Genomic DNA, 57,671 nt, shown 5'->3' with positions numbered 1-57,671 from the left:
AACCATCCAGATACTAAACTTATCCATAAAAAATTCTTCAATTTCCATTAATGTTAGAAAAAAACTCAAGCACTAACCTATGTAGATCAGCGCTTGAGTATGATGAGTAGTTTGTTGGATAAAATTCCAACTTATTCTAATTATAATCTAACATTCCCGTTTTTTATATAAAAAATTGATTCTCTTTTAAGAAAAGGCACGTAATTACTTCATTATTTTCCTTTTCTAACTAATATATTAAGCCTCCAGATTTACTAAGTATAGATATAGCAAGCCTAATGTTTATGTATAAAAAAAGAGATGCATAGATAGCATCTCGAAAGGGTATTTCACACACAAGTTCATTATAGCATGTCGAATAATGTCGAATAGAGTCGAAAGACCTAATATTCATTTGCAATTTTTTCTTTATCTCTGTTATTTATGATCGAAGTTCATCCTTAATTTTATTCATATCAGTGTAAACGACTCGTCTTAATTCATCTATAAGAGTCCAAGCATATAAATTATTGACTAGATTTTCAGGTTTTTCCCATCAGTAATTCTAAGAGATTTACGATGTTCAACCTTTTCCTTTTGTGTATTATTTAATTCCATAATTTTCTCCTCCACTTCTTTTATTGACTCTTGAATTGATTTTTTTACTATTTAGACCTATATATTTTGCAATACCTCTGGCATGTGCTTGACCAACTGCTTTTAGAAATTCTTCATTCTTTAATAAAATTGCATCTGGGCTTCTATCAATAAAGAGGTTTTCAGTTAAAACAGCAGGCATATTCATTTCTCGTAATACTAAAAAGCCTGCCCTCTTCATTTCTCTATCAGAAATTACTCCAAACCCACTCATCGCAGCTAATATTTCAGTGTGCAAATGTCTTTGTAAGGAATGAGTTGCAGCACTTATCACTCCGTTTGAAACATAGCTTTCAAATCCTGTTCCACCACCAGCATTTATATGTACTGATACAAAAACTTCAGCTCCCCAATTATCGTTTCATTGTTCTTGAAAGCTTTTTTACTGAACTAATATCTACCTATTTATTACCCTATGTTCTAGGTGTCGGAATTTTCTCTTTTGCCCGTAGTATAATAGTTTAAAAATCATCTATGTATTGAACAACAAAAAGTTCATCAAATTGACCAAATGTATTTTTATTGGTTGTAACACTTATTCGTCTTCCATCTTTTATGACATCACATCCATGTTAATTTGGCACTTTCACTAATTCACCATTCGTGTATAGAAAACAATAGTATTCACCTAAACGACCTATAAGATGCCTCATTTCAGTTGCTTTATATCCAAGGACATTCATTTCAAATCAGAACATATCCAAATTTTCTTCATATAACTTTTTTATTTGGGAAATTCCTATTGAAACCTCATTACAAGTTTTGTTTAGTGGATGTAAACAAATAGGGTTGTCCGTAATGGACAACCCTTCATTTTTAAATCTATACTATATCGGTAAAACAATAACTACCTTGCATTACTCCCTAATAATATAGAACTACAGCCACTTGGACCGATTTTATTATTTGGGTCAAGGAACCTGTCCCTCTGTCCCTAGAGATCCATCTCAACTGCGTTGTCGATTACTTCTTGAGGGACTTTCACTTCATCGATTTTATTATATTGGCTATATTTCCCTTCCATGTTTTGTTTCATCTTTACTGTTTCACCTTCTGCAGATAGTTCCATATCCATAACTGTTTTTAGGCTTGTTGGATACATTGTCTCTTTATTGATGACTATTTCGTATTTTACTTCATTGATTTTCATATTGTTAAATACTTCACCATCTGCATATAGATCTTGTGGAAGTGTTTCTTGAACAGTTTCTTTAATAAAGTCTGTAAATTTATCTCCAGCTGCATTTAGTGTGAGGATAAAGTTGTCTGCATCTTGTTCAAAGGTAAAATCCTCAACAAATTTTTCAAGTTTCTTAAGCTCTTCTGCTGGGTTTGATTCTTGGTTTGACATTTGCATTAATTGATCCGATGTTTCTTTTGGAAACTTTGTCCATTGATTTGCTGCGGAGTCAAAAACAAATATTCCTTCCGGAGAAAAATACGTTTCAGTCGTATACGCCGTCTTAGTTCCAGCTTCATTCATATCCATGTCCATTTTTTGATACAAGGTCATTGGGTCTGTAACAACTTTCATATCTATAGTTGAATCCATATTCATAGCGTCTTTTTGTTTCCCAACAGACATTTCTTGAGTCATATCCATTTTAACCGCAAAGCTCTTCACCTTCTCTGAAGCTTCCATTGACTGAGTCATTACCTGTTCGAGAGTTAGCTCTGAATTGTTTTCCTTTTTAACATTTTCTTTTGATACGTCTGCTTTTTCATTGACTGTTTCTGCTGTTTGATCACATGCTGAAAGCAAAAGCATAAGAAAAACAGCAAAAATAAGTGGTAAAGTTTTCTTCATTTTGTACACTCCTATTTTATCCTTTTTATTTAATACGTTAATGGTACATTGAAAGTTTCAGATCATTCATGGTTTACGTCCAATAGCAATTTTTGCAGGGATTACGAACTTTTTAATAATTAATTCTTAGGTCCTTTAAGACTAGTTCTTTCAATAGCATCACTCCATAGTCATTTACCCAATATATCATATTGGAAACAATATGGAAACACTACTAGAATATTTATTATCTATTTACTATTTTATTAATTTTCACAGTAAAAATATAGAAAGGTTCTGTGCTTTAACTAAAATAAACTAAGCCCTATCCATACTTGGAATTAGGCTTAGTTTATTGTTTTATATGTAATTTATATTCTAGTCTTAAAAATCAAATGGAGGAGGAAGGGGGATTCGAACCCCCGCGGGCTTTGACACCCCTGTCGGTTTTCAAGACCGATCCCTTCAGCCGGACTTGGGTATTCCTCCTAATAAGTGGAGCCTAGCGGGATCGAACCGCTGACCTCCTGCGTGCAAAGCAGGCGCTCTCCCAGCTGAGCTAAGGCCCCGTATAGATTATAGAGTGCCGGCGAGAGGACTTGAACCCCCAACCTACTGATTACAAGTCAGTTGCTCTACCAATTGAGCTACACCGGCGTAAATAGGTATATATTATTTCGAGTATTAAAATTTCATGGTGGAGGATGACGGGATCGAACCGCCGACCCCCTGCTTGTAAGGCAGGTGCTCTCCCAGCTGAGCTAATCCTCCTAAAAATATAATGCACTACTATGTAAGACATTATATATTATACTCAATTTACAGGTAAATTCAAGCGTTTTTTCACCTTATTTTACATAATAAAATATGATTTTTTTTGATACTTTATTCCGGGAACCCTACTTTTTGTAAAGGGTAAAACCTGAGCTTCACTTCTCCAATAACCGAATCATAAGAAACAAATCCAAACATTCTACTATCCTTACTATCTAAACGATTATCACCCATAACAAATAACATGTCATTAGGTACTTCAGTTTCTCCTGTACTATCTTCCAATGAAAAATTTCCTGTTAAATTATGCAGAAGAGTCTTTTCTTTATTTTTTATTAAATACTCTTCACTGCACACTTCTCCATTAATATATAGAACATCATCTTCCATCTTAATGCTGTCTCCCGGAAGACCTATGACCCTCTTAATATACTGCTTTCCTTCTATATCTGGAGCATCAAACACAATCACATCAAAGCGCTGTATTTTTGATGTTTTACTTACTACAACTCGATCTGCATCATGAAAAGTAGGTGACATCGATTCTCCAAATACAGTTATTGGAGTGAAAATAAATTCTCTACAAACGAAAACAATGATAAAAGCAATTGCTATTGACTTTATCCAAGAAATTATTTCTTTTTTTGTACTAGACTTCATTGTTTACCCACCTCATACTATCCTTTTATAAAAAAAATTAACAACAAGCCGCAATTTATTAAATTCATAAAAACACAATCTTATAGTACCATTATCAAATAGTAATATAATACCATAACCATCAGGTATTAAAAAGATATTCTATATTTTCTGGTTTTTTCATAATTGTCTTAAATCTCATTAATTATCACTCGGCTTGAAATAACATTAAATGGATATTAATCCTACAATAACTTTACCCTTATTTTCAAATCATAAGCATAATGATATATTCCTTTGCAAAATAGTGGATTTAAAATGCATTAAAGGAAAATTCATCTAAAAATACATTAAGATATACCTAATAATAATCAGTTTCTTACTACTATTTTCACCATAGTATTATCAAACTATAATATAGTTGTGTGTTTCACTTTCGAGGTTGCTATTAATCTAGCACCTCTTTTTTTATTTTCAGCAATCGTTTACACACAAAACATTCTAAATACTTAAATTAGAAGAACTTATTTTAATTTTATTACTTTTTAAAAACCTATTTACACATCTACCAAATAACCTTAAAATTTCCTATTGTGTATATTATTTGTAAATGAGGTGTCAATATAGAAAATCAACGAACATACAAACATTGGACATTCAATGAACTTAAAGTATTAATTGAGCTAAAGGAAAAAGGGCTGAAATACAGAGAGATTGCTAAGAAACTTGACAGATCTCCTTTAAGCGTAGAAAAACGTTACAGAAAACTCATGAGTAGCTAAAGACACACGTGTAAGCGGACATTCACTTGAAGTTATCAATCAGCATGCTTACACAATTTCTAATTATCCTCTCTATACAATTCTTCTAAAACATATATAGAAACACCACTAAATATTTATCAGTAATTCACTCAAATTTTTTAAAAAATCCTTTTCCCGCCTTATTTCGACATTCTTTTTAGTTATCGACTTATATAATGGATTGGAATTTAATTTCCATAGGAGGATTTTTTCATGAAATTACCTAGTGTGTGTATTATCGTTTTATCTTTCATCTTATTAATGGGCTGTGCAACAACTGACACAACTCACGTCAACTCTACAAATGACACAAATAAAGAAGAATCTACGTCAAGCTCAAATAAAAATGATGTAGATTCGAAGTCATCAGTTCTAACTGAAGATGAATTAATGGGAGAAGTTTATGCAGTTGCTTCGGAAGAAGCTCCTACTGGTTATATTCTTGAAGGCATCCAACCAGCTAAGATCACAGGAAAAGAGTATTCTGACTTTGTTGTGATTTTTAAACATGAAAAAGAACCTTTGGTTCAATTTCCTGTCGTCAAGGCTTTTTCATATCAAGAAGGAGAGTGGCTTTCATTTTCTATTTTAAACGAAGAAGACAATGCGGGCTCTTCTCTAACCATAGGTGGAATGCACCCTTTCATCTCTCCTGACCAAGAAGAAGTTATTTTAAATGAAGCCGAAGGTAGTGGAGGCTTTATGAGTTTATACATAATCGGCAGTAAGGATGGAAATACAATTGAGTTACTGCACAAAACGGAACCTCTCCCAGAAGGTGCATTTTCTTACAAAAATGGTGAACTGAAAATATTAGATTTAGACTCAAACTCCGAAACAACAATGAAATGGGATAATGAATCGAAAACCTTTAAATAAAATGGTATCTATTCAAATACATTAATAAAAAACCTGAATGGAGATTGTTGGCATACGTATTCATTCGGGTTTTTAAATTTCTCATACAAGTCTTAGTTTGCTTTCCATCTGGCCAAGGTAGACTCCATCTTCTTTCCTTATTTTATCAACCTTTATAAAATGAAAAAAGAGCCAAACGGCTCCAAGTTTTTTTCATATTGTGCTTCAATTACGGAGTAAGCTTTAACTTATTAATGGTTTTCACTCCATATACTTCTCTACTAATTCATAACATCTCTCTTTTGTCGTATTTGCCAGGGAGGCTACATATTCCAATGATTCCATCGTTCCTCCTTCAAACTGGCTTGCATCTTTTTTTGCAGTCTCATCTCTGTATGTGACCCATTTTCTTTGTTCTTGTCGTAGTTTTTCCATTTCATTGCTAGAGAGTTGCTTTTCTAGCACCTGGTAGATTTCATTTAATTCTTGATCCCATTTATCTAATATCACTTCTTCTGATTTTGTCATTCCTAGTGTTGTATCATCATCGTTATTCCTAATTTCAGTTACTTCCTTCTCAATGCTTTTGAGCTTTTCTACGTATTTCTGCTTGTTTCCTTGACCTTTTTTTGTTTCATTGCTATCATTTTCCTCTTCTGCTTTACGATCTGCTGGTTGCTGGGATTCCTCTTTACTATCTGTTTCTCCAGTACTCTCTTTTTCTATATCATTATTTTGATTACCATTCTCTTCGATAGGTTTTGTTTCCACACCAGTCTCAGTATCATTCTCTTCAAGTACTACTTCTTCTTTTTCATTCGGAATATCTTCAGATTTGTCTACGTTAGCTTCACTGTTACATGCAACCAGGAAAACAAGAAGAGGCAGAGCAGCAAATAACTTATTCAATGAAATAACTCCTTTCTTAATTTGAGTACCTTTTACCCTCTATAAGGTACTCCTTCTTTCTTCATTCTAAAAGAGTCAAAAGGTATATTTCTCCAACTTTAGTTCAGCCATAACAGTGCAGTAACTTCGTGCATATAAAATAGCCAAACGGAATATCGCTTGGCTATTTTCATCATTACTTCAATACTGACCTCAAATATCATAATCAACGTAAGTAGAAAAAACACATCTTACCGCAATGCTCGATTCTTAATGGTTAAACCTCTTAAGGATTAAAAAGAGGATGCCCTTAATGAAATATAGAAATTAGCTTTGTCTTACATATTATTCATGTGCACATATTTTTGTCCTGGTTACATATATGAAGAGTTATGTATTAGCGATCAAGCTGAACATTCGCATCAGGAAGAACGTAATATCCCCCACCTACTTCATATTTTCCATCCTCAATTCCATAGACCCTTACCGTCTGCTTTGGTGCAAACCTTTTATATAACCTGCCCTCTGGCGTATTAACAGTCATGTATTTCGTTTTCCCCCATACATGTCCAAAATAGTATAAGGTATCTTTTCCACTGCCCTTCAGTACATAATAACCACCACCAACCTGGTAACGATCATCTTGAATTTCGTACACCTTTAGACCTTCACCTTTCTTTAATGTTCGATGAACCTTCCCTTGTGGGTTATATAATGCCATGCCTGCTTTTTGAATTAATACACGGCCAATCCAAGGATACTTATCTGTCGTTTTTTTCACTTCAACCTCTAATTCATAAGGAAAACTGGCTTTATTCACGTTGATGTATTCTGCAAGTTCTAAGAAATATGTCCCTGCTTTTAGAGAAACCTCATTTACCCGGTCAGCACCCTTAACTGGTAATTCGTTAAGCAGATGGTCAATAAATATCTGTTTACCAGAGGAATCGTAGACTCTAAGGTTTCCATAGCTATTTGGATATTTTCTGTGTTTGATTATAATCGTACTATCCTTAGTGAGTGTGAATTTATAGGTATCTCCATCATCTGTTCTTGGATTTGTTACAAAAAATCCTTTATAACGCTTATTAAGCTCCATATTATTCGCTAAATCCCAAGTATCATTATCTTCTTTCTCATAATAATTGCCTGGTTCAAAAGAAACGCTAAAATGATATGTAACATCTAATATATTTGTACCTGCGGATAACTCAAGATAATATGTACCTGCAGGTAAACCTACTTGACCTGTCTCATCTTCTATGAGACTAGGATCTGAAGTATATTTTAAATATTCATTATTCACCTTTCCATTTGAAAGTTTAACCGCCACAATACCATTCACATGATTACTGTCTGCATTTACTGTAACAACTCCACTTGCAGGCAGTTGGATCTTATAAATATCCTTAGAGCCCCTTCTAAAGTCATCATCCGCAAATGTGGATTGATATTCCTTGTTAAGCTCTACCGGTGTTGCCGAAGAATAAATCTCATTAGGCTCCTGATTGATATTTGTATATCCATGGCTTTCTTCTGCCTGAACCTGTGCAGCTGATGGTAAAAATACAAGTGGAAATATTGCAATTGTTAAGATGGTTAGTAGATTTTTCATTTATGTCCTCCTAAACTTTATTCTATTAGTATTTTACTATAATGGTTGAATTTGTGAATAAAATCAACAAATTCTGTCATTGTTTTTATAGTTCCTAATCCCTAAATTATTGTTATTATTTTCAAAATGGTTTGCTTAAAGCAATTCATTCTATATATCCACAATTCTGTTTTTATACGATAAACAAAGCTATTTCATAAATATTCAAAAACCATTTACAACCTCAATACAAATAAGTAAAATAATACCATAGTACTAATTCTAAAGGAGAATGTAATTGGATACTCTTACTTTATTACAATCAGACTCTGAAAGAGATTTATTAATGGAAATTGATCAATTAAAATTGAACTTAATTAAAACTGCTCTCCTTTATGGAATAAACCATCCATTTACTATCTCAGTCAGTCAAGATTTAGATATATTAATTATTGAATACCAGAAGATCTATAAATAGTAAAAGGTGAACCCACATTCTCTGTAGGTCCACCTATAATTCAACTCTATCCTTCCTTTTATCCCACTAATTGCTCCTAATCAAATTTCAACTATTCCTTATATTCTTCCTCTTATTTTTGGTCCTGTTTGTTTCTAGTACGAATTAATGTGAAAGCTCCAAAAAGCACTAATAAAAAACCTAGTAATACATAATTTACTACATTTGTTGCTGTATCAGGTAATTTACCCACATTAGGTCCTTTAGCACCTTTAACATCCTTAGGATTTTGTGGGTTATTCCCTGAAATTGATTGTTGTGTTATAGCTGATGATTCTTGATTTGCAGGTTTTGGTTCTTTTTTATTATAGACTTTTATAAATGTTGGTGTCTTGTTTCCTTTTTCAACAGCAAAGCTAGTTGGTGTTCTGTCAATTTTATAACCGTATGGAGCTTTTACCTCGACAAATTGATAGTTACCCGGTTTTAATCCATCTACAAGCAGCTTACCTTCTTTATTAGTTGTTAAGCCTTCTTGCAGTTTTTCTCCTTTTTCACTTTGCAGAAAGAATTCTGCTCCTTCTAAGACAAGATTCTCGTCATCTGCATCCACTTTTGTTAGTTCTACTGCACCTGGTGTTAAGTGATTTGTTGTTTTAATCGCCAATGTCCTTGTTTGACCTTTTTCGATAACAAAGCTAATTGGTGTTTTGTCAATTGTATAACCAAATGGAGCTTTCGTCTCAACAAATTGATAGTTACCCGGTTTTAATCCATCTACAAGTAGCTTACCTTCTTTATTAGTTGTTAAGCCTTCTTGCAGCTTTTCTCCTTTTTCACTTTGCAGAAAGAATTCTGCTCCTTCTAAGACAAGATTCTCGTCATCTGCATCCACTTTTGTTAGTTCTACTGCACCTGGTGTTAAGTGATTTGTTGTTTTAATCGCCAATGTCCTTGTTTGACCTTTTTCGATAACAAAGCTAATTGGTGTTCGATCAATTGTATAACCAAATGGAGCTTTTGTCTCAACAAATTGGTAGTTACCCGGTTTTAATCCATCTACAAGTAGTTTGCCTTTTTTATTGGTTGTTAAGCCACTTTTCAGTGTTTCTCCTTTTTCATTTCGAAGCTCAAATTCTGCTCCTTCTAAAACAAGGGTTTCGTCATCTGCATCCACTTTTGTTAATTCTACTGCACCAGTTATAAGGCTATTTTCAACTTCAATTAATAGTTGTTTCGCTTGACCCTTATCTATCGTGAATAGAATTGGCGATTTGTTAAGTTGATAGTTTTTGGGTGCCTTTGTTTCTACAAATTTGTATGTTCCCGGTTTTAACCCGTTTACCGTTAATTTTCCGTCTTTATTGGTTGTTAAGCCATCTAATAGCTTGACACCTGCTTCACTTAACAGTTCAAATTCTGCTCCTTGCAGGACAATGGTGTTGTGATCTTCATCCACCTTTGTTAGTTCTACAGAACCCGGGGTTATTTGATTTGTTGTTGTAATCACCAATGTTTGCGTTTGGCCTTTTTCAATAATAAAGCTAAGCGGTGTTCGATCAATTGTATATCCGAACGGGGCTTTTGTTTCTACAAACTGATATTGCCCAGGCTTTAAATTTCCAACTAGGATTTTACCATCTTTATTCGTGATAAGATCTCTTTTTAAGCTTCTGCCATTATGATCTTGTAACTCAAATACTGCTCCTTCTAAAGGTTCTTTTTTGTTATCTCGATCATATTTCACTAGTTCTACTGAGCCTAAAATCAACTCATTTTCTATTTGGATTTTCAGTATTTTCTGTTGGCTTCTCTCAATGTCAAATTGAATTGGCTGCTGTTTCTTTATATAACCAAATGGTGCCTTTGTTTCTATAAATTTATAGGTACCTGGTGTTAAATTATTTACAAATACTTTCCCATCCGCATCTGTTTTTAATTGATCTGTTATTTTATTCCCTTTATCGTCTTGTAATTCAAATTCCGCTTCAGGCAAAACGAGGGAATGATTATCAGCATCTACCTTTGTTATCTCTACAGAACCAGGGATTAGCTTGTTTGTTGCTGTTACTTTTTCTGGTTTAACTTCAGCTACTGTTTTACTTTTTGAAATAGTAAAGGCAATTGGAGACTTATCTAATTGAAAGTCTTTTGGTGCCTTTGTTTCAATGAATTGATAGCTACCAGGTTGTAAATCATGAACAATGATCTTTCCTTGTTCATTTGTTATAAGCTTTTCGCTAATTAATTCACCAGTGCCACTTCTAAGTTCAAATTCTGCACCCGCTAAGGACTCGTTCTCGTTATTTTCATTTACTTTTGTTAATTCGACCAAACCTGTTATTAGCTTGTTATATGTTTGAAGTGTAATCAAATCCGTTTTTCCATCTTCAACAGTAAATGCTATTGGTGTTTCATCAAGCTGATAGTACTCAGGGGGTGAAACCTCAATAAATTGATAGTTGCCCGGCTTGAGGTTTTCAACAAATATCCTGCCATTATGATCTGTTTTCAGATCCTCATGTAAGACCTCATTGTCCTTTACCAGCTTAAATATCGCATTTGATAATGTTGTTTTCTTATCATCGTCATATTTAATTAGCTCAACAGAACCAAGTTTTTTATTTTTTGCTGTCAATTCTACTGCCTTCGTTTGGTTCTTACTAATAGTAAAGGTTAATGGGCTTGAATCCAATTCGTACCCATTTGGTGAGATTTTTTCAACAAATTCATACTCTCCGGGTTCTAAGTCCTCCTTGTAAATGATACCTTGTTCATCGGTCGTCAATGTTTCAACAAGCTGGTATTCATTTCCTACCTTTTTTCGCAACTCAAATGTTGCATTAGCAAGCTTTATCTCTGTATGATCACGATCTTCCTTTGTTAACTTTACTGCTCTTATAATTTTTTCATTTGCTACCGTAATTTCATCTACTTCTTTATCAATTGTTATATCATTCTCTCCATTAATACCTACCAAATATCCTTCAGGTGCTTTATCTTCTTTTAAGACATAATCACCAAATAGGAGTTTATCGAAAAGTACTTCCCCATTTTCATCAGTCGTGGCAGTTTTTAGCACGATACCACTTTGTTTGTCAACTAAAGAAAATACTGCACCTTGGAGTCGCTCACCACTATTCGCAGCTGTTTTTATGACTTTTAAGGAACCTAATGTTCCAGTTCCATCACCCATGCCTGCTGTTCGTTTTACGACAATAGATGTTTTTGTCTTTGTAATATCTCCCGGAATAATATTCTTACCTGTTATTGTTACATCATTATTTACTGTTTCATTAATATTTGCTTGGATATAAGATTGATATTCTAAAATATACGGCTTACTAATATCCTCGTTTAATGTAAGCTTAAAGGAATCCGCTTCGTCATTTAATAAGAGTAAATAATCTTCACCTGGAACTAATTCCTCACCCTTTGTTACGTTTCCTTTTTCATCAATCATTGTTGAATACAAATGAAAAGAGTCTTTTAAAAGTAATTGATTCTTACTCGGTTGATCCTCAATGACTGCATCAACTATTTGAGATTGAGCAAAGTTAATATTTACTTTCCAATCTATCAATTTACCTGATTGTGTTCCGTCTTTTGCCAAATATGTACCACCGTTTGGAATGCTAACAGTAGCGGATATTTCTGTTTCCTTTGTATCTTGATTATATAAGGTTGCTGTATTATTATACTGAGCACTAATAAGTGGCACATCTTGTAAACTTGTTTTATACGTAATCAAATATGGTGTCGTGACTTCATTTTTGAACTCAAGTCTAAAGCCTTTATTTCCTTCTAAATTAAGAATAGAATAGTCTTGTCCTAATACTGCTTCCTTCTTAGTAGTTCCATTTGCACCACCTGTAAGGTCCAATTGGAATACTTCTATCGAACCTTCTATTAGCTTTTGATTACCAATGATAAAGTCCTCAACTGCAGCTGCAGGGAGAGTCTTTAAATTATAGTTAACACCTACATTCCATGTTATTTCCTTCGTTACCGCATTATAAGTTCCATTTTTAAACCCATTTGCCTGTGTATTCGTATCTGGAGTAAATGTTGAAACTATCTCTTTCGAAACATTGCTTCCCTTATGATCTGTCCACTTTAAAATGGCTTTATTTTCAAAATAGTTTAGACTTTTATCTTCCCTTACATCATAATCAAATGCTGTTTTATACTTAATCGTGTAAGGGGTATTAATGTCTTCTAAAAATTGTAGAGAAAACCCATTGTCACTGGTTTGAGTTAATGTATAGTCCTCAGCTAATGTTAATGTTCGTCCTTCTGTAGTAATGATTAAGCTGTCTTTCTCAAATGCTAGTCCACCATTTGTGAAAATATCCTCCAGTATGACATTCTTCATAACATATCGATCATGATTAAAGGTTACTGTCCATTCAATCTCTTTTTCCTTATAATTAGGTGTTCCGTGAGATTTAAGGAGAATGCGTTGATTAATCTGTCTTGTTGATTCCTTGCTTTCTTGAGTGGATTCGACAGTATTTTTAATTGTTTGCCCTTCAAAAATCCGATCATTTGCTTTTGTTTGGTACGTAATTTTATAAGCTGTTTCAATATCTTCATTAAAGCCTAATTCAAAGCCATTTTCCCCTTCAGAAGTCAATTTTTTCAACGTATATTCTGAAGGACCTACAAGCTCTCCAATGCTCTCTTTTCCATTCTCATCAATTTCTATATGATGTACTTTTAAAGATCCCTCAACAAAATCCTGAGTATTAGTAAATAAATCTTTTAAAATAGCTTTCTCTTTTTCTACACTCTTTTCATTATAATTATATTTAATCTCCCAAGTAATGAGCTGATTATCTTCATCATATTCAGTCGAACTTTTCCCAAGGTGAATTCCCCGTTTTACACTAACAGATGCTGTTGCTTCACCTACTACTGTATTATCCTGTAATAGTGTCGCCTTATTCTGGAAGTTTGTCTTATCTTCATCTGTAATATTTGTTGTATAAACTAAACGATACGCCGTACTTATCTTATCTTTAAATTTCAGAGCAAAATCTTTACCTTCTTCTGTTTTCTCAATTATATAGTTGGAAGGATCAACCTCTCCACCTAATTCTATCTCACCATTCAGCTTAGTGATAAGATGATACAGCTTTATTGAGCTAGCATTTAACTCTTGTCCTTCTTGAATAGGATCATTTAATTTTGCTTGATCCAAATTCTCTAAATATTTATTAAAATCTACAGTCCATGTTATTGTTTCAGCATTATACCCTTTATCAGGTACGCCACTTTTATTAATGGCAGGTCCGTTTGGTATGTACTCAAAAGGGACCTGGAATGTTTTTCCTCCTTTAATCGGTGTGATATCTACTATTTTCTCATCATTTATAGTGATTTCTTCATTTAATTTTGTCCATACTTGAAGAGAACCTTCAATGTTTGAAAATTGTTCAATAAATTCGGTAAAAACAATTGTTGCTGTGCCATCTTCTTCTACAGAGAAATGTCCAAGAACTTGACCATTAAAACGCATCTCTTCTTTAACAACTTTATTATAAACTTCAAGCTCATCTGGGAGGTTGAAGGTAAAGGTTGCACCTTCTTTATAGCCATGATTGTTTTCTAACTTCCAATAATATTCAACTCCAATATTAGAGTTTTTATTCGGTTTTTCAACAGCATTCCCATTCTCATCTTCATAATAAAGCTCAGCCGTTATCAGAATATTTTCATTAATCGCTACACTATTAAGACTTACTTCTTTCTCTTGAGTGATTGCTGCTTTTTCTTCTGTAGCTTGTAATGAAGCTGTTTCATTTTTTGTTTTTTCATCTTCTTTCACTGTATTTGAACTCTTATTTTCAATTTGTTCTTCGCTTTTCTGAATATCCTCTGTTACTTTTTCTGACGTTTCCTTAGAATAAAGAAGGATGTTTATTATCTTCTCATTTTCTTTCAATTGAAAAGGGATAGAAATCGAATTTGTATCAGGTATTTGTTCAGTATTTAATTGTACTGGGATGGAAAGAGATCCTGATAAACGATCATCTAACTGGGTATCAGCAGCAAAAGTAAAGGTAATCTCGCCACCTTTTGTTACGTTATAGCTACCCACTTCCTGTTTATCACTAGTAAGTAGTGGTTTTTGCTCTTCCTTTATGACACTAAGTACTTTAGGAGCTTGGTATGAATATGTATCCCCTGCTTTTACCTCCACATTGTCAAGTGACCACTGGTAAACTAACGTGATACCCGTCTCTTCTTTGAGTGCATATTCCGGAGTTACATTTGCGTCAATGTTTGTTCCTTCATGGTCTATTAAAGTGACATCTGTTAAGAGGTTTTGTTTTAACTCTACAGCAGTAGCTGTAAATGGTAAGACTATTCCATTTACAATTGTTTGTAATAACAGTACAAAAACGACGAAACTAAAACTAATTTTTTTCTTCAATTCTTCATTTCTCCTTTCTTATATGTTAGTTATCTAAGCATTATTATTTTTCTAGAATATATCGAAACACTTGATAACTGATTCTTGATAAATAGATGGATATCCTAACTTATAAAGGTTAACAAAGTGCTCTGAACAAATTCTGAACAACAAAAAAAACTACCTTTCCACATTTTAGTGAAAAAGTAGTTCTTACTGAATAACATACTGATTACATAATTCATATAATTCTTTAGGAAGGTCAACCCCTAATTCTTCGGACCATTTTTCTTTATAAAATTGAAAAGCAGCTAACAATTCTTTTTTATCTTTCGATTGCCCTAAGTAGGTGAATAAGTAGGTGACATATTTCTCATTATATGGTTCTATTTGCAATAGTTTTTCAAGACATTTAATGACACCACTTGTTGTACTTAAGCTCATGAAGTTCACCTTGATAAATTGTTCAAGAAAATGTAAAAAAAGGCATTTTATACTTTGCTGTTTTGGATAGGCCCAAAGATAATCCTCTTCCTCTAAATAGTTTCCTTTATATAATTCAAGCAGTTCTTCTATCGATTTTTCAGTTAAAGATACCATGTCTAATTGAATATACTGCTCCAATATTTCTATATCACTATTTATTTTACAATCTAGCTTATATTGATCATTTAAATATGGAATTGAATTCCCTTCTCCTAGGCTTTTTAAAGTTTTACGCAGCTGATAAACAGAGGTATGTAATAGTGTTAGTGACTTTTCAATTGGAGTCTCCGGCCACAAATTATCAACTATTTTCATTTTGTGAATAAACACACCCTGATGTTGCCATAGATAAATAAATAATTCCTTAACCTTTTTCGTTCGCCATTTAACCTGATTACCATTTCGATCAAACAACTGAAAACTACCTAACGAATAAGCAGACATTATAAGATTTTCTCTTTTTTTTGCAATGTTTAAATCTGTCCTGTTGTATGTCTGTAGCCTTGCAATGGTCTTTTTTAACCTTGGGAGTGTAACTGGCTTTAGTAGATAATCAATTGCATGTATTTCAAATGCTTCAAGAGCATACTGGTCATATGCTGTCACAAAGATTACTTGCAGGTGAGGAATAACAGACATTAGGTGTTCTGCGAATTCCAAACCATTTACATTCCCCATTTGTATATCTAGAAATACGACATCAACCGTATATTTTCCAAGTTCCAGGTATGCATGGTTCGGGTCAGTAAAGGTTTTTACGATTTCCACATCAGATATCTTTTTTAGCTGATTTCTTAGGACCTCAATTGCCAATGGTTCATCATCAATTAATATAACCTTCATCAGTTCTAACCTCCGGTAAAATAATGGTTATGTTCGTCCCTTTATTTTCTTGGGACTCTACATGTAAACTAGCCATTTTCATTAACTTTAATTTTCTGATTGAATTTTCAAAACCAATACCATTGCTGTTACCTCCTAGTAAATCAGCCCTTTGTTCCGCTTTCATTCCCTTTCCGTTATCTTTTATGACTACCTGAACTTCATTATTTGACTTTCGACATATCGTTAAAGATAGCTTCCCATTATTACTTTCTGAGAGCCCATGTTGAATAGCATTTTCTACCAGTGGCTGAATAGTCATAGGAGGAATCATTACCTCTATACTCTCGTCAATATCATAGAAAATTTTCAATTTATTTCCATATCTCAATTTTTCAATAGCTAGATATGCCTGTACTAATTCAATTTCCTCATCTATAGAAATGAGTGATTGACGGCGGTATAAATTCAGCTTCGCATGAAAATATGTAGATAAATTCATTAATGCTTCTCGAGTTTTTTCGGAATCATGATAACTCAAACCTATAATTGTATTTAGAGTGTTATATAAAAAGTGTGGTTTAATTTGAGCATAAAAATATCTCAATTCATCAATTACAGCCTGTTCCGCTGCATTTTTCATTTTTAATAATGACTCTACTCTTGCCTTTAATTCCTCAGCTTGTACAGGCTTTAGCAAGAAATCATTTGCTCCTCCGATAAATGATTCTATCAAATTCGATGGCCGGCCAGAAGCAGTAAGAATTATTATCGGAAGCTCTACCATATGATATTCCTCGCGAATCTTCTTACATACACTATATCCATTCATATTTGGCATCATTAAATCTAAAATAAGGAGATCAATTTTTGTTTCTTTCACTATTTTTATTACATCCTCGCCATTATCAACAGCGATTACTCTATAGTTTAATGAGCTAATTAAATCGACTAACACTTTTATATTTGTATGATCATCATCTACAACAAGAATCGTATATTTACTTTTTTGTTCAATTCGTAAAGGCAACATTAATGATGGTCCATGTGTTGGTATGTAATACTGGCGATTATGAGTAATGATTGAAGGCTTTTCTGCAGCTTTTGTTATCTGCTCTTGATTTGCTAATGGAATGGTAAAAGAAAAAAGTGATCCTTTTCCAGGCGTTGACGAAACACTTATTTCCCCACCAGATCCTTCAATCAATTGCTTCGTAATACTTAACCCCAAGCCAAGCCCTTCCGTTCCCATGTTACTAACACCTTGATAAAATGTTGTAAATATATGGTCTATGTCTTCCTTTTCAATTCCAATTCCAGTATCGGACACGTTTATCACCATAAAGGAATCACAAACGTTTGCTGATATCGTAATTTTACCTTTCGGAGTAAATTTAATGGCATTGGAAACCAGGTTGTATATAATTTGCTTTAATCTTTGTTCATCCACAAATACAGCTGGTAAATTTGATTCTATATGATTATGTATGGTCAGTTCTTTTTTGTTCTGCATTAAAAATTCCAACTCTTGAATAACATCGTTGACTATTTCCAAGTTAACAGCATTAGGCAAGATAGCATACCGATTTTCTTTAATATTGGAAGCGTTTAGTAAGTCATCGACTATGCTTGTTAATCGAGTACTAACGTTATAGATTAATCCTAGACTTTCCTGTTGCTTTAATCGGAGCGGTCCTTCATTTCCTTCCATTAAAGATTTTGATAGATTTACTATTCCATTCAAAGGAGTTCTCAGCTCATGGGATGTTTTCATTAAAAATTCATCTTTCAGCCTGTCATATATCTTTAACTCCTCAGCCAGTTCTTCAGATTTTATAAATGCCTCATAAAATTCCTTGCCCATAAATAAAGCAAGACTTATTGTCATAACTAAGAAAAATACAAGAGGTGCTCTGCCAAGATCTATTTCAAACAAAAAATTCACTCCTAAGAGGAGACCATAGCTAATAAACGCAGATGCGATTATAACCAAGTATTCTGAACCTTGTGATCTTTTAATGAGAGCCTTAATTAATATATAAAAAATAAACACATATGCAGGTGCCAACATAACGACAATCATAACTTGTTTATAAAAAATAGGAAGGAATTGAAGTAGAGTTGTACTTAAATTTGGAATACCGTATAAAATGCCGTCTATCACTATTAAAATACTAATGATTTTCATCGTTTTTATATTTGAATAGGCTACAAAGCATGTATGTATAAACAATAGAAAGAAAAGAAGCGCAACGTGAAATAATGATAATTGAATATTTGATAAATGATAAATATCCAATATAGGTATAATCAGCTCAATTAGTTTTTCATTAATAAATGCTAGGTAAATTCCTTGAGTAATACAAAACATACTGAAGAAAAGCAGTTGAATATCTTGTTTTCGGTTAAAATAGGAAAAGAAATTATATATTCCCAAAAGCAAGTAACCCATAATCAAAAATCCATCAAAGGTTCGATCTTGATCTCTACTCTCCATTATTTGGTTTGCTGTACCAAATTCTATCGATTTCAATATACCTCCCCTATTTGGATAGGTAAGACTAGCGACTTGGATAACAACTTCTAAATGATGATTTATACTGTAGCCCATACCGATATAATTGCTTACATAAGGAACATATTCATCTTTCACCTTGGAGGTATGCCCGCTTGCACCAACTTCAACACCGTTAATAAATAATCTGCTCGCATGATTAATTTTATTCACTTTTATACCATACATCCCATTAGAAGGAGTCTTAATAGTTAATTTATATGTACCCGCTACAAAAGGTGGATTCTCTTTACTATAATTGTCATGCCATATCCCTGGTACTTTTCTTAAATCACTTTTGTAATCGGCAAAAACAGCTTCATTTTGTTTTGGAGTAATTAACTCATTTTTGTAGAATTCCCAAGCTCCATTTAACTTCACCATTCCATCTTTATTAAAATTCCATTCAGTTAAATCCACTTGGCCATTGCTGGCGGCTAATTGCTCATTAGGTATTTCTTCATTAGTATTTATAAAGATATTACTGAGTGAAATTATGAAAATACATATTGCAATTAATGTCCCTATAATTCTATTCATAAACACCTCAAAACTCATATTTCGACAAAATCTTCCATTATCTATTATAATATCCAAAAATTTCTTTTTAGAAAATACCCTTTTTAAATAAAAGAGAAATTGTTTTTCCTCTTTGCATTAGATGTGTGAGCCAATATCTCTTGATAGCAATTTTCCCTTCCCCTCTTCTTCAACAAGAAATGCTGAACCATTTCCTGCAAAGACAGAACATTTAAAGTTAAAAGGATCAACAAGATATTGATCTCATTAAAGTGAATATATAGATCATGGAAAAGTTCGTAAAGATATTAACTGTGAGTGTGGCAAGAGCCTACGTCATCAATTTGGTTAATGTGAACAAAGAGATAAAAGAAAAAAGAACGATCGGTGTTGTACATTTAATGTAAGAACTAATAATTTCTAAGGAGATATTACATGACCTCTATCAGATAAATTATGATTTTGATGAAATTTCAATAAAATATATAATGGGCCAGAAATGCCAAATCATAAAATAAATCCATTCTAGAATAAAAACACCAATTCAATTGAACACATTATTGAGGCATCAATTACCTTTATAGATAGACACGTTGATCTATTATATTCGAAGATTAAACTCTTAAACTCTAGAAAAAAGAAGAGCAAATACAAATGCTAAATTAAATATGTACTTTTATGGTAGAATTTTTACTGAGTACCCGTCAGCTAAGGCCTGCTCCAACTCCTTCAAAAAAGATTCCATAGAGAGAGAACTTAATCGACTTATTACTTCATGACTAGTTAAATGTTGGTTTATCTTCTTTATTATCTAAAAACTAAAAAATGCTGCCCAAAAGCAAATACCTTTGGAACAGCATCTTATAAAATTCTGTTTAATCGTGCACGTAAAAAACCTCAAGTTGTCTGATACACATCTTCCATTTGAACTTGAGGCGTGTTATCATGATGCCGCCCTCTTGGTACTACTAATGGAGTTTCTGAAATTGGATCCTTGACAATAAATCAAGTCCGAAAATTTCTTTTACAAATGTACTTAATAATCACCTCTGATGGATTCCCTCTGCTACAAGTTCCCCATTCATTCTTAAGGTCAAAATTATGGTCTGCATAACGGGCCGACAAATTGATATCATGCAGAACCATAACGATTGTCGTACTGTAAGGGTAATCATTCTTTGTAAAAAACCCTTAAATTTTTACATCCCATTTCACTTTTTGAATTGGACTATATTTAGATACAATTAATTTTGTAATAAATTCCTTTCGATATTTCACAAATGATGTAAGGCTTTCTTCATCATTGTGATAAAATTGGAAGCCAATTAAACAGGCAGTCATATACTCTGTCCAGCTTGAATAAGCGTTCTGTGCTAGACGTGCCGCTTTTAACATATAGTTCCAAGCATCCACTTTCGTAAGAAGCCCTAGCTTCAATCCAAAGAGGCTAAATAAAATACAAAGACTATAATCGACCGCAATGATATTTTCAGCAGATAGTCGCGCATAGTAATGATTTGTTAACGTCATTTTTACTTTCTTTTCATTCGGCAATGATTGAATGTAGTCTTGCCGGTCAATTTCTGGAATGAGGATCAGTTCATTTCTGCATGTAATAAATTCTGCCCTTTTCCCTTCATTTAACAACCAATCTAGTTCTGTTTTCAACTGATTTGAATCTTGAATATTTCTTAGTTTTAAAGCTCGCTTCATTGAACGTTTACTACTAATATGGCGTCGGTTCACCACATCATAATAAGAATTGTAACAAACAGTTGTTAAGCCATAAAGGTAATTCATAACCGCTTTTTTCTCTTTCCGTGTTAATGCAACCATTCCAACATTCCTTTCTAATAGCGTACAGCACGATGGATTTTGATTACTTCTTTAATCATGAAGAATAAGATGATGTACAAAAGACCTACCCAGAGCAGGACATTAAGTGGGAATGTTGAGTCGATTTGAACTGTCCCTATAATTAGACCAATCGGTATAAACATGGCCATCAGGATCGGGTTCATTTCAAATATTTCTCCTAATCTATTTAAAGCAATGATAGCCAAAACAACTAACATGATGATTCTTATTCTTATGAGATACCCCAAAAAGATCGTGATCTTAGATACGCTCGAAGATCCCACTAGCTCTTTTTGTAATACTCTTACATGTGGACGTTTATTTTTACTGCGCTGCTCACTCGTTTCTCTATACATAATGCCATGTATTTTAGCCAAATATGTCACTACATCAAGGTCATTTGGTTCCATTTCTTGGACTTGCTTAAATATCTCTCTTGATCGATTGAGATCACCTTTATAAAAATAATTTTTACCTTGTATAATAAGAGCATTGAGATAATCTGATTCCATCGACAGGATTTTTTCACATTGCTGAATGGATTCATCCAGCTGATTTGTTTTGTGTAAAATTTCAGCAAGAGAAAATCGCGCCTCCAGATCTTTCCAATTAAGCTGCAACTTTTGACTAAACACCTGACTGGCAGCTTCAAAGCGATTTGATCGAAATAATAGATCTCCATATATTCGTAATAAATCAGAATCATTAGCGAAAATAGCTAAAGCCTTATGTAAGCAATCCTCGGCCTTCGTCATTTTATTTGTAGAAAGTGCATCTATTGCTTCCTCCCGATAACGAAGAAACGAATCGTAGTCAATATCCTCTGCCTCAAGCAGGATGTGGTAATCGAAACCAGGACAATCATCTAGCTGTTTTTTATAATAAATGAAAAACGTTTCTGAAACCTGCTCCTGAAAGGCCCTTTCATTTATCTGTATTTCATCCTTCCATTGAAAGCTGTTTTCAAGCAGCTGCCATATGTTTTTGGGTAAATAATGATGCTCTACAACAAAATCGAGTAAACGAGTGCTTAATTTTCGTTTTAATTCAAGATTCCAAATAACATCAGAATTCAACAATTCAATCCAATGATCAATCTTAATGCGGGAAGGAAAATCATGATAAAGTGCTTCAACCTTGCTCATAAATTCATCAACCATTGCTTCCTTTTTATGAAAGTCATCAGCAAGATGGTTTACCTCGATAAAAGGAAAAGGCTGCGTAAAATCTTCATCAGCTATTTGTTCTGGATTTTCCTCTGGAAATGCTATTTTCTCAATGGCTACTTCTTGTTCTTCTGCAGACTGTTTCCTCTTACTACGAGCCATTACTTTTTGCTGCTTCATGACATTGTCAAATGCTTCTCTTAATCTTTGATATCCCTCTGGGTCATCTTCAGGATGATGGACTTTTAGTTTTTTTGCATATGCTTTTTTAATTATGGAGGAGTTATCTGTTGGTTCAATTCCGAGTATTTCCCATGATGTCATTAATAATCATTCCACCTTTCCAGGGCTGCTAGTTCGATTTTTAACGAGTGGGCTGCCTTTTTGATATCCATTTCGTTTTGTGAAGCGAGAACACGTTCAAATTTCTCAAGTAAAAATGAAATTTCCTGCCTTCTTTCACCTAATGCCTCTTCATATAATCTTTCACCCTTTGCAAGGAGGAGCCTATTTTCCGTTCTTTCTCTTGGATGAATCTTAATTGCTTTAAGCATATCCAGTCTTTCATTAATTTCCTTCTCAGAAAGATTTCCCGGATTTTGTTCAACAATCATCCTTTTCTTTTCACCTGTACTGATGATCGTAACCTCTACCTCTAATAACCCATTCAGATCATATGTATATCGAACATCTATCGCTTGATCACCCGCAGCAGCAGGTGGTACTTTTACTGTAATCTCACCTAGCTTTAGGTTGTTTTCTACTAATCTGCTTTCTCCTTGATACACGCTAAGCCGAATTTGAGTTTGTAAATCATGCAAGGTATATAGTCTTTCAACTTTGCTTACGGGAATCGGAGTATTGCGTTCGATTATCGGGAGAAAATGTCCCGACTCATATTGATCATCTCTCAAATATTTCGATACTTCCGTTCCAAGTGTAAAGGGACATACATCCGTTAAAATCAATTCCTGCAATGCTTCATTTCTCTCTTTGAGTGCTACCTGGATAGCTGCACCTAATGCAACAGCCTCATCAGGATTAATATTCGAGAATGGGAGACGACCGAACATTTTACTAACAATTGATTTAATAATTGGCATTTTCGTTGCTCCACCAATCAAAATGACTGTATCGATTTCATCTACTGAAAGAGAAGCATCTCTTAAAGCACGTTCAATTGGCAGGCGCATCTTTAAAATTAATGGCTGCGAAATTTTTTCAAATAGATTTCGATCGATTGTCAGTTCATATTGATTATGTTGAAAAGTAAATGTCATTCTACCCACATTCCCTTTTCCAAGTTCTCGTTTGCAAATCTCAGCTTGCTTATATAAATAGGACCGATCATTTGCTTCAAGCTCTTCAGCTTCTATTTTTTGAGATTCAAGAAAATATGAAAAAAGCAAACTAGTAAAATCCTCGCCTCCAAGAAAATTATCTCCAGCAACTGATTTCACTTCCATAATCCCTTCGAATAACTCTAGAATAGTTACATCAAAGGTCCCCCCGCCTAAATCAAACACAAGGAATTTCGTTTCTGATTTTTGCTGATGTAAGCCATAGGCGATCGCAGCTGCAGTTGGCTCACTAATAAGTCTCTCTACCTTCAGTCCCGCCAGCTCTGCAGCTTTCTTAGTAGCCTTCCGTTGTACATCATTAAAATAAGCAGGTACGCTGATAACAGCATCTGTCACTTCACTGCCAAAAAAAGCCTCTGCATCTCTTTTCAATGATTGCAGAATAAAGGAAGAAAGCTCTTCAGGAGAAAATGAATAAGCTCCTAAGAAAAAGGATTTTTCAGTACCCATAAATCGCTTAAATGCAGAAACCGTTAAATGAGGATGGGTAATTAACCGTTCTTTTGCAATTTGTCCTACTAATAGTTCACCATTATCATCAACACTTATAATAGAAGGTGTAAGATGTTCTCCTAAAACATTTGGGATGATGGTTGGTCCAGTTTCAGACCAATAGGCAACTAGACTATTAGATGTTCCTAAATCTATTCCGATTGTTGTCATCAATTATTACCTCACTATTACATTTTATATAAGCATTTAGTTACAAAAATTGAATATTATCCCATATTTCATATTGTTATAGAGATTTTATCTAGTCAAGTAGTATCCCTTAATTTAGGAGAAAAGTCATACCTCTATTTCAGTTCTTTGTCATTATATTCAGTGGTATTTACTCTGACTACTCTTCTGGAAAGTTTACCGCATCAATTAATCGAATTACCAAACGAGGTATTTTCATTAATGATTATCTATACATTAAAGTATGGTTTTGATCGTTATAATCTGAAAAGGTAATTGCCTTGGTGGCTTAATGATTTTATGAGTAAAACTATGACAATAATGCTTTAGCTTTCTTTATTTAAACCAAAAATCTACTTAGGAAAGTAAAACTACGACAGCATACTTAATACATTGGTCTGGATTTTCGGAAGTCACTTGTTTCTTTTTCTTGGATAATTAAATACCCTAATAACTTCTTTATTTTAAATAACTGTACTTTTGATTCATATAAAACAATACATAAATAGAAAATAGAAATACTCACACAATAAATAAGAGAATAGGAAAGGTCCTATTCTCAATATTGTACAATTACATTTAGCTTTATTTTTTATTGGATTTAGAAGCAATAAAACTATCAATTTTTTCTGTAGGTCGCTAACAAACAAAGTATCCAACCTAATCAGAAAAATTCATCTTTGTTATCTCCACCTATTGTAAGAATAACATTCCCCTCTAAACCTTCAATAAAAAATTGCGATTCATTTACTTTTATTGCTTGGGCTTGGATCTCTTGATTAAACAACTGGGAGTCAATATTGTTAACTAATTGATCAATGGTTGAAAATGTCTGAGTTAATTTAATAGTTGCCGTTTTATTGCCATCGCTTATCGTAAAGGATCTATTTTTGGATGTATCTCCGTCCTGGCCAGTAAAGATGTTCTCATTAAAGAAATAACTCCAGTCATTTCCTCCTAAAATAACTTTAGAAGTTGATCCCGTTTGAAAGGCTGAGATATTAAAAGTATCCCCAAATCCAAAAGAGGTTAAGGTACGGTTCATTAATCCCAGGTTATTATCAATAAAATACTGTTGAATATGGCTTTCGATTGCTGAAGCAACCACCTGAGCTGGTGTAAAACCGTTTGTCGGGATATCCCAGTCAAGCCTCACTGGAATCGTATAGGTGCCGTCACTAACCGTAAATTCCTTTGGATTATTTTTGAAATTCGAATCTGTAATAACTTTACTAACTCCTTTTGCTTGAGTAGCATACACCGTACCATAATCTAGATTTGTGATATTTTTACTTAAAATACTAGCTCCGGGTACTAAATTAGATGTTACTTTTGATGCCAATGTATTTGATGATACTTTTATTCTTACTCTAACATCCCTATATCGTGACAGATCAACTGTTGTTGTATCTGAAATATCTTGCCAATTCCCGCCGTTATCTAGTGTGAACTCGTAACTAGAAACTGCTAACACTCTTTGGCCATTTTCCAAAAATATTGCATTTGTCGGTGTACTATCATTTAGAACTACTTGGGGAGCTTCTGGCTCTGTTAATGTTCCTAAATCTCTTGTATTTCTGGTTAATGATTTTTGTCGAATTATCACGTGGTCTTCATCTTTGAAGTTTACTGTAGTTACTCCATCTGTAGCTGGTAACCAATTGGTACCTCCATTTATGCTGTACTCCATATCTATCGTGGTTTGATCTATTTTTTCATCTGCCACATTAATAGAGACACCTGTTAAATTAATCATTGTCACACTTTTGTCTAGATCATTTGTTGTTTGTGATGCCAGGCTGTCCTTGGTTGCTTTTTTACGGACTCTTATGTCCGCATTATCCGATGCATCAACCGTTGTTACGTCTAGTATATCTTGCCATTGGCCATCATTATCTAGTGTGTACTCATATCCAGATGTAGCTTTGACTCTTTGACCATTTTCCATAAATACTGCATTTGATAGAACATCATCATCTAGAACTACTTGGGGAGCTTCTGGCTCTGTTAAAGTTCCCAAATCTCTCGTATTTCTGGTTAATGATTTTTGTCGAATTATTACGTGGTCTCCATCTTTGAAGGTCACTGTAGTTACTCCATCTTCAGCTTGCGTCCAATTTGTTCCTCCATTAAGGCTGTACTCCATATCAGTGAGAGTTTGTTCGATTTCTCTATCGGCAACATCTATGGAGACACCTGTTAAATCTATCATTGCCACACTTTTGTCTAGATCATCTGTCACCTGAGATGCCAAGCTGTCTTTGGTTGCTTTTATTCGGACTCTAATATCTGCATTATCTGATGCATCTACTGTTGTCGTATCTAAAATGTCTTGCCATGTACTGCCATTGTCCAATGTGTATTCTAAACCAAATATAGCTTCGACTCTTTGACCATTTTCCATAAATACTGCATTCGATAGAACATCATCATCTAGAACTACTTGGGGAGCATCTGGCTCTGTTAATGTTCCTAAATCTAATGTATTTCTGGTTAATGATTTTTGACGAATTATTACATGGTCTTCATTCTTGAAAGTCAGTGAAGTTACTCCACCTGTAGCTTGCACCCAGATGGTACCTCCATCAAGGCTATATTCCATATCTGTGGTAGTTTGTTCGATTTCTCTATCGGCAACATCTATGGAGACACCTGTTAAATCTATCATTGCCACACTTTTGTCAAGATCATCTGTCACCTGAGATGCCAAGCTGTCTTTGGTTGCTTTTTTACGGACTCTTATGTCCGCATTATCTGATGCATCTACTGTTGTCGTATCTAGGATATCTTGCCACGTGCTACCATTGTCTAATGTAAACTCATATCCGGCTGATTCCTTAACTTGTTCTCCGTTTTCCAAAAACACAGCATTAGATAAAATATCATCGTCGAGTGAAATCACCGGTGCATTTGATTCTACCAATGTTCCAAGGTTACGAATATTATATTTGATTGCTTTTTGACGTACTAATACTATATCTCCATCTTTAAAATCAACATCTGTAAAATCTTTTTCGCAACTAATCCAACTTTTACCATTGTCAACACTGTATTCCATTTGTGTGGTCGTATTTATAATCTGTTTTCTTGAAAGACCTAGCTCTATCTTACTGAGATCAACGTAGGAAATAGAAGGACTTAAATTATTATCTAAAATAATATCCACAACTTCTATTACTCTACCCTTATTCTCTATTTTTACAGTACCTGATAAAGAAGTATCCTTTATCAATTTTTTAATAACTGTATTTTCAGCAATATAGATAAACGCATTTAGATTCTTAACAAGTACTTCCGTTCTAGAAAGGTCACCTTGTAGTATAATCTCAGATCGTTTTTCCAATGCAGAGATTATAAGTGAAAAAAGGTTTGCATTTGATTCAGCAATGATAGTACCTTGCGTCAATAATATCATTTCTTTTATCACTGCATATGTTGCAATCGTTACAGTAGGTTCATTTCCATTGACTAGAACATTAGACTGTGAAAAATCACCATCTAGATGTATGGTTTTACCTTTATTTACAGGATTGATATTTAGTTTTTTAATTTGTGCTTGATTCTGCACAATTACTTTTGCATTACTAAGAATAGAAAGATTGCTAATTTCACTTTTGTTTTTGAGGAGAATTTCTAAAGAAGTATTTGTGGCTAAAGTCTTTGTTTCACTTGTTGTGGTCTCATCTTCAACTTTTATCAACCCAGTTGCCTCAACATTAGTTAACGTTAATTTTCCTGAGCCTTTTAAAATAATGTCTCCATTTACAACAACGTTCTTCAATTCAAAATACGTATCATTTGGTATGGTTATCACGACATCTTTATCAATATATTCTAATTCAGGAGTTTCATAGCTAGTAGGGTTCGTTTCATCCTTTGATTGGGCAGTTAATCTTATTATGATATCTTCTTCAATTCCTTTTTCAATTTTACGTAAGGTAGCCTCAATCTTATCTAATGTCGGATACTTTCCAGGATGTAACTTGTTACCTTCAATTTTTATTTGCCCTGCTCTTTTCTGTAATCGTTCTAATTTTTTATAATTTTCTTTTGCTGCAGTAAGCTTATTCTCTCCAAGTTGTTTTTTGATTTCCTCAAGAAGCAGATATTGAGAAACCTCATATATAATCGTTTCTTTAGTTATTTTTGAATCCTTTAAATATATTTTTCTTAATATTTCACGGTTCTTTTCCCCATAAACCTTACTAATCACTTTTTCTACCTTATTTATTTGATAAGAAAAGTCCTCATATAATTCTACTAAGTTATTATTAATAGTTTCATTAGATATATAGGACTGCATATCAGATTTATATTTTTCTAACTCTTTACCAGCCTTTATAGCATCTATCACCCTTGCTGCTTTTAGATGTGTGTCTTTTGCTAGTTTAAGTTCAGAAATTAGCTTTTCACTCAATGAACCCTTAATTTGACTTACAGCTTTTTCAGCTCCTTTAATGTCATAACTAGCTTTGTTATATGTACTAATAAATTCTGGAGATAAATTCACTTGACTGATTTGATTTAAATCATAATATTGTTTCAACAAATTTGCTGAGCGATGCGCTTGCTTTATAAGCTCACTAACATTTTTAGTAGAAATCGCCTCTGAAGGAGTTGACATTACAATAACAGCTGATGAGGTTAAAAGTGTTGCGCTTACTCCCCTAATAATTTTTTTCTTGTTCTTTTATTCATAAAAAACCACCTTAGCTCAATATTTTTGAATTATTATAATCTTTTATATTTTACCACAGTATTAATACAATAGTTCTAGTGTTTATATATGTCTAAAGTCCTTTTAAAATATTTAGACTTAGACTCGTATCCTAGTAAAGAGTAATTCCTATGAAAAGAGAGTTACTGCAATAACAGAGAAAGGTTTAACAGTTTTATTAGTTAATGTTTGAACATTGTTAATTGTAAATACAGCAGCAGTATCAGCTTTATCATAAGAACCAGAAGGTAATGAGATAGTTACTTCAGTTTGAGCTGAATTTAATGTAACTGTAGTTCCTGCAGGTAAAGCTTTACCGTTAATTGTGTAGTTTGCTACATCAGTTGCAGAACCAGCAACAGCTCCACCCTTAACAGCTTCAGGGAAATGTACAGTGATAACATTTCCAGACTCTGTAACTTCACAATTAGAAGTGATAGAGTACCACCAGCATCAGTATCACCATTTACAATTTCAAATGTGTCAGTAGAAGATGCAGCACCGAAGCTTAATTTCACTGAATGAGCTGTATTTTTATTAGTAGCAACAACTAAATCAAGTTACGAATCCAGCTTGGAATTCAACGTTGAATTCACCAGATTTAACTCCTGATTTTACAGGAACTTTTACTAATAGTTCCTACTAGCTGGTTACCTAATGAATCTGCAATAGCTTGATTAGTAAAAAATACTGTATAATTACGTGAAGATTTATTAGCGTAAAGGTTAGTTGTATCTAAGTTTACAACAAACTTAGTACCAGTTTTGTCATCAGCAAGTGGATTAACTGTTTGTGTATTAGCAGCAACAGAATCACCATCAACTAATGTCCAAGGGCTTAAAGTTTCATCTTTCACAGAGATATTACTTTCTAAAGTAGATGCATTCATTTTCTTGCTGAATGTAACTAATACTTTATTATCCCCATAGCTTCTACAGAGCTAATAGCAGGAGCAGCTACATCTTTAGTGATTGAGAATTATTTAGATACTAGAGAATTTACATTTCCAGCAGCATCTTTTAAGTTTATAACTTCAACAGTGTGAGCCTTTGAAGCATCAAGAGCAATCCCTTAATTGTTATGTCAGATGCAGCAGAAGTTACTCCAACTTGTACTCTATCAATTTTAACATGCACGAATTGTCATCTGTTCATATTCGTTTTCTTCCCTTTCTCTTTTACCTTTTCATATTGTTGATGTCGAATGGAGCTGGATACGTCTCTTACAAGGTAAAAATGACTTTCAGGAGAGTTTCGATATTTATAAAAGCTTGAACGTTACATCACAATATAAGTGAAGTGTTCATTTCCAAATTAGTTGACCACCATGACAATACTTGTTTTAAATATGTGGAAACAAAAGAGTTTAACTGAGCAAGGCGTGTCCTCCAGTGATGCGAAAAAACTTGCTAAGTACGCTAATAAGAACCGAAAAAAGATAAAGAGTTTAAAAGTTGTTAAATAGTTATAAAACAAATAAGGAGATGTAAACCAAGCAATGAATGTCTTGTTTACATCTCCTTTTTCATTTTAAATCTTAGTCTTGTTAATAAAACCTTACTTAGTTCAGTAAAGTCCATTCCTTTTGGTTTAATTAGAAATTGTGTTAAAAAGGTTTATAATCTGTTTGAAGATTTCCATTTACATCAATCCATATTTCAAGACTAAAAGTTTCATTTCCATCACTGAATGTTAATCTTAGATCTTTTTTATTGATATTAAATGAAACTAGTTTACTTCTATCTTTCATAATAAGATTATTTAAGTTTGATTAATTTAAATATACTTTGATATTGTCATCAAATTCAAACTCAAATCTCGCCTTATAAAGGTTTTCATCCGTAACTTCTAAACCTTTTCTTTTCTAAGAAGATCATAAGATAATCATTTAGTACTTTTTCCTCTTTGTCTTGTTTCCATTTACTGCTGTCCTTCATCATTCATAATCTCACTCCCTTTAACCAATAAACATTTGATGTGAGCCAAATGAAAAAAGGCTATGTAATATCAATTAAGTGGTCACAGTATGTTTCGTTACGTATAGCTAAATTATTATTTACATGTTTGCGTTTACCCTTTCACTTTCTTAAGTAATTTCTCGTAGACTTCATTCCAATTATTTGAATAATGGTACCATAGATACTGGTAAAATCTACCGAATAAGATTAAAATGTTATATCTATACGAACAGTTAGGAGGGATAAATTTGAATGATTTTGGTAAACTTTTGTATGCTGGTAAGACCGACAACAACAAAAATGGTTTTGCATTTATTCTTATTGGAATCATAACCTTTGTCGGTGCAAACTTTATCTATGCAAAAATGATGTTAATGGTGATTGGAGGCGTGTTTACACTCGTCGGATTATACCTACTTCTATTTAAACGAAGTGAAAAATTTTCAATCTATGAAAACACGATTGTTTTAACTTTAAAAGGGCAGGAACTTTCAATTCCAAAAGAACAGATTAGCCATGTTGAATATCAGAAATTAAAAGTTAGAAGAAGTCCGATCGTGAATTATTATCCAGTACTTATATTAAACGATCAAAAAAAAGTGTTAATTAACAAGTCATTTAATTCCATAGTCAATCAAGATTTCAAGAAGGTTATCGAGTCATACCTTTAAATAGCACGATTCTAAAAGGGCAGTCATCTATTTTAGTACATGCCCTTTCTTTATACAAATTTAATAGAATAAGGACTTAACTTGATTAATTAATTCCCTCATACCAAACTTCAGTAATACTTGATTTAAATACAAAAAAACTCATTTACTCCTTACTTTACTAAACAATATGGCGTGATTGCTGAACAAGAAAAATCCTGCAAAACAACACAGGATTTGTAATCAGTATTTAGTTCAAATAATCCATCTTTTTTATGAGACAACAGACCATGAATGTATTACTTTTTTTAAAATTATTTACACTTTTTGGACTGAACTACCTGCATTCACTCAATTATTTTCCACTAATTGTAATACAACAAATGAAAAACTTAATGTACTAAAATTCACCTTAAATTCTAGCTGATGATTTAGAAGTTTAAATAAGTTATTTAAGGCTTGAGCACTTAACGGATTATCTCCTTTCGAATTGATAAAAACAAATGGAAGACTATCAGTCCTACTATGTAAGTATGCCTCTAAAAGTTCTGCACAAGACTCATTGAAGGAAACCATCCTACCTTTACGTTGCATCCCTTGAATAAATTTTTTTGTAGACCAATTAATATCTTCCCTTTTCATGTTCTTTAGATCACCTGAACGAAGACCAGAACCATAAATAGTCTCAATAATTGCTCGATGTAAAAGATTATCTTTAATATGTTCCCTTAACTGCATCATTTGTTCACTATTTAGATATTTCGGGGAGTGTTTCTTATCTTCTGAAAATGGTTTAGAAAATGTAATTATATTTCTCATATCATCTATTCACTCCTATTTATTTGTTTAATCTTTAGAATGATAGACATAGATTAATATTTTCATTCAATATATAGGTTATTTCTTTTCAAATTTAATTGAGCATCCTTTCTACCTCCACTACCAAATTGCTCGACACAATTAATGTAGTGGGACTTGGGGTGACTGGCAAGTCTTTTTTTATGCACATAAAATTAGTGCAGGACTCTGCAGTTTTCCCTTGCAAAGCTCTGCACTTTTATTTTGCAATAAATACGTATATAACATTTTAAGTAAAATTCTTATATAGAAAATTAAACAATTATATTTTAACCCTGCCTAAATTTAGATTAGGGTTATGCTTGTTTTAGGTTTTGAAGTTAAATAACTTTATTCTCTTTTTACAGCAAGGGGTTGTAATGACCTATATTTAGAAATGTTTTTAATTCAAGAAACAAAACCTGTTTAAGATAATCCTAAACAGGTTTTGTTCACCACTTATTTGTCAATTCACCCCATACTTTTTCGTTTCAACTCCACTAGCACAGTGCACCTGAAACTGCTGCCCTTTAAGCTAACGCACCTTCAGCCTGAGGCAAACTTAATTAAATAAGTTACAGTAAGTTATTAGGTAGATTAATATTTCAATTCAATAAATAGGTTATTTCTTTTGAAATTTAATTGATAGATTAATGAGCTTTATTTGTTGTGAATTTGGGGTAAAAAAGGCACTTATTAAAATTAATAAGTATCAAGCTTTTCTTTTAAAATGTAAAAGAGAGTTACTGTATACACAGTAACTCTCCATTTATAGAATGTGGGGAACACCACAGTTCTAACAATTCATTTATTTTCTCTTGAAGTTGGGATAACGAACTTGTTCCTATACTCCCCATTTTATAAAAAGAAAAGCTCTGTAGAGAATTCTCTCACAGAGCTTTTCCTCATTTAATATCACCAAGGCAAGAGTTCTAGTCTCTCGAACCTCACGCAATATCAATTAATTATTGTGCAGATACGTTGAAACTAGCTACTTTATTGTAAGTGCTGATATCAGTAAGATCAATCTTAGCAGAATCAGAGTTTGTTGCAATAGTTACTCCACTTGCAGCTGTAGAAGCGTTAGAGAAGTTTAATTTCACAACGTTATCTGTAGCAGAATCTCCTGTGCTTGGAGCAGCAACTGTATAAGCAATTTCAGTAGAACCAGTTTTAACAACAAAGTCATCTGTAAAGTCAGCTGCGCCACTTGTATCAACAGCTTCAGAGAATGTTAGTTTTAATCCAGTCGCTAAACCATTTGCATCTTTAACGTATTCTACTTTAGATACAGTTGGAGCAACATTATCTTTAAGAGTGATAACTTGATCAATTGCTTTAACTTCAGTAGCAGAAGAAGAAACAACATATCCAGTTGAGTATTGTTTTACTGCGTTAGCATTTAAAGTGATTTTTGCAGAAACATCATTTAATGCAACTGAATAAGAAGCTGGTAACTCAATTTTCACTTCATCTTTAGCAGATGTAGTGAAGTATGCAACAGAACCAGTTGGAAGTGCAGCACCATTTAATGAGTAAGAAGATGTAGATGCAGCAGCATCATCAACTTTTGTACCATACGCTACAGTAATTACATTTTTACCACTTTCGTTCACTGCAGATGCACCAAAGATTGTACCTGCTAATTGAAGTGTAGAAGCAGTATTAGTAACTTCTGTAGTTAATGTAGTAGCTTCATTTACATTGTTGCTACTATCTTTTACTAGACCTTTATCAAGTACTAAGCTGTAATTTCCATTAGTAAGACCAGCTGGATCAGTGATTGTGATAACAAGGTTTTTACCACTAACTGCAGGAGTAGCAGCAACTTTTACAGTTCCACTAACAACTGTTAATTTATTAGCATCAGCTAATGTTAAAGTTTTATCAAAAGGAACAGTGATTGTACCCGCAACTTTATCATAAGTGATTAATTTTGATGAAACTACTTTAGGAGCAGTTAAGTCTTTAGATAGAGTAACTGAACCAGTGTATTCTTTACCAATTACAGTACCATTTTTATAACCAGAAAGTGCAACTGATAATCCTACTGAAGTTTCATTAGTACCGTATAATGGGTTAGCTGTATTAGCTTGTGTTGGAACAACAACTTTCACATATTTAGTTGCTGGAACTGAAGGATTACCATCAGCATCAACATATGAAACTGTTAGATCAGCAGATGTGAATGTATAATTACCTTTTTTAACTGTGAAATTAGCAGGAAGAATTGTATCAACTGCTTTATTTAAAGTTACAATAAATGCGTTAGAATCTTCAGCTTTAATTGAAGCAACTTCTGGTGTTGATACATCTGCACTATAATTTACAGAAGTAGTTGTAAGAGCTTCTTTGTTTGCTGAGAAATCTGCATAATTTAAAACTTGAACAGTGTTAGCACCAGATTTTAATGTTGGTACTGTAAATGTATAAGTATAGTTACCAGCTTTAGTGCTGTTAGCTCCATTTACTAATGGTGAACCATTTACAGAAACTCCACCTAAGTTAGTAGTCCAATCTACTTGCTCATCGAATGTTAATTCAACAGTTGTGCTATCTTTAGCAACAGCTGAAACTAATTTAGGAGCTGTAGTATCTTCAACTTTTACAGCTTTAGTTGTGAATTTAGGGAATTTATCAAATCCACTAGTTAAGATTGCACCGTCAGCGATTTCAACATCAACACCAGCAGCAGGTACTGCATTAGTTAATAATAAGATAGATGATTTTCCGTCTTCAGCAAGTTTGAAGTCAACAACTGCATTAGTAGTAGCTGTACCAGTAGCTGTTACAGTGAAATCACTACTGCTACACTATTTGTTGAAACAGCTTTGTTGAATGTAACTTTTAATTCTTTAGCGTTAATCGCACTTATCGTTCGTTTATGATAAAATAAAAAAAGCACCTAATCCCATTCATACCAAGGGTTCAAGGTGTTTTACTCGGTTCGTATTTTGTTTCGTTAGTTTGAATAATCACCGTTTGGAAAAATAGGTACTGTCCATTCATCAAATTCACTTTTCGGAAACTCCAAACGGGGGTTTATCCAATAACCTGGATGTTGCCAATCTAACGCATACATATATTCATTCTTCTGTGTGAGTTCTTGAAAGACAAGCAATGATTTTTCCTCTAGGTCATTATAAATCTCATCATAAGTATCTAAATCTACGGACCCATTTAAATACTTGGATACATCATAAGTGATAAATGGATTTGGCACTTCAAAAGATGGAAAGTCTGACATACTTGGTTCAAAATTAAATTCATCATATATCCTATCCCATACCTCTTTATATTCTAATGTAGATAATTCAATCCAATTTTCCATTTGAATAGCCACCTTTACGATACTTTTATTAGGGAATATTATATCATTTCTTGTTGCACTAACCTGCCCGTTAGTTTAAGTGTAACTCTTCACATTCTCAATTTCATTCTAATTGACCCTCTCCAATCTGGCCTATAACTGAAATAAGCACATTTCCTTGTTCCAGAAAAGCGCTTGATTGCTGAAGATCGTTATGTACTACATATCAAGAAAAGAAATAATTATGGAGTTTCACCTGTAAAAGTTGCAATTGTAACATAATATTACTTGCTAATCCTTGGAAATAAGAAGTTTCTATTAACATTTAGAATATATTAATACCAAAGTTTCACTTCCATAATTGTTATATAATGTATTTAAGTATTCTAAAAAGTATAAAGAGGTGAATAAATGAAGATTCGACGTTTTTATACAAGTTCATTGTTGATTTTATATATAAGTATCTTAGTAGGTTGTAACAGTTCATCACTTACAGAACAAGAAGTTATTGACATGGTAAAGTTAGATAACAGTGATGAATTTGGTGGTATAGAAATTGTTTCTATAGCTCAGAAAAATGAAGAATATATAATTAAATGGAAAAAAGGTAATGAAAAAGATGAAAATTGTAAAAATGGAATTACTTATGTAAATTCTAAAGAGGGAATAACTAAAACTGATCATACTCCTTGTGAAAAGAGACAAACAAAGAATTAATTTCTTATAAGTCAAAGTAATATACTTAAGTGGCAATTTTTCAAGAAACAATAGAGCAAGAACTAAAGCCTTCAGAGGAACAAATGGAGGATTTGATTGAGCAGTTAAAAATGATTGGTAAAGAGTTAAAGCGAAATAATGATCTAAAGTAAAGAGATTCCTATTACGAAAGACGGGTAGCACATCTATTCGAGAATGGCGCTTTAGTTTGTTGAATAACAATTTTATAAATAGGTGATCTTGAACTTAAATAAGCACCTTCCTTGTTCCAGAAAGGCGCCCTTTAGCAGAAGATTTGATTTCAAGATAAGCTCAAAAGACTTTAATAATGGTCATCAACTATTGCCCAGGTTGTTAAATAAAAAAATCAAATAAACAGGTAAAAAAGATAATAAAAGCGTTGAGTTTAACTTCCAGAAGTGCTGGGAGATCAATAGTCTGTCTGTAAAATAACAACTGCTCCTTGTCCATCTTTTTCGTAAACTGCTAGCTGTTGGAAGTCCTCAACTTCAACTCTGGTGTCATTTGGTTTTTCAATAGTTTATGAACAACATAAAATTGCTTTATCAAAGGCTTTATAGCTCAATTGTTTTAATTCTGCAAAGTTATGGATTGTCGTAAATGAACCCATAAATTAACCTCAGTAATGATAATCAAACATTTTTGATATTCTTTCTTCTTCTGCAAATAAATCTTCAATGGAATCTCTAATTTTTTTCACAAGTAATTTTTCTTTCCTAACTTCACCTTCTATCGTATCGATCATTTGATAGAATGATTGGTTAAATGATGATGGCAACGGCGGAAGATGTTCGTTTACATTTATATTTGTTAATGTGTAATACCCGCCTACTGGATATGACAAGACTTGTGTTAAAAGGTATGAATACTGATTTGGGTTTGATTCCATTTCATGTATTTTTGTCATGATATGTTGCACTCTTTTATCGTAATCATCCATATACTCGATGTCAAACAACGTTTTTAACCTTTTAACATTGTTTTCTTTTTCCTGGGAGATTGCTATGCCCTTTTGATAGATTCGTACTGAAGAAGAGATATTGACTTTAATTTCTTCTTTCCCAGCAGGTGACATGTACATATCATTGTTTACATAGCTAATATTCTTGTCCTGGGAAAGTCCATTGACAACAGCTTCAAGTCCATGGGCGTGACCACTACCACTAAAGTGCTCCATAAAGCTTGTATCTACATTCTTTAATCCCTCGAACGCTTCTTTTATATCCTCTACTTCATCACTTATCGTTTGCATGGCTTTAAGAATCTTAGCAATTTCCTCTATTTGACCCATCGGATCCTTTGAATTTAAAGCTAAAAGCATTGAAGGATCTAGAGTTTCATCTATCGTTGCTTGAATGGTTTCTAAGCTTGTTTCGATTTCTTTTACATACGATATGATCTTGTCTTTTTCAACCTGGCTGATAAAACCAACATCAACAAATGCTTGGAGGATTGGATCAAGATTCTGGTACAAAACTTTTACATTACTTATAAGCTTAGGCAGTTTCTCAGCCATATCGACGATCATTGGCACAGCTCCAACAATTACTTCGGCTATGTTACCAATTGTTTGAAAAAAGCCAACCGCTACATCCTTTTTAAAATTTAGGTTTGCACCTAATAAATCAAAGGGAAGTGTCACCGATTCCTTTGCAAACGACAAAAAAGAATCCGCATTCGTTACATCAGTAATTGGTTTCCCTAACCCATCTACCGACTCCTGAATTTTTTCAACTGTTTCGGAAAATTCATCTCTAGATGTAAGTATTGAATCAATAACTGCAGGGTTAAATCCAGTAAGAGCTCTCAAAAACCCATCGATTCCTTCCTTATCATAATTTGTCGAATAGTTTGATAGAAACATTTGAATACTTCGCATGTCTTTATCAGGAATTTTATCGATTAACTCACGTATACCTGCATAACGTGGGTCTGTATCAAGAAAGCCATTACGATCGCCAATTTCAAGGAAGCCCCGAACACCACTTACTCCGTATAACATATCCTCTTCAGCTGTGAGGTGGTTGATGGTTGTTTCGTCTATTTCATTTTTATAGAATTCTTCGGCAAATGCTTTTAGTTCTTCTTCGGGAATGTTGTAAATGTCTTCGTCTTTTTCCAACCCAAACTTAGCATCAACTTTTTCTCTAAAATTTAAGTCTATTATCGCAAGTTGATATGCTGTAGGTGCAGCATCATTTATAGCATAAACTTGTTTAAATCTCACATCGCCATTATCGTCTGGGATCAATTGTAAAAGTGTTATGTTATTACCGCCTAGTGAATGACCATATCCATATCTCTCCATGTTAGGTAACCCATTATTTTTACTTTGAATTATACTTCTAACTTCGCCATCAAACCTTTTTGCATCTTGATACTGATTATCTGTTCCTCCGACAAATATGCCCATTAAATTATATGTCCAATCAGTAGGCCTCCAAGTGTCCTTTTCTCCTAGTTCGCTTCCCCGAGTTATCGTTATCGACTGATTAATTTTTTGTTCTTCACTTTGGAAGTGGATAACTGTCCCGTCAAAACCACTATCTACATGTGTCTCCCTATGTTCTTTAAGAACATCATCGGAACGATATATAGTCACATTAGTCGTTAACTTAGCCCCAGTTTCTTCATAATAAATCCGTCTTATTTCACTTTCGACTTCTTTGTTAGTTAGATTTTCATATTCAAGATCCATGACTCTCGCCCTGAGAATATCAGTATTCAATAATTCTTCATTACTCATTTCGGTACCTCTATTCATCTTTATTGAATTTCACCGATTTCATATAATGTAAAGCTTTCTCTTCTTCCTTTTTAACATCGATATTGCATGAAGACTTGGATTCATCTAAACACCTAGCAGTAAATACATATTCGAGCCCTTTCTGATCATCTTTTGAGACAATATACCCAAAAAAGCGGTAAGAAGTTGAATTTTCTAACGGCTCTACAGATTTAGCATAGTAAATACGGTTTTTCCCTGCCTCTATTTTTTCATATTCTCCGAAGTATCTAACGGAGCCGCTTAATATATTTAGACTCGATTCAATTGCACTTTCACCATATGTTGAATAAGTAGTACTAAACGAATACCTATAATTTTCTTTTTTATTTCTGTCGTAAAAAATAATTTTTTCAAAACTATCTCCCGTAATTTGATAAAATGGGGGACCATCTGTAACCGCATTTTTCGGCCAAAGCATCGAATATCCACCTGTATCTGATTCTAATAAATAGTGTCCTTCTTCGACTTCTTCAGTCGAACTTAACAAGCTACGAGTAAACTCATCCTGAAACGCAGCTGTATTGGGTAATTCTTTTTCCATACTACATCCTCCTATAAATACCAGTGTGAATATTAGGGCGTAGATTAGCCATGATCGCATTAGTGTGACCCCTTTCGCTTTCCTTTACCACTTCATTATTATCATATATTTCCAGTAGATTAAATGATGAAATTGGATTTTTGAAAATTGAGGAGTTATTTACCATTCGGAATATAGGTATCATGTATTAGATGTGGATATTATTTACTAGTGGGAAGAGAAAGGGATTCTAATATATATGGGGAAGTTTACAGTAGTGTTATTTGATTAAAGAAGTTTTCACAATCTTAAATAATCTGGCAGTCATTAAAATCTATCTTTTATATTTTTTGTACAAAAATACAAATATAACAATAATGAAAGGTATAATTATGGAGGATTTTAAAATCATAAAGAAAAACTCTGGATAAGGAGTTGTTTCGACTGAACCCATACTCCTTGATCGATAGAACCTGGTTAGGAATACTTGATGCAGGATTCACACTTCCTGAACTTCTTGCATAACCAACAGCAACTCTTACTCTCATGATATTGACCTTCTTTGAAAGAATCTTGGATGAAATGCTACCTTAATATTTGATCGTTTAAAATCAATAACAACAATATATGGAGTTGTCAGTATTAAACTATCCTCAACCTCAATATCTCCAACATATTCACCTGATATATGGGACTTTAATTGATAATAGTATCTGATTTCCTTTTTAACTTCACATAGACGTTGTGAATTAGTTATCACCATTTGATTTCTTATCCGTGGCTCAAAATTTCCTTCCATTTCAATAACATCTTTGTTTTCTAGTAGTTGCTCTTCTAATCTATATAACTGGTTTAGCCTTAGTTGATATTGTTTAACCAAATTCTTTGTTATATTATCAAGTTTCTTCTTGTAACTAGAATTGCTTATTAATCTTTTGGTTTCGATTATCATTACATCAATAATCTTCTTCTTTTCAGCTGTCTTCTTACATTTAATGCATTCTAGTGTAGTTAAAGATTCAGCGAGAAGCTCTCCACAGTCATTACATAGACAAAAAAGGGAAGGACTTAACATATTCTTTTTCTTTCTTCCTACACTTTCGTTTTCTAACATCTTGATAACCTTTTCCTGAAATAAAGGATCTATTAACTGTTGAACATTAGAAGTAAACTCCAAGTAATGTTGTTTCTTTTCCAAGACACCAGTAAGATAACCACTATAATGCTTGTTTCTTAAAATATATTGGACAGACTTATAATTCCAAGGTACTCCTCTTCTAGTTGGACCAAACTTTTCATTAAGTAATCTTGCAATTTTCCTTAAGCTCATTCTCATTAAATAACAATAAAATATGTACTCTATGATAATTATCTCATTTATTTTTTCTTCATCACTCGTAGTAAGAGTTGTAGCAGGTGCGATTTTCTTGCTCCCTCCTAGCTTGACATAACCTAATGGTCGCTTTCCATCATACTGCAAGCGATTCAGTACTTTTGATTTTCTTCCATCTGCAACTCTTATTAATATACGATTTCGTTCTTCCTGTGCCATTGCAGTTAACATGAAAAAAAACATCTTAAAGTACTCACCTGAACTACTTAAGTTCTCTACAATAAATACAACTTGATCTACATATTCAATTATTTCTAGCATGACATCTATATTGTTTTTTAGATCTCTACCAAAACGATCAACTGAATATACTAATAAACAATCTACTTTTTCACTTTTAACATCATTTAACATCTCAATAAGCTCTGGACGATCAGTGTTTGTTCCTGTAAATCCAACATCGCTGTACCTTTTTATAACTTTATAATTATTCCTACTCGCATAGCTATCCAAGTTAACTTGTTGATAGCTAATGCTATCATCTTCGTTTACTTCTTTAACTTTAACTGACTTTCTTGCGTACGTGATTGCTGTTTTAACTTCCATAAGCATATATCCACCTCTCATATAAATTGATTATCTATTAAGTAGTTAAGGTTTTTTAACTACTTAATAGATATGTAGAATTGTATGAGATATTATCTGCTTATACATGAGTATTATGCATGTAGCTTGAAGTATTTTGAAATTTGCAAAATTATCATTATCATGAATCGGCTACACTGAACTAGACAGAAAAATTAAGGTCAAGTAGACTACAGATAATATACTCGAGGAGAATCTACGATGACTAAAAGAGAACGTCGAACATTTACTGCAGAATTTAAACAACAGATCGTACAGCTTTATAACAGTGGAAAACCAAGAAAAGAAATTATCCGTGAATATGATCTTACCCCTTCTTCTTTAGACAAATGGATAAGTCAAAGTCAAACCTCCGGTTCTTTTAAAGAAAAAGACAATTTAACTGCCGAACAAAAGGAACTAGCTGAACTTAGGAAACGGAATAAGCAACTAGAAATGGAAAACGACATTTTAAAGCAAGCCGCGCTGATACTAGGACGAAAGTAAATGTGATAAAGAATAATCAACACAAATACTCGATATCAGCAATGTGTAAAGTCCTTCAAATCCCTAGGAGCACCTATTATTATGAAGCAAAAGAGCGTCAGGCAGAGGATGACATCACATCCGATATTATAGAGATTTTCCATTCAAGCTATCAAAACTATGGAACTCGTAAAATAAAAAAGGAATTGATGAAGCTCGGCAAGATCGTTTCTAGACGTCGGATTGGGCGAATTATGAACGAGCAGGGTCTAGTATCTACTTATACTCTTGCGCAATTCAAACCACATTCCCGTGACACGAATGAATCGGAACAAAAAAATGAACTTGATCGTAAATTTATACAAGAAGAAGCATTATCAGTTGTAGTAAGTGATTTAACATATGTCAGAGTCAATAAAAAATGGCAGTACATATGTGTATTTGTTGATCTCTTTAACCGTGAAATTATCGGCTATAGTGTCGGTCGTAATAAAAATGCCCTGTTGGTATACCGTGCTTTAGCTTCAATAAAAACAGATTTACGTAATATTAAGCTTTTTCATACAGATCGAGGAAGTGAGTTCAAAAACAAACTGATTGATGATGCGTTAGCAACATTTAAAATCGAACGATCTTTAAGTATGAAAGGATGTCCTTATGATAATGCAGTAGCAGAAGCTACGTTTAAAATCATAAAGACTGAGTTCATCAAAGGGCGTCACTTTGATAGTCTTGAAGATTTAGAGAAGGAATTGCATACGTATATCCATTGGTTTAATAGCAAAAGAATTCATGGAACACTAGGCTATCTAAGCCCAGTAGAATTCAAACTTGAACACCTTAAAAAAGTTGTCTAGTTTACTGTTGACTATCCATCATCACACTTTGTATATATTGCATAAATGTAAAAGAGAGTTACTGCAAATACAGTAACCCTCCATATATAGAACGTGGGGAACACCACAATTCTAACAATTATATATATTAGACCCCTAAAAGCAGCTAACTTTTAGTGATGTAAGCAATCTAATCCTTAAGCCCTAAGGACAAATTGATAAAAGATTAGAAAAGAAGCTCATCTGAGATTCTTCTCAAATGAGCTTCTTTTAAAGCAACTCTGTGCTATAAGGGACAGGGAACCTGGTCCCTATGTCCCATTTAGAGCATATTCAAATTTAATTATCTTAATTATTTTACAGTGATTTCAGATACATTAACGACATTTCCAGTTGTATCTTTAATATCAATTGTATCTAAAGCTACTAATTTAATTGAAGTAGCTGTTGTTAAATCTTTAACAGCTTGAGTTGTATCAGTTGCATCATCCCAAGCAACTGTAGCTACTCCAGCTGTAACTGTAACATCAAGTTTTTCACCTGTAGCTACTCCATCAACATAAAGTTCAAAGTCATATACAACAGGAGTTTGAACAGTTGAAGCAACAGAAGCATCATCAAATGTTAAGTTTAATCCAAATGTATCAGCAGTTAAGCTTGTTAAAACTGAAGACTTAACTACAGATCTTACATTCTCTTTTAGATAAGAAGTAGAAGTTACTTCTTTATTTGCAGTATCAAGAGAATTAAATGGTTGAATAGCTTTTACTGTAACATTGTAGTTACCAGTAGTTTCTACAGTATTATCAGCAAGAGTTAACTCAACAGTAGCTCCAGCTGCACTATTTGAAGTTACAGTTGCTTTAGAAACTGTTGCACCTTCTACTACATAGTTTGATACAGTTTGTGCTGAATTAACATTTACTGGTTTTGTGAATGTAACATTAATTTTACCTGGATTTGCAGGCGTCGCTTCAACTGAAGCTACATTTTCAGTACCAACACCAGTGTTAACAGTAGATGTAGTGAATGCAACGTTATTAATAGCTGCAGATGAATTGTTATAACCATCTTTAACTAAGCCAGATGCAAAGCTTACTTTATATGATTTATTATTAGCTAAATCAGCAAGGCTAACTTTAACTTGTTTTGTCTTACCATCTACTACATTGTGAGTAGTAACATCAGCAGTAGAATCTGTAGTTGTTTCTTCAATACCATATTGATTTACTGATTTGAAATCAATAGAAGTAGGAGCACCAACTAAGTCAACATTTTCACTGAAAGTTAGAACAAGGTATTCAACACCATTAATTCTTTCAACAGATTGTCCTACTACTGTAGGAGCAGTTGTGTCTTGAGTGAAGTTGAAGAACTGACCAACTTCTGCATTTCCATTACCATTTAAGTCAGTAATAGCATCTGCTGGTACATATACCAATTGGCTACCTTTTAACTCACCAGCAACTGTTGCGTTGATGATAGTTTTATCATTTGCATCCACAGATGCTGTTGCAGAAGCACCACCAACAGTAATGCCAGATACAGTAGTTCCACTAACTGCTTCTGATAATTTAATTTGGAAGCTAGTGTTTGTACCGTTGTAACCAGTTGTAGTAACTGAAGCGATCGTTGGTTTAACTTTATCCGCATCACTTACAGTAACTTTTGCAGTAGTTGGTACAGATTTATTTCCTGCAGCATCTTCAAGAGCTGCGAAATTAACATTAATTTCTTTATTAACTAAAGTAGCAGGGGCAAGTGTCACAGTGAACTTTTTACCATCTGATGATAAGGTACCACTTGTTGCAGTAACAGCAGTTGATGTGCCATCTGCATAAGAGTAAGTTACAGCACCAGTAGCTGTTAATGGTTCGCTGAACGTAATTTCATGAACAAATTTACTTACATAGTTAACACCAGTAACTGTTGCACGAGTTGTGTCAGTTCCTAAGTCAAGTGTTTTTGCATAAGCTTCTACGAACTTACCATCTAATGCTTTAATTTTATTTGCTGCTAATTCAACAGTTGTGTTTCCAGACCAAGTAGTTCCTGAAACAACTGTTAATGACTTTCCATCTTCACTTAAAGAAGCGGATAATGTATCACCAGTGTTATTATTAAATTTGAATACTCCATCTTTTAAAGTTCCAGTAGTATCAGCTGGTGTACCAGTTCCATCACCAATTACAGTTGATTTATTAAGTGGTTTATTGAAAGTAATTACTAATTCTTTACCGTTAATCGCACTTACAGATTTAACTGCAGGAGCTAATTTTTCTTCATAGCTAGCAGCTACAGCAGTTTCAGCTGTACGTAATTGAGATTCGATAGTTGGAAGTGCTGGGTATACATCAGTTCTATCTGGATATAATGCTCTACCAGCTTCTTTGATTTCAACAGCGCGAACTTTAAGACGCTCTAATACTTTGAAGTTGTCAGCAGCTTTTTCAAGCTCACCAGCTTCAACTTGCTCAGCGATTTCTTGCATTAATTCATATTGAGATACTTCGTAGATTACTGCTTCGCGAGCGAATTTAGCATCTAATAAGTAAGAAGATTCGATTGCTTTACGTACTTCAGAACCGTAAACTTTACCGATAACTCTCTCTGCTTTTTTGATTGTAGCAGATAAGTTATTGTAAACTTCTACAGTTTCGTCAGTGATTTTACCAGCTTCAACATGCTCTGCAAGAGCTGCAGTAGCTTCAGCTAAGTCACCTTTTACGAATTTAACTGCATCGATGTAGTAAGCAGCTTTAAGGCGGTTTGCATCAGCAGCTGCTACACGAGCTGATAAAAGTGATTTTTGGCTACCAGTTAAAGTAGCAACTTGTGCTTTCGCACTAGCAATTGATTTTTTTGCTTTGTTGTAAGCTGCAGAGAAATCAGCAGATACTTCAAGGTCAGTACTTCTGTAGAACTTACCAAGAGCGATTGCATCCTTTTCTGCTTGTACTACTGCTGTTTCAACTTGAGAAGCTGAAGCAGCGCTTGCTGGGTTTGCAGCGACTACTGCTGATGCAGCAACTGCAGCTGTTAAACCTAGTTGTTTAGCAACTTTCTTTTTAGACATTGTGTGTGTTCCCCTTTCGAGTTTAAAAAAATTATTGTTTTTATTAATAGGATATTTCGTTTTTAAAACTAAATCCCTATCAATCTACAAACTATCTAGCTATATTCTCCTGTACATTTAGAAATTATTTCATATTTTAAGAGAAATATCAACTATTTTTTAGTATATTTTTTCCTTAAATATGTAAGTGTTTCTATCAGAAGAATACATTACCAATAATATAACATATTACGGAAGATTTCTAGTACTTTCGACTATTTTTCTTTGCCAATTACTACTAAATTAATATCCCATAAAAATATTAAGCTTATATTAATGCTTGTAATGTGCTTGGATAGCTATAGTAGTTTCCATAAACAACTTTTTTTGAAAAAAAACAACCTTACATCTTTAGTATCGACATAAGGTTGGAATTATTTAGACTTTTTTATAAATTATAAATAGATTTTCTTCCGATTGAATGATATTCCACTTTATACTTTGCAACTTCGTCTAGGTCATAGCAGTTACGTCCATCAAAGATGATCGGCTTGTCTAGCAGTTTAACATAATCTTCAAGTTTAATCTCTTTAATTTCCTTCCACTCTGTAACGATAAAGACAACATCTGCCAACTTTATAGCTTCTTCTGCCGAATTAGTATAAATCATTTCATGTGGAAGGAGTTTTTTAGCATTTTCAATAGCTATCGGATCATACCCAACAACTTTTGCCCCTTCTTTTACTAGTTCATGGCTAAGAGTGATAGATGCGGCCTCACGCATATCATCTGTGTTTGGTTTAAAGGCAAGGCCTAATAACGCGACTGTTTTTCCATCTAATGACCCAAGACGCTCTTTTGCTTTTTTTACAAGCAAACGCTGTTGTTCATTGTTAACTTGGATAACCGACTTCAATAGATTAAATTCATGTTCAACAAAGCTGGCAATTTGAACGAGAGCATTTGTATCCTTTGGAAAACATGATCCTCCATATCCTATTCCAGCTTGGAGGAATTTATTACCAATTCGATCGTCCATCCCCATACCTTGAGCAACATCACTAACATTTGCTCCTAATTTTTCACACAGGTTAGAAATTTCATTAATAAAGCTAATCTTTGTTGCTAGAAATGCATTTGATGCATATTTAATCATTTCTGCACTTCGAATATCTGTTTTGTATATTGGAATACCAAATGGCTTGTTTACTTCTTCAATTAAAGCTGCTGCTGCCTCTGAATCTGCACCGATGACAATTCGATCTCCGTTAAATGTATCAGATACAGCTGAGCCTTCTCGTAGAAATTCAGGATTTGATACAACTTCTACATTTACTTCTCTGACCAGGTTTTCTTGGATGATCCGTTTAACCTTCTCGTTCGTTCCGACTGGAACTGTACTCTTTGTTACAACAACAGCATGATCCTGCAGGTTTTGAGCAATATCTTTAGCCACCTGCTCAATGAAGCGCAGATCTGCTGTCCCATCTTCTCTTTGTGGGGTGCCGACTGCAATATACACAACCTGTGCATTTTGAAAGGCTTCTGCATGCTTGGTTGTGAAGTACAAACGTCCCGCCTCATAGTTTTTTACCATAAGTTCTTCCAAGCCCGGCTCGAAGATTGGTGAAATTCCTTGCTTCATTCGCTGTACCTTTAATTCATCAATATCTACACATGTGACATGATGGCCGATATCGGATAGGCACACACCGGTGACAAGACCGACATAGCCTGTTCCTACAACCGCAATTTGCATATTATTGACCTCCATTATCCTTGTTGACTATTTCTTTTAAATAGTCATAGACTTGATTTTTTAGATCATCACGTTGTAAAGCAAAATCTACAGAGGCTTTAATAAACCCGAATTTATCTCCTACATCGTAACGAACCCCGTTAAATGGGTACGCAACTACAGATTGGACATCATTTAAGATCTTTAAAGCATCTGTTAATTGAATTTCTCCACCTGCACCAGCCGGCAGATCATCCAGGATACTAAAGATATCAGGAGTTAAAATATAACGGCCCATAATTGCATAGTTTGATGGTGCATCTTTTACATCTGGCTTTTCAACTAATGAATCCACCGTAATGACTCCAGGCTTTTCTTGCCCCTTCATAGGAGCGATAATACCATACTTTGAGACATCCTCGTCAGGTACTGGCTGAACCCCCACAACTGAGCACTCATACTTTTCATACATATCAATCAATTGCTTAGTACATGGAACATCTGATTTAACAATATCATCCCCTAATAATACGGCAAAAGGCTCGTTTCCGATAAAGCGGCTTGCACAATTAATAGCATGCCCAAGGCCTTTTGGTTCTTTTTGACGGATATAGTGAATATTAGCCAAATTAGAGATTTCCTGTACTTCGGCAAGAACCTTATCCTTACCCTTTTTAGCTAGTGTTTCCTCTAACTCATATGATTTATCAAAATGATCCTCGATCGCACGTTTTCCACGCCCGCTAACAATCATAATGTCTTCAATACCTGATGCAACAGCCTCTTCAATAATGTATTGAATTGTTGGCTTATCCACGATTGGCAGCATTTCCTTCGGCTGTGCCTTTGTTGCTGGTAAAAATCTCGTTCCTAACCCTGCTGCAGGGATAATCGCCTTACGTACTTTCATGGTATTTCTCCTCCCCTATTTCAAATACGTTTTTTTCACTGCATTCCAAGCATAACCTGTGAAGCTTAATACAGAACGGATGAGACTAAGCTTTTCTACATCTCGGTAAACCTTCCACGTTTGCTTCGCCGCTTTTACTTTGTTACTTGAGATGGATCCCGGTACCAGCCGATAATAGGCTAATACTTCTTGAAAACCGTGAGCCTTGATGCCTCTTTTTAAAATTGACAGCCAAAGTGCAAAGTCTTGCCTTGTTCGAATATTCGGCATTTCGATAGGTCCTGTTTTCTCAATATTTACTACCACAGTTAAGCACCCAATAATTGTGTTACTTAATAATCCTTTATAATCAATCTCGTTCGGGATATCAATCACACGGTCTAGCTTCTGTCCATCAACATCCATTAACTGATATTTTGAATATGTAAAGGCATAATCATTTTCTTCCATAAAACCGATTTGCTTTTCTAACTTTGTTGGCACCCATAAATCGTCGCTATCTAAAAACGCAACATACTTTCCTTTTGCTGCCTTTATAGCAGTATTTCTCGCAACTGCAGCACCACTGTTCTCTGTGAGTTCTATTAATTTAATTCTTGCATCTTTCTCCGTATACTTTCTAATCACATTTCTTGATTCATCCTTAGAGCAATCATCAACGATTAGCATTTCCCAATTCTGATAAGTTTGCGCAAGAACAGACTCAATTGTAGCAGGAATAAACTTTGTACTATTGTAAGAAGGTGTGATGATTGATACTAACGGCTTGTCCATGCTTTTCCCTTCCTTCTATAAAAATTTCTTTTTGTAGAGGGAAACCATGTAAGCTGCGTTTTCCTCCCATTGGTAATGCTTTGCTACATGCTCTCGTCCAAGCTTCCCCATTTCTTTTCCTTCTTCAGGATGCTGAATAAAATAAACCATTTTGTCAGCTATTGCTTGAGCATCTTTAGTTGGAATGACAAAGCCTGTTTGATTGTCTAGAACAACCTCCGGGAGTCCGCCAACATTAGCAACGACAACCGGAACCTCACATGCCTGCGCCTCTACAGCAGCAACACCAAAACTTTCACTATCCAATGTGGACGGAACAAAGAAAACATCGAACTCGTTTATTTTATTTGGAACTTGATCATGTGGTATCTTTCCAGTGAATGTTGTTTGGTCTGATATAGCAAGATCCTGAGATAATTTTTTGTAATCCTCAAGCAAGGGACCGCCGCCAACAATTGTTAGGTGTGTTTTCTTGTACGTTTCCTCATCAACCTGATCTTTAAATAAGGCATACCCTTGTAAAAGATAACGAATCCCGTACTTCTCTGTCATCGTTTTAACAATCCCAAAGTTTGTTCGATTTGTTTCATTTTTCCTATCATTTGGTTTAAACACATCCAGGTTTACTCCAAATGGTGTGACTTCAATATCTTTATTTGTATACTTGCTAGTTTCCACCTTCATGATTTCACTTGTTGATCCAATCATATCTGCACACTTCAGTGCATATTTTACCATATAAGTATTAATTGCACCTTCTTTAGGAAAATCAAAAATATCCATTCCCCAAACAGAAATAACATAAGGGTGGAAGTTCGCCATAGCTCCAATAACCCCATAACTTGAAACATAATGAGCATGTAGGATATCGGGTTTTTCATCCTTTAATATTTTCTTAAGCTTAGGGACTGTTAAAAAATATGTTAACTTGTTAGATCCTACGTTTAAATAATAAGTTTTGACATGTTTCCAATGGGACCGATCTTGATCATCCTCATGACTGTCAAAGCTGATATTTATGATGTCAAAGCCTAACTTATTATAGTAATCCAAGAATTTTTTTGTATGGACATTACTGGCTGGACCTAAAACGGCAATTTTCATGCTTTGTCCCTCTTTTCTTTTAAACGTAACATATCGTCGGCTACTTTCCTAACCCGCGCATACCAGCTATGGTTTTCCCAAGCGTTCATCGCAATCGCCTGCTTTGTTTTCATGTACTTATCAGGCTGTAGGAGTTCCAGAATCGCCTTACCATATTCAGCTGCATCGACTTTTGATACGACACCGAAGCCCTCTTCTGTCAAAAGTCGTGCTTGGGCATCACAGTCTGTAGCCACAACAGGCAAATTATAAGCTAGATATTCAAACAGCTTTACAGGAACAGCGAAATCATGATATGCATTTTTTTCCCTTGGAATTAAAGCCACATGTGAACGGTCATACACCTCAACTAATTGTTGACCAGATAAATGACTCACCTTTAACCAATTATATTGCTCGTACTTTTGCATTGCTTCATAATTATTATACTCATTTTCACGACAGACTAACTCAAGATTAATGGTATGTTCATTTTCGTTTAATACTTTAAATGCTTCCAATAGCATAAGCATCCCTACTTGGTCACTTATCCCTCCGACAAAAACAGCTTGATATGGTTTTTCCAGCTTCATATTTTTTCTGCTGATGTCCACTTTCTCCATTCCAGGTGGAAGCTCACTCACATTACCTTGCCATCCTACATATTTATTCATTTCTAGAGATGGTAAATAGAGCACATCGACATACTTTTGATATGTTTTTAATTCTTGTTTATATACCTGTCTCATTAGATAACGCAAGAACTTAATTCCCTTTGGCGGAACATACATATCATCAAATTGCCAATAAACATCTCTATAGAATAAGCTAATAGGTATATTTTTTTGCTTCAAAACATTCCAAAATCCACTGTCTATCTTTACGTTCCTTGGTTTTCGATCAGGATCGGTGAACCAATACGGCATTGTACTATTTTCCATATAACAAAAAAGCGCTTTGTCATATTCATCACGAGCCATATATTGTTCAATTTTATTTTGCCTTTCACTTGTTGTTCCTGATATTAGCACTAGCTCAAGCTTTTCTTCTTCGCAATATTTTTTAAATGCCTCAACAATTTTTTTCGGTCTTACACCAGATCCACTTTTAGGATTTTCTTGCAATTCATATGGAAAATACACGATGATGTGCTTCATATTCTTCCCTCAATTCACTAGAATTCGTACCATTACTACGAAAAAAACTCCCGTCACTCCTATCATTCAGATAGGTTTAGTTTAGACGGGAGATATATTTTTACTTATAATAATTCATTGTATTTTGGAGCCCAACAAATAGGGATGTACTCGGAACCCAATCTAATTGCTCCTTTGTCGTTTTGTTACAAAGGACACTTTTACGGATATCTCCATTACGCTCTTCTTCATAATTTACAGCTATATTTGTTCCTGCAACTTTTTGCATTGTTTCAAAAAGGCTGTTTACTGTAATTTCCTCACTAGAAGAGACGTTTAATATTTGATTATGGCCCATGGTCAGTGCCCTGACATTTGCATCAGCTACATCTTCTACGTAAACAAAATCCCTTGTTTGCATTCCATCTCCATAAATGGTTGGAGAATTGCCTTTAGCCAACGCATCCGAGAATATGGCAATGACTCCACCTTCACCATTTGCATCTTGACGAGGTCCATAAACATTTGCATAACGCAAAATCGTGTAGTCAATATCAAATGTTTCCTTTGCCATTTTTAAATAATATTCAACTGAAAGCTTAGACACTCCATAAGGAGATAAAGGATTAGTAGGGTGATCAAGCTCTACAGGTAGTGAAACTGGATTTCCATAAACTGCTGCAGATGATGCAAAGACAATTTTCTTTACATTATACTTCTTTGCCAAATCAATAATTTTTAAAGAGCCATGTATATTTACTGATTCATCGTACAACATATCATTTATTGAATGAGCAACACTTACTTGAGCAGCTTGATGAATGATAGCTTCAGGTTGAAAATCCTGGACTACTTTTTCCATCAGTTCACTATTTATGTCACAATCCATAATTGGCACTTTTGGATTTACATTATTTTTATTACCTGTCACAAGATTATCAACCACATAAACATCATGATTTTCAGCCATTAACTTATCGACAATATGTGAACCGATAAATCCACAACCGCCAGTTACAAGAACCTTCATACTAGAGATTTCCCCCAAAGCTACCTAGCACCTTCACCTGTAAAGATAACTCTTATTGTCTTAAATGCAGTGTTTAGATCTAATAGCAAGCCCATGTTTTTTATATAAATTAAATCATATTCTAATTTTTCCTTTGGTGAAATATCGTATCCACCGTTTACTTGTGCCCATCCAGTCAAGCCCGGCTTTACTAGTAAACGCATTTTAAACCCTGGTATATCACGCTCAAAATCGTCAGTAAATTCTGGACGTTCAGGTCTTGGACCAATTAAACTCATATCACCTTTGATAACATTAATCAGCTGAGGTAGCTCATCAATACGTGTTTTACGGATAAAAGCCCCGACTTTGGTTACACGCGGATCATTCTTGCTAGCCCACTGAGCTCCATTTTTCTCCGCATCATTTCTCATTGATCTAAGCTTAATGACATTGAACTTTTTCCCCTTATATCCTACTCGTTCTTGGAAAAAGAGTGCATTCCCTGGTGACTCAAGTCTGATTATAATCATAGTCAATAAAACAATAGGGGTTGCAAGGATTAATCCAATCGTTCCAAAAAGAAGATCGAAAAAACGTTTCAAATATAGATTGTATATTGTTTCCTTCGGTATTACAGCCAGTCTTTGATATGAATTTGTTTGAAATATTGTTGATTCTGCTCGATTTATTGCCATCCTTATCACCTCGAATACTAAAACATGGCTATCATAAAAATAGAGAACCTAAGATGGTACTCTTTTTAAAACACTCAGTTAACAAAGCATCATAAAAAAAATATCATTTGAAACGTAAAAGGTCAATAAGAACATTATGAAATACTGCCAATACGTTCCATCTATCTAGTGAATTGTTCTATATCGTGACACTTAATTCGAGAAATAAAACCAACAATTACTTATTAATGTAAGTAAACAGGGGAAATTTCATTCATGCTAAACAAAACTTTTTTGTCATCCAATAGTATCTTTGGAAATGCCCCGATGTATCAAATGGTTATTTAAATGTAATTAAGTGGCACACTTATATTATTACTGCAAACTTTTTTGTTTCTTACCGTTAAATCTATAATACATCACTTATTTCAAAAAAAATGAATAAAATATTATTTTTTTATGAAAAATATATTTCAAATTAACTTAGCAAGATTTTGCTGTGTTCAAAACAGTTATTAACTAATTAGAATAAAAATACACCCCTTATCTTTTCACAAAATAGTAAAATATATAGTTTAACTAAACATCAAATCCCTTTTCATTTGCGGAGTTACTACTTGTTAGAAAGTCTTTTCATTTTCTCATCATATTAGTTTTGGCCAATTCCCCCATTGGTCTAAGAAGATCAAACTTTTTTTCATTCTCTTATAAATGCATAAACTTAGTAAGAAAATAACTGAATTATCCAGAGGATTGAACGGTTTAATCACCCATACAGCTTTTTTATTCTCTGTTCTTCCGATTTGTAATGATTTCATTTACATTCTCTATACCCACATTCCCGTTATCCTTTAACATAAATACTTCAAATAACACTACATCCAGGACTACCTTTTCTATCTCCTGATAAGGGTTACCTCTTACTAAATCTAAAGTTAAGACATGTTAAATAATTATTCTCACGTATTTTCCATTCAAAATCGAAGCATTATTTTTTTGTGTATTTTCCAGTTTCAACTATTTCTATTTTGTCATCAACTCTATTACAACTTAGTATTTTTTCTTACGAAAATTCCTTCTAACCAAATGAAAATTGCCAACTACGCACAAGTTACACATATAAAGAGGACTTAAATACTAATATCTTCTTTTGAAATAAGTAATTTTCAATAATACACTTAAAAGTTATACATAAATTTCTCAATATTAATTAAGTCTATCTTCTGAAAATAAAATGTAACATTTGAATTTTTATTTCGTCTTATAAATTGGAAACATTTTTTTACAAAAAAATAATTGTGATAATAGTCTCAACAAAATATAATTTTTATAAGTTAAAAATAATCTAAAAGGATGATATAAAACATGAGGGCGTACAAAAAGAAGAAGAAGAAGAAGTGGCTATTAATCACTTTAAGCGTTATTGGCCTACTTGTTTTAGGTACGGGTGGTTATGCTTTTTATTTATATAAATCTGCTGCTGATACAGTTGCGAGCATTCAAGAAGATCTTGATCGTGATAAATCAGGAAAACGAACAGAACAGGTTGTGTTCAAAGATAAAGACCCTATTTCAATTCTTTTAATGGGTGTGGATGAACGTGAAGGTGACCGCGGCCGCTCTGACTCCCTTATTTTAATGACTGTAAACCCAAATACGAATACAACTCAAATGGTGAGTATTCCACGTGATACGAGAACAGAGATTATCGGTAAAGGTAAGCAGGACAAAATTAACCATGCCTATGCTTTCGGTGGTACAGAAATGGCTATTAATACAGTAGAAAACTTTTTAGATGTACCCGTTGATTATTTTGTAAAAATCAATATGGAAAGCTTTAAAGATACAGTTGATGCGGTTGGCGGTGTTGAAGTAAATAATACATTGAATTTCTCTCAAAGTGGATTTGACTTCCCTAAAGGTACAGTTACTCTTGACGGTGAAAAAGCTTTAGCCTATACAACAATGCGCAAGCAAGATCCTCGCGGTGACTTCGGTCGCCAAGAACGTCAACGTAAAGTAATTGAAGCTGTTATTAAAAAAGGGGCTAACGTCTCCTCTATTACAAAATTCGGCGATATGTTCGGTGTTGTCCGTGATAACGTAAAAACGAACCTAACATTTGATGAAATGTGGGACATCCAAGCTAATTATAAAACAGCTGCGAAGAATCTTGAGCAGTTCCAAGTAGAAGGCTCCGGCTCTAAAATCGATGGGATCTACTACTACATCGTACCAGAAGAGAAGCGTTTAGCCCTATCAGATCAGCTAAAAGAGCATCTTGAAATCAGCGCAAATACAGCTAGCACGAACTGATTGTTAGGAAGTTAGTCCTATTTTGTTGGGACTAGCTTTTTTTATGTCATTTTTTGTTATAATTCATAAGAATGGGGAATTTTATCAGAAGTGGTTGTCAAGATTTTCATATCATCTATTAGGCATAATTTGACGAAGATTCCATATTCTTTTATAGAAATCATCTGTTGGGAGGGATCATTTTTGGAATTTTCTTTTGGATTTATTATTTCGATTATAATCGCTATATACTTAGCAATTGATGCTCCAAAGCATAACAAGAATCCATGGCTTTGGGGGATTTTAGGCTTCTTATTTGGACCCATCGTGTTAGGTATATACTTAATCGTCACAGGCAGAAAAGTGGCCGGCTGGATCATCTTAATTATTTCCATCCTGCTTATCATTCTTGTCATTCTATTATTCGCAGTTGGAATGTACTTCATCTTTAATGGTATGTAAAGTGGACCGAGGGGACAGGTTCCTTGTCCCAAGGAGGGACAAGGAACCTGTCCCTCTGGTCCTTTTAATATTCCCACACGATTCTCCATTCTCCCTCATGTTGTACAGCATAGATATCCTGTAAGATCGTGAAGTTTCCAAATTTACTTTTAAAATGTTGTTCAACGGTCATTTTATACGCTGTTGGGAACGCCTCTTGATCCTCCGCCATTTTCCAGTTCTGGATCTCATCTTCATCTACGATCTCATACTCAAATGTTGTGACCCCGTAATGGCTCATGTAGATGTGTGAACGCTCTGTCACATATGCATTTTTTGAGAAGCGCTCCTGCATGACAGGGTGAAACAGTTCCCATGTGCTTCCAAAGTCACCCTCTTGCTCATAGTGATAAAATGTTGAAATAACATCCTCAGGTTCATTTTTGCCTAAATCAAATAAAAAGCGAACGGATATAAATAGGAATAACGCAACGATGATGATCATAATAATCAGTGGTATTCGATTTCTGGATCGTCTCCTCAATTTGCTACACCTCGCTGTCTGAGTAATACAAGGTATGTACCAAATTGGACAGATATTCTTCTTACCTATTGTAAAAAAACTGGTATAATAGATATTCAGATATTTTCCGTAGAAATGAGTGATGAAATGAAGGATGGCATTTTGTTTCTTGTTGAGATCATGAACAATTTGCACGATGTATTGATTGTCATTATTAATGATATTTTAGGCTTACAGATGACAGACAAAGACATGCATTTTTGGATTATGGGCATCATTGGAATGGTGACATTCGCCGCTGTCTATATGATCTCAAAATGGCTATCACGGTTTTCGATTGGTATTCATTTAATTGCTTTTTTATATACATTAACGTTTATGTTCGTCCTCGTCTTTGCCATCGAAATTCAACAAGCGATCACAAGCAGAGGAAATATGGAATTCGCTGATGCGATTGTCGGGTTATGGGGATATATTGCGCTATTCCTTGTGTATGCTGGAATTATGGTGTTCTTTATCTTGGTTAAAGGTTTATTTAAGAAAGGGAAACATAAAAAAGACGAGTTGGATGTGTAAGAAGGAGCAGTGTAGCTGTTGCTTCTTTTTTTGCATTCCTGGGTGGTCCACGGGGACAGGTCCCTTGTCCCTACCCTAGTAAACTAATGTGCATCCGCTAACATTGACTACTTTTTTGCAAGTTAAATATAAAAGCCTCCTCTCTTGATTAAACCCTAAAGAAATGGACAAAACTAAACAGGAGAGGAGGATGATCAAAATGGATATGAGGAGAGTCACTATTTTTGCTTTTATCTTGTTGATTATTTTATTTTTAGGGAGTAAATATGCCTTCGGAGATGTAAATGAGAAGCCTGTCACCATCCACAGTCCGCAACGTGAAATCACTAAGGAATTAACCGCCCCGAATAAAACAGTCT

General features: G+C 34.0%; 40 protein-coding genes, 4 tRNA genes and 3 pseudogenes (1 of these 47 cut by a window edge). 12 read left to right on the top strand and 35 right to left on the bottom strand.

The genetic code is table 11. The features are described 5' to 3' along the window. Positions 1 to 583 precede the first annotated feature (583 nt). The 8 genes and pseudogenes from AC0L8O_RS24655 to lepB all read right to left on the bottom strand — a co-directional run bounded on the left by AC0L8O_RS24655 (position 584) and on the right by lepB (position 3,856). A complete protein-coding gene (locus AC0L8O_RS24655; protein WP_473449130.1) occupies positions 584 to 958 on the bottom strand; it encodes an N-acetylmuramoyl-L-alanine amidase family protein in 375 nt (124 codons plus the stop codon). A 31-nt stretch (positions 959 to 989) separates the two neighbouring features. Continuing rightward, a pseudogene (locus tag AC0L8O_RS24650) lies at positions 990 to 1,379 on the bottom strand (DUF7225 domain-containing protein); the annotation flags it as partial. A gap of 191 nt (positions 1,380 to 1,570) precedes the next feature. After that, a complete protein-coding gene (locus AC0L8O_RS24645) occupies positions 1,571 to 2,443 on the bottom strand; it encodes a DUF6612 family protein (protein ID WP_473445925.1) in 873 nt (290 codons plus the stop codon). 375 nt (positions 2,444 to 2,818) lie between these two features. Beyond that, positions 2,819 to 2,911, bottom strand: a tRNA-Ser gene (locus AC0L8O_RS24640). A 7-nt stretch (positions 2,912 to 2,918) separates the two neighbouring features. Next, positions 2,919 to 2,991, bottom strand: a tRNA-Ala gene (locus AC0L8O_RS24635). Positions 2,992 to 3,006: 15 nt separating this feature from the next. Beyond that, positions 3,007 to 3,079, bottom strand: a tRNA-Thr gene (locus tag AC0L8O_RS24630). Positions 3,080 to 3,117: 38 nt separating this feature from the next. Then, positions 3,118 to 3,193 (bottom strand) — tRNA-Val (locus tag AC0L8O_RS24625). A 114-nt stretch (positions 3,194 to 3,307) separates the two neighbouring features. Beyond that, positions 3,308 to 3,856: a signal peptidase I gene (gene lepB / locus AC0L8O_RS24620; protein ID WP_473445924.1), complete on the bottom strand. Its 549-nt coding sequence runs from the start codon at positions 3,854 to 3,856 to the stop codon at positions 3,308 to 3,310. A 995-nt stretch (positions 3,857 to 4,851) separates the two neighbouring features. Here lepB and AC0L8O_RS24615 point away from each other — a divergent pair. Further along, positions 4,852 to 5,517, top strand: a complete 666-nt coding sequence (locus tag AC0L8O_RS24615; RefSeq protein ID WP_473445923.1) for a hypothetical protein — start codon at positions 4,852 to 4,854, stop codon at positions 5,515 to 5,517. Between the two features lie 240 nt (positions 5,518 to 5,757). On the opposite strand, the gene AC0L8O_RS24610 is transcribed toward AC0L8O_RS24615, so the two are convergent. Then, entirely contained in the window at positions 5,758 to 6,405 is a 648-nt protein-coding gene (locus AC0L8O_RS24610) for a lysozyme inhibitor LprI family protein (RefSeq protein WP_473445922.1), read from the bottom strand. 376 nt (positions 6,406 to 6,781) lie between these two features. After that, on the bottom strand, positions 6,782 to 7,999 hold the full coding sequence (locus tag AC0L8O_RS24605; RefSeq protein WP_473445921.1) for a hypothetical protein: 1,218 nt from the start codon (positions 7,997 to 7,999) through the stop codon (positions 6,782 to 6,784). A 277-nt stretch (positions 8,000 to 8,276) separates the two neighbouring features. On the opposite strand from AC0L8O_RS24605, the gene AC0L8O_RS24600 reads away from it, so the two are divergent. Then, positions 8,277 to 8,456, top strand: a complete 180-nt coding sequence (locus tag AC0L8O_RS24600) for a Spo0E family sporulation regulatory protein-aspartic acid phosphatase (protein WP_473445920.1) — start codon at positions 8,277 to 8,279, stop codon at positions 8,454 to 8,456. A gap of 112 nt (positions 8,457 to 8,568) precedes the next feature. Here AC0L8O_RS24600 and AC0L8O_RS24595 read toward each other — a convergent pair whose 3' ends face one another. The 10 genes and pseudogenes from AC0L8O_RS24595 to AC0L8O_RS24550 all read right to left on the bottom strand — a co-directional run bounded on the left by AC0L8O_RS24595 (position 8,569) and on the right by AC0L8O_RS24550 (position 29,905). Next, positions 8,569 to 14,874, bottom strand: a complete 6,306-nt coding sequence (locus AC0L8O_RS24595; protein ID WP_473445919.1) for a SpaA isopeptide-forming pilin-related protein — start codon at positions 14,872 to 14,874, stop codon at positions 8,569 to 8,571. Between the two features lie 192 nt (positions 14,875 to 15,066). Further along, complete coding sequence (locus tag AC0L8O_RS24590; RefSeq protein ID WP_473445918.1) at positions 15,067 to 16,182, bottom strand: response regulator; 1,116 nt, start codon at positions 16,180 to 16,182, stop codon at positions 15,067 to 15,069. Next, positions 16,163 to 19,255: a hybrid sensor histidine kinase/response regulator gene (locus tag AC0L8O_RS24585; RefSeq protein WP_473445917.1), complete on the bottom strand. Its 3,093-nt coding sequence runs from the start codon at positions 19,253 to 19,255 to the stop codon at positions 16,163 to 16,165. Before AC0L8O_RS24585 ends, AC0L8O_RS24590 begins: the two co-directional genes overlap by 20 nt. A gap of 661 nt (positions 19,256 to 19,916) precedes the next feature. Then, positions 19,917 to 20,036, bottom strand: a pseudogene (locus AC0L8O_RS24580) (DNA-binding transcriptional regulator); the annotation flags it as partial. A 389-nt stretch (positions 20,037 to 20,425) separates the two neighbouring features. Further along, on the bottom strand, positions 20,426 to 21,070 hold the full coding sequence (locus AC0L8O_RS24575) for a DUF1266 domain-containing protein (protein ID WP_473445916.1): 645 nt from the start codon (positions 21,068 to 21,070) through the stop codon (positions 20,426 to 20,428). 14 nt (positions 21,071 to 21,084) lie between these two features. After that, positions 21,085 to 22,581, bottom strand: coding sequence for a DnaJ domain-containing protein (locus AC0L8O_RS24570; RefSeq protein ID WP_473445915.1), 1,497 nt, complete (start codon positions 22,579 to 22,581; stop codon positions 21,085 to 21,087). Then, complete coding sequence (locus AC0L8O_RS24565; RefSeq protein ID WP_473445914.1) at positions 22,581 to 24,281, bottom strand: molecular chaperone HscC; 1,701 nt, start codon at positions 24,279 to 24,281, stop codon at positions 22,581 to 22,583. Before AC0L8O_RS24565 ends, AC0L8O_RS24570 begins: the two co-directional genes overlap by 1 nt. Positions 24,282 to 24,963: 682 nt before the next feature. Next, positions 24,964 to 28,923, bottom strand: coding sequence for a hypothetical protein (locus tag AC0L8O_RS24560; protein ID WP_473445913.1), 3,960 nt, complete (start codon positions 28,921 to 28,923; stop codon positions 24,964 to 24,966). A 428-nt stretch (positions 28,924 to 29,351) separates the two neighbouring features. Beyond that, a complete protein-coding gene (locus tag AC0L8O_RS24555; RefSeq protein ID WP_473445912.1) occupies positions 29,352 to 29,534 on the bottom strand; it encodes a hypothetical protein in 183 nt (60 codons plus the stop codon). An 83-nt stretch (positions 29,535 to 29,617) separates the two neighbouring features. Then, positions 29,618 to 29,905 (bottom strand): hypothetical protein, encoded by a 288-nt coding sequence (locus tag AC0L8O_RS24550; RefSeq protein WP_473445911.1) that lies wholly within the window; start codon positions 29,903 to 29,905, stop codon positions 29,618 to 29,620. Positions 29,906 to 30,199: 294 nt separating this feature from the next. Here AC0L8O_RS24550 and AC0L8O_RS24545 point away from each other — a divergent pair. Both AC0L8O_RS24545 and AC0L8O_RS24540 read left to right on the top strand, forming a co-directional pair. After that, a pseudogene (locus AC0L8O_RS24545) lies at positions 30,200 to 30,289 on the top strand (DinB family protein); the annotation flags it as partial. A gap of 932 nt (positions 30,290 to 31,221) precedes the next feature. After that, positions 31,222 to 31,644 carry a hypothetical protein gene (locus tag AC0L8O_RS24540; RefSeq protein WP_473445910.1) on the top strand — a complete coding sequence of 141 codons (423 nt, stop codon included), beginning with the start codon at positions 31,222 to 31,224 and terminating at the stop codon, positions 31,642 to 31,644. Between the two features lie 330 nt (positions 31,645 to 31,974). On the opposite strand, the gene AC0L8O_RS24535 is transcribed toward AC0L8O_RS24540, so the two are convergent. Continuing rightward, complete coding sequence (locus tag AC0L8O_RS24535) at positions 31,975 to 32,442, bottom strand: tyrosine-type recombinase/integrase (protein WP_473445909.1); 468 nt, start codon at positions 32,440 to 32,442, stop codon at positions 31,975 to 31,977. A 983-nt stretch (positions 32,443 to 33,425) separates the two neighbouring features. After that, entirely contained in the window at positions 33,426 to 34,577 is a 1,152-nt protein-coding gene (locus AC0L8O_RS24530) for a hypothetical protein (protein WP_473445908.1), read from the bottom strand. A gap of 334 nt (positions 34,578 to 34,911) precedes the next feature. On the opposite strand from AC0L8O_RS24530, the gene AC0L8O_RS24525 reads away from it, so the two are divergent. Further along, positions 34,912 to 35,298 carry a hypothetical protein gene (locus AC0L8O_RS24525; protein ID WP_473445907.1) on the top strand — a complete coding sequence of 129 codons (387 nt, stop codon included), beginning with the start codon at positions 34,912 to 34,914 and terminating at the stop codon, positions 35,296 to 35,298. 124 nt (positions 35,299 to 35,422) lie between these two features. On the opposite strand, the gene AC0L8O_RS24520 is transcribed toward AC0L8O_RS24525, so the two are convergent. Next, positions 35,423 to 35,791: a DUF2716 domain-containing protein gene (locus tag AC0L8O_RS24520; protein WP_473445906.1), complete on the bottom strand. Its 369-nt coding sequence runs from the start codon at positions 35,789 to 35,791 to the stop codon at positions 35,423 to 35,425. Between the two features lie 390 nt (positions 35,792 to 36,181). Here AC0L8O_RS24520 and AC0L8O_RS24515 point away from each other — a divergent pair, with 390 nt between their 5' ends. Together AC0L8O_RS24515 and AC0L8O_RS24510 are read left to right on the top strand one after the other, a co-directional pair. Continuing rightward, positions 36,182 to 36,487 carry a hypothetical protein gene (locus AC0L8O_RS24515; RefSeq protein WP_473445905.1) on the top strand — a complete coding sequence of 102 codons (306 nt, stop codon included), beginning with the start codon at positions 36,182 to 36,184 and terminating at the stop codon, positions 36,485 to 36,487. Between the two features lie 29 nt (positions 36,488 to 36,516). After that, a complete protein-coding gene (locus AC0L8O_RS24510) occupies positions 36,517 to 36,639 on the top strand; it encodes a hypothetical protein (protein ID WP_473445904.1) in 123 nt (40 codons plus the stop codon). A gap of 488 nt (positions 36,640 to 37,127) precedes the next feature. Here AC0L8O_RS24510 and AC0L8O_RS24505 read toward each other — a convergent pair whose 3' ends face one another. From AC0L8O_RS24505 to AC0L8O_RS24495, 3 genes are all read right to left on the bottom strand, one after another. Further along, positions 37,128 to 39,254, bottom strand: coding sequence for a DUF6792 domain-containing protein (locus AC0L8O_RS24505; protein WP_473445903.1), 2,127 nt, complete (start codon positions 39,252 to 39,254; stop codon positions 37,128 to 37,130). A gap of 10 nt (positions 39,255 to 39,264) precedes the next feature. Then, a complete protein-coding gene (locus AC0L8O_RS24500) occupies positions 39,265 to 39,837 on the bottom strand; it encodes a hypothetical protein (protein WP_473445902.1) in 573 nt (190 codons plus the stop codon). A 523-nt stretch (positions 39,838 to 40,360) separates the two neighbouring features. After that, positions 40,361 to 41,755, bottom strand: a complete 1,395-nt coding sequence (locus AC0L8O_RS24495; protein ID WP_473445901.1) for a recombinase family protein — start codon at positions 41,753 to 41,755, stop codon at positions 40,361 to 40,363. 240 nt (positions 41,756 to 41,995) lie between these two features. Here AC0L8O_RS24495 and AC0L8O_RS24490 point away from each other — a divergent pair. Then, positions 41,996 to 43,116 (top strand): IS3 family transposase gene (locus AC0L8O_RS24490; RefSeq protein WP_473445900.1). Its coding sequence is split into 2 segments (ribosomal slippage): positions 41,996 to 42,245 and positions 42,245 to 43,116, totalling 1,122 coding nucleotides; the frame shifts between segments, so codons are not numbered across the junction. Positions 43,117 to 43,447: 331 nt separating this feature from the next. Here the strand turns inward: AC0L8O_RS24490 and AC0L8O_RS24485 are convergent. The 8 genes from AC0L8O_RS24485 to AC0L8O_RS24450 form a co-directional block, all read right to left on the bottom strand. Beyond that, positions 43,448 to 46,171 carry an Ig-like domain-containing protein gene (locus AC0L8O_RS24485; protein WP_473445899.1) on the bottom strand — a complete coding sequence of 908 codons (2,724 nt, stop codon included), beginning with the start codon at positions 46,169 to 46,171 and terminating at the stop codon, positions 43,448 to 43,450. 427 nt (positions 46,172 to 46,598) lie between these two features. Continuing rightward, positions 46,599 to 47,909, bottom strand: a complete 1,311-nt coding sequence (locus tag AC0L8O_RS24480) for a UDP-glucose dehydrogenase family protein (protein WP_473445898.1) — start codon at positions 47,907 to 47,909, stop codon at positions 46,599 to 46,601. 1 nt (position 47,910) lies between these two features. Beyond that, positions 47,911 to 48,798: a UTP--glucose-1-phosphate uridylyltransferase GalU gene (gene galU, locus AC0L8O_RS24475; RefSeq protein WP_473445897.1), complete on the bottom strand. Its 888-nt coding sequence runs from the start codon at positions 48,796 to 48,798 to the stop codon at positions 47,911 to 47,913. 15 nt (positions 48,799 to 48,813) lie between these two features. Further along, complete coding sequence (locus tag AC0L8O_RS24470; RefSeq protein WP_473445896.1) at positions 48,814 to 49,572, bottom strand: glycosyltransferase family 2 protein; 759 nt, start codon at positions 49,570 to 49,572, stop codon at positions 48,814 to 48,816. A 15-nt stretch (positions 49,573 to 49,587) separates the two neighbouring features. Then, positions 49,588 to 50,676: a glycosyltransferase gene (locus AC0L8O_RS24465; RefSeq protein ID WP_473445895.1), complete on the bottom strand. Its 1,089-nt coding sequence runs from the start codon at positions 50,674 to 50,676 to the stop codon at positions 49,588 to 49,590. Beyond that, the gene (locus tag AC0L8O_RS24460; RefSeq protein ID WP_473445894.1) at positions 50,673 to 51,812 is read right to left on the bottom strand and encodes a glycosyltransferase; all 1,140 of its coding nucleotides are present in this window, start codon (positions 51,810 to 51,812) and stop codon (positions 50,673 to 50,675) included. The genes AC0L8O_RS24465 and AC0L8O_RS24460 overlap by 4 nt, the downstream gene beginning before the upstream one ends. A gap of 100 nt (positions 51,813 to 51,912) precedes the next feature. Further along, positions 51,913 to 52,821 (bottom strand): NAD-dependent epimerase/dehydratase family protein, encoded by a 909-nt coding sequence (locus tag AC0L8O_RS24455; RefSeq protein ID WP_473445893.1) that lies wholly within the window; start codon positions 52,819 to 52,821, stop codon positions 51,913 to 51,915. Positions 52,822 to 52,841: 20 nt separating this feature from the next. Beyond that, complete coding sequence (locus AC0L8O_RS24450; protein ID WP_078431854.1) at positions 52,842 to 53,498, bottom strand: sugar transferase; 657 nt, start codon at positions 53,496 to 53,498, stop codon at positions 52,842 to 52,844. Positions 53,499 to 54,842: 1,344 nt separating this feature from the next. Between AC0L8O_RS24450 and tagU the strand changes: the two genes are divergently transcribed. Both tagU and AC0L8O_RS24440 read left to right on the top strand, forming a co-directional pair. Next, entirely contained in the window at positions 54,843 to 55,793 is a 951-nt protein-coding gene (gene tagU / locus AC0L8O_RS24445; RefSeq protein WP_473445892.1) for a polyisoprenyl-teichoic acid--peptidoglycan teichoic acid transferase TagU, read from the top strand. 183 nt (positions 55,794 to 55,976) lie between these two features. Next, positions 55,977 to 56,234 (top strand): hypothetical protein, encoded by a 258-nt coding sequence (locus tag AC0L8O_RS24440; protein ID WP_198025742.1) that lies wholly within the window; start codon positions 55,977 to 55,979, stop codon positions 56,232 to 56,234. Positions 56,235 to 56,298: 64 nt separating this feature from the next. On the opposite strand, the gene AC0L8O_RS24435 is transcribed toward AC0L8O_RS24440, so the two are convergent. Further along, positions 56,299 to 56,757: a nuclear transport factor 2 family protein gene (locus AC0L8O_RS24435; protein WP_473445891.1), complete on the bottom strand. Its 459-nt coding sequence runs from the start codon at positions 56,755 to 56,757 to the stop codon at positions 56,299 to 56,301. Positions 56,758 to 56,883: 126 nt separating this feature from the next. Between AC0L8O_RS24435 and AC0L8O_RS24430 the strand changes: the two genes are divergently transcribed. After that, complete coding sequence (locus AC0L8O_RS24430; RefSeq protein ID WP_473445890.1) at positions 56,884 to 57,312, top strand: hypothetical protein; 429 nt, start codon at positions 56,884 to 56,886, stop codon at positions 57,310 to 57,312. 199 nt (positions 57,313 to 57,511) lie between these two features. Further along, positions 57,512 to 57,671 carry the 5' end (the start) of a hypothetical protein gene (locus tag AC0L8O_RS24425; RefSeq protein WP_473445889.1) on the top strand. Its footprint extends 407 nt past the window's final position, so the window shows 160 of its 567 coding nt (coding positions 1–160); it begins with the start codon at positions 57,512 to 57,514; its stop codon lies beyond the right edge, outside the window.

This window comes from Metabacillus sp. KJ11-3 (assembly GCF_055808295.1).
Note: the sequence above shows the minus strand (reverse complement) of the source record. Positions and strands in the feature narration are given on the sequence as shown.

Excerpts from the sequence above, each read along its gene's own strand:
- AC0L8O_RS24645 (WP_473445925.1), bottom strand. The coding sequence starts at position 2,443 with ATGAAGAAAACTTTACCACTTATTTTTGCTGTTTTTCTTATGCTTTTG.
- lepB (WP_473445924.1), bottom strand. The coding sequence starts at position 3,856 with ATGAAGTCTAGTACAAAAAAAGAAATAATTTCTTGGATAAAGTCAATA.
- AC0L8O_RS24615 (WP_473445923.1), top strand. The coding sequence starts at position 4,852 with ATGAAATTACCTAGTGTGTGTATTATCGTTTTATCTTTCATCTTATTA.
- AC0L8O_RS24605 (WP_473445921.1), bottom strand. The coding sequence starts at position 7,999 with ATGAAAAATCTACTAACCATCTTAACAATTGCAATATTTCCACTTGTA.
- AC0L8O_RS24590 (WP_473445918.1), bottom strand. The coding sequence starts at position 16,182 with ATGAAGGTTATATTAATTGATGATGAACCATTGGCAATTGAGGTCCTA.
- AC0L8O_RS24585 (WP_473445917.1), bottom strand. The coding sequence starts at position 19,255 with ATGAATAGAATTATAGGGACATTAATTGCAATATGTATTTTCATAATT.
- AC0L8O_RS24575 (WP_473445916.1), bottom strand. The coding sequence starts at position 21,070 with ATGGTTGCATTAACACGGAAAGAGAAAAAAGCGGTTATGAATTACCTT.
- AC0L8O_RS24570 (WP_473445915.1), bottom strand. The coding sequence starts at position 22,581 with ATGACATCATGGGAAATACTCGGAATTGAACCAACAGATAACTCCTCC.
- AC0L8O_RS24565 (WP_473445914.1), bottom strand. The coding sequence starts at position 24,281 with ATGACAACAATCGGAATAGATTTAGGAACATCTAATAGTCTAGTTGCC.
- AC0L8O_RS24560 (WP_473445913.1), bottom strand. The coding sequence starts at position 28,923 with ATGTCAACTCCTTCAGAGGCGATTTCTACTAAAAATGTTAGTGAGCTT.
- AC0L8O_RS24550 (WP_473445911.1), bottom strand. The coding sequence starts at position 29,905 with ATGAATGCATCTACTTTAGAAAGTAATATCTCTGTGAAAGATGAAACT.
- AC0L8O_RS24535 (WP_473445909.1), bottom strand. The coding sequence starts at position 32,442 with ATGAGAAATATAATTACATTTTCTAAACCATTTTCAGAAGATAAGAAA.
- AC0L8O_RS24520 (WP_473445906.1), bottom strand. The coding sequence starts at position 35,791 with ATGGAAAATTGGATTGAATTATCTACATTAGAATATAAAGAGGTATGG.
- AC0L8O_RS24515 (WP_473445905.1), top strand. The coding sequence starts at position 36,182 with ATGAAGATTCGACGTTTTTATACAAGTTCATTGTTGATTTTATATATA.
- AC0L8O_RS24505 (WP_473445903.1), bottom strand. The coding sequence starts at position 39,254 with ATGAGTAATGAAGAATTATTGAATACTGATATTCTCAGGGCGAGAGTC.
- AC0L8O_RS24500 (WP_473445902.1), bottom strand. The coding sequence starts at position 39,837 with ATGGAAAAAGAATTACCCAATACAGCTGCGTTTCAGGATGAGTTTACT.
- AC0L8O_RS24495 (WP_473445901.1), bottom strand. The coding sequence starts at position 41,755 with ATGGAAGTTAAAACAGCAATCACGTACGCAAGAAAGTCAGTTAAAGTT.
- AC0L8O_RS24485 (WP_473445899.1), bottom strand. The coding sequence starts at position 46,171 with ATGTCTAAAAAGAAAGTTGCTAAACAACTAGGTTTAACAGCTGCAGTT.
- AC0L8O_RS24480 (WP_473445898.1), bottom strand. The coding sequence starts at position 47,909 with ATGCAAATTGCGGTTGTAGGAACAGGCTATGTCGGTCTTGTCACCGGT.
- galU (WP_473445897.1), bottom strand. The coding sequence starts at position 48,798 with ATGAAAGTACGTAAGGCGATTATCCCTGCAGCAGGGTTAGGAACGAGA.
- AC0L8O_RS24470 (WP_473445896.1), bottom strand. The coding sequence starts at position 49,572 with ATGGACAAGCCGTTAGTATCAATCATCACACCTTCTTACAATAGTACA.
- AC0L8O_RS24465 (WP_473445895.1), bottom strand. The coding sequence starts at position 50,676 with ATGAAAATTGCCGTTTTAGGTCCAGCCAGTAATGTCCATACAAAAAAA.
- AC0L8O_RS24460 (WP_473445894.1), bottom strand. The coding sequence starts at position 51,812 with ATGAAGCACATCATCGTGTATTTTCCATATGAATTGCAAGAAAATCCT.
- AC0L8O_RS24455 (WP_473445893.1), bottom strand. The coding sequence starts at position 52,821 with ATGAAGGTTCTTGTAACTGGCGGTTGTGGATTTATCGGTTCACATATT.
- AC0L8O_RS24450 (WP_078431854.1), bottom strand. The coding sequence starts at position 53,498 with ATGGCAATAAATCGAGCAGAATCAACAATATTTCAAACAAATTCATAT.
- tagU (WP_473445892.1), top strand. The coding sequence starts at position 54,843 with ATGAGGGCGTACAAAAAGAAGAAGAAGAAGAAGTGGCTATTAATCACT.
- AC0L8O_RS24430 (WP_473445890.1), top strand. The coding sequence starts at position 56,884 with ATGAAGGATGGCATTTTGTTTCTTGTTGAGATCATGAACAATTTGCAC.